The 57,671-nt window shown below is 38.1% G+C and carries 58 protein-coding genes, 1 other RNA gene, 2 pseudogenes and 1 riboswitch (1 of these 62 only partly in view); of the genes and pseudogenes, 19 read left to right on the forward strand and 42 right to left on the reverse strand.

Features of this window, described 5'->3' with window-relative positions; all coding sequences use genetic code 11:
* On the reverse strand, positions 1-751 hold the 5' portion of the coding sequence (locus A2U94_RS06410) for an acyl-CoA--6-aminopenicillanic acid acyl-transferase (protein WP_025910515.1). 302 nt of this gene lie to the left of the window's left edge; 751 of the gene's 1,053 nt are visible here — the first part of the coding sequence; it begins with the start codon at positions 749-751; its stop codon lies beyond the left edge, outside the window.
* Positions 752-898: 147 nt separating this feature from the next.
* Here A2U94_RS06410 and A2U94_RS06415 point away from each other — a divergent pair, with 147 nt between their 5' ends.
* Positions 899-2,755 (forward strand): terpene cyclase/mutase family protein, encoded by a 1,857-nt coding sequence (locus A2U94_RS06415; RefSeq protein ID WP_025910516.1) that lies wholly within the window; start codon positions 899-901, stop codon positions 2,753-2,755.
* A 343-nt stretch (positions 2,756-3,098) separates the two neighbouring features.
* Here A2U94_RS06415 and A2U94_RS06420 read toward each other — a convergent pair whose 3' ends face one another.
* From A2U94_RS06420 to A2U94_RS06430, 3 genes are read right to left on the reverse strand one after another with little or no spacing between them, the layout of a single operon-like run.
* Positions 3,099-3,884, reverse strand: a complete 786-nt coding sequence (locus tag A2U94_RS06420) for an ABC transporter ATP-binding protein (protein WP_025910517.1) — start codon at positions 3,882-3,884, stop codon at positions 3,099-3,101.
* Position 3,885: 1 nt separating this feature from the next.
* A complete protein-coding gene (locus A2U94_RS06425) occupies positions 3,886-4,410 on the reverse strand; it encodes a GNAT family N-acetyltransferase (protein WP_082823066.1) in 525 nt (174 codons plus the stop codon).
* A 20-nt stretch (positions 4,411-4,430) separates the two neighbouring features.
* Positions 4,431-5,261, reverse strand: a complete 831-nt coding sequence (locus A2U94_RS06430) for an AraC family transcriptional regulator (protein ID WP_025910519.1) — start codon at positions 5,259-5,261, stop codon at positions 4,431-4,433.
* 133 nt (positions 5,262-5,394) lie between these two features.
* On the opposite strand from A2U94_RS06430, the gene lacZ reads away from it, so the two are divergent.
* Complete coding sequence (lacZ, locus tag A2U94_RS06435; protein WP_062954479.1) at positions 5,395-8,502, forward strand: beta-galactosidase, LacZ type; 3,108 nt, start codon at positions 5,395-5,397, stop codon at positions 8,500-8,502.
* A 346-nt stretch (positions 8,503-8,848) separates the two neighbouring features.
* Positions 8,849-9,232, forward strand: a complete 384-nt coding sequence (locus tag A2U94_RS06440; protein ID WP_025910521.1) for an SET domain-containing protein — start codon at positions 8,849-8,851, stop codon at positions 9,230-9,232.
* Between the two features lie 34 nt (positions 9,233-9,266).
* On the opposite strand, the gene A2U94_RS06445 is transcribed toward A2U94_RS06440, so the two are convergent.
* From A2U94_RS06445 to A2U94_RS06460, 4 genes are all read right to left on the reverse strand, one after another.
* Complete coding sequence (locus A2U94_RS06445) at positions 9,267-9,656, reverse strand: sporulation protein (protein ID WP_025910522.1); 390 nt, start codon at positions 9,654-9,656, stop codon at positions 9,267-9,269.
* A gap of 246 nt (positions 9,657-9,902) precedes the next feature.
* On the reverse strand, positions 9,903-11,819 hold the full coding sequence (locus tag A2U94_RS06450; RefSeq protein ID WP_062686488.1) for a vWA domain-containing protein: 1,917 nt from the start codon (positions 11,817-11,819) through the stop codon (positions 9,903-9,905).
* Positions 11,820-11,830: 11 nt separating this feature from the next.
* Positions 11,831-12,718, reverse strand: coding sequence for an ATP-binding protein (locus A2U94_RS06455; protein ID WP_025910524.1), 888 nt, complete (start codon positions 12,716-12,718; stop codon positions 11,831-11,833).
* Positions 12,719-12,814: 96 nt separating this feature from the next.
* Positions 12,815-13,045, reverse strand: coding sequence for a DUF2187 family protein (locus A2U94_RS06460; protein WP_025910525.1), 231 nt, complete (start codon positions 13,043-13,045; stop codon positions 12,815-12,817).
* A 427-nt stretch (positions 13,046-13,472) separates the two neighbouring features.
* On the opposite strand from A2U94_RS06460, the gene A2U94_RS06465 reads away from it, so the two are divergent.
* The 5 genes from A2U94_RS06465 to A2U94_RS06485 all read left to right on the forward strand — a co-directional run bounded on the left by A2U94_RS06465 (position 13,473) and on the right by A2U94_RS06485 (position 16,647).
* Positions 13,473-13,967 (forward strand): RNA polymerase sigma factor, encoded by a 495-nt coding sequence (locus tag A2U94_RS06465; protein ID WP_025910527.1) that lies wholly within the window; start codon positions 13,473-13,475, stop codon positions 13,965-13,967.
* Positions 13,964-15,124, forward strand: a complete 1,161-nt coding sequence (locus A2U94_RS06470; protein WP_025910529.1) for an anti-sigma factor — start codon at positions 13,964-13,966, stop codon at positions 15,122-15,124. Before A2U94_RS06465 ends, A2U94_RS06470 begins: the two co-directional genes overlap by 4 nt.
* Positions 15,125-15,271: 147 nt before the next feature.
* The gene (locus A2U94_RS06475; RefSeq protein ID WP_152545194.1) at positions 15,272-15,709 is read left to right on the forward strand and encodes a hypothetical protein; all 438 of its coding nucleotides are present in this window, start codon (positions 15,272-15,274) and stop codon (positions 15,707-15,709) included.
* A gap of 208 nt (positions 15,710-15,917) precedes the next feature.
* A non-coding RNA gene (gene ssrS, locus A2U94_RS06480) (6S RNA) lies at positions 15,918-16,095 on the forward strand.
* Positions 16,096-16,218: 123 nt separating this feature from the next.
* Complete coding sequence (locus A2U94_RS06485; protein WP_025910531.1) at positions 16,219-16,647, forward strand: pyridoxamine 5'-phosphate oxidase family protein; 429 nt, start codon at positions 16,219-16,221, stop codon at positions 16,645-16,647.
* Positions 16,648-16,683: 36 nt separating this feature from the next.
* Here the strand turns inward: A2U94_RS06485 and thiE are convergent, their stop codons facing one another.
* Together thiE and thiM are read right to left on the reverse strand one after the other, a co-directional pair.
* On the reverse strand, positions 16,684-17,316 hold the full coding sequence (thiE, locus tag A2U94_RS06490; RefSeq protein ID WP_025910533.1) for a thiamine phosphate synthase: 633 nt from the start codon (positions 17,314-17,316) through the stop codon (positions 16,684-16,686).
* A 17-nt stretch (positions 17,317-17,333) separates the two neighbouring features.
* The gene (gene thiM / locus A2U94_RS06495) at positions 17,334-18,146 is read right to left on the reverse strand and encodes a hydroxyethylthiazole kinase (protein WP_025910534.1); all 813 of its coding nucleotides are present in this window, start codon (positions 18,144-18,146) and stop codon (positions 17,334-17,336) included.
* 307 nt (positions 18,147-18,453) lie between these two features.
* Here thiM and A2U94_RS06500 point away from each other — a divergent pair, with 307 nt between their 5' ends.
* The 3 genes from A2U94_RS06500 to A2U94_RS06510 all read left to right on the forward strand — a co-directional run bounded on the left by A2U94_RS06500 (position 18,454) and on the right by A2U94_RS06510 (position 21,118).
* Positions 18,454-18,948, forward strand: a complete 495-nt coding sequence (locus A2U94_RS06500) for a hypothetical protein (RefSeq protein ID WP_025910536.1) — start codon at positions 18,454-18,456, stop codon at positions 18,946-18,948.
* 166 nt (positions 18,949-19,114) lie between these two features.
* Entirely contained in the window at positions 19,115-20,494 is a 1,380-nt protein-coding gene (locus A2U94_RS06505) for an MFS transporter (RefSeq protein WP_025910537.1), read from the forward strand.
* 27 nt (positions 20,495-20,521) lie between these two features.
* A complete protein-coding gene (locus A2U94_RS06510) occupies positions 20,522-21,118 on the forward strand; it encodes a DNA-3-methyladenine glycosylase (RefSeq protein ID WP_025910538.1) in 597 nt (198 codons plus the stop codon).
* A gap of 319 nt (positions 21,119-21,437) precedes the next feature.
* Here A2U94_RS06510 and A2U94_RS06515 read toward each other — a convergent pair whose 3' ends face one another.
* From A2U94_RS06515 to A2U94_RS06535, 5 genes are read right to left on the reverse strand one after another with little or no spacing between them, the layout of a single operon-like run.
* Positions 21,438-22,406: a sugar phosphate isomerase/epimerase family protein gene (locus tag A2U94_RS06515; protein WP_025910540.1), complete on the reverse strand. Its 969-nt coding sequence runs from the start codon at positions 22,404-22,406 to the stop codon at positions 21,438-21,440.
* A gap of 17 nt (positions 22,407-22,423) precedes the next feature.
* A complete protein-coding gene (locus A2U94_RS06520; protein WP_025910542.1) occupies positions 22,424-23,428 on the reverse strand; it encodes a Gfo/Idh/MocA family protein in 1,005 nt (334 codons plus the stop codon).
* Between the two features lie 13 nt (positions 23,429-23,441).
* Positions 23,442-24,467, reverse strand: a complete 1,026-nt coding sequence (locus tag A2U94_RS06525; protein WP_025910544.1) for a Gfo/Idh/MocA family protein — start codon at positions 24,465-24,467, stop codon at positions 23,442-23,444.
* 22 nt (positions 24,468-24,489) lie between these two features.
* Positions 24,490-25,215, reverse strand: coding sequence for a ThuA domain-containing protein (locus tag A2U94_RS06530; RefSeq protein ID WP_025910546.1), 726 nt, complete (start codon positions 25,213-25,215; stop codon positions 24,490-24,492).
* A gap of 53 nt (positions 25,216-25,268) precedes the next feature.
* Positions 25,269-26,303 carry a LacI family DNA-binding transcriptional regulator gene (locus A2U94_RS06535; protein ID WP_025910548.1) on the reverse strand — a complete coding sequence of 345 codons (1,035 nt, stop codon included), beginning with the start codon at positions 26,301-26,303 and terminating at the stop codon, positions 25,269-25,271.
* A 324-nt stretch (positions 26,304-26,627) separates the two neighbouring features.
* Between A2U94_RS06535 and A2U94_RS06540 the strand changes: the two genes are divergently transcribed.
* Positions 26,628-27,203, forward strand: coding sequence for a cell wall hydrolase (locus A2U94_RS06540; protein ID WP_025910005.1), 576 nt, complete (start codon positions 26,628-26,630; stop codon positions 27,201-27,203).
* A gap of 38 nt (positions 27,204-27,241) precedes the next feature.
* Here the strand turns inward: A2U94_RS06540 and A2U94_RS06545 are convergent, their stop codons facing one another.
* The 4 genes from A2U94_RS06545 to A2U94_RS06560 form a co-directional block, all read right to left on the reverse strand.
* A complete protein-coding gene (locus A2U94_RS06545; RefSeq protein ID WP_025908855.1) occupies positions 27,242-28,576 on the reverse strand; it encodes a sodium-dependent transporter in 1,335 nt (444 codons plus the stop codon).
* Positions 28,577-28,713: 137 nt separating this feature from the next.
* Complete coding sequence (locus tag A2U94_RS06550) at positions 28,714-28,893, reverse strand: hypothetical protein (protein WP_025908856.1); 180 nt, start codon at positions 28,891-28,893, stop codon at positions 28,714-28,716.
* A gap of 261 nt (positions 28,894-29,154) precedes the next feature.
* Positions 29,155-29,898 (reverse strand): TspO/MBR family protein, encoded by a 744-nt coding sequence (locus A2U94_RS06555; RefSeq protein ID WP_025908857.1) that lies wholly within the window; start codon positions 29,896-29,898, stop codon positions 29,155-29,157.
* Between the two features lie 174 nt (positions 29,899-30,072).
* On the reverse strand, positions 30,073-31,449 hold the full coding sequence (locus A2U94_RS06560; protein WP_025910620.1) for a sodium/glutamate symporter: 1,377 nt from the start codon (positions 31,447-31,449) through the stop codon (positions 30,073-30,075).
* 394 nt (positions 31,450-31,843) lie between these two features.
* Positions 31,844-31,942: riboswitch (TPP riboswitch) on the forward strand.
* Between the two features lie 111 nt (positions 31,943-32,053).
* Here A2U94_RS06560 and tenA point away from each other — a divergent pair.
* Positions 32,054-32,743: a thiaminase II gene (tenA, locus tag A2U94_RS06565; RefSeq protein WP_062686490.1), complete on the forward strand. Its 690-nt coding sequence runs from the start codon at positions 32,054-32,056 to the stop codon at positions 32,741-32,743.
* 39 nt (positions 32,744-32,782) lie between these two features.
* On the opposite strand, the gene A2U94_RS06570 is transcribed toward tenA, so the two are convergent.
* Genes A2U94_RS06570 through A2U94_RS06580 form a run of 3 tightly spaced genes read right to left on the reverse strand, consistent with a single transcriptional unit; the run spans position 32,783 to position 35,297 of the window.
* On the reverse strand, positions 32,783-34,183 hold the full coding sequence (locus A2U94_RS06570; protein ID WP_035321082.1) for an aldehyde dehydrogenase: 1,401 nt from the start codon (positions 34,181-34,183) through the stop codon (positions 32,783-32,785).
* Positions 34,184-34,199: 16 nt separating this feature from the next.
* Positions 34,200-34,502 (reverse strand): ArsR/SmtB family transcription factor, encoded by a 303-nt coding sequence (locus A2U94_RS06575; RefSeq protein ID WP_025910749.1) that lies wholly within the window; start codon positions 34,500-34,502, stop codon positions 34,200-34,202.
* 15 nt (positions 34,503-34,517) lie between these two features.
* Positions 34,518-35,297: an SDR family NAD(P)-dependent oxidoreductase gene (locus A2U94_RS06580; protein ID WP_025910750.1), complete on the reverse strand. Its 780-nt coding sequence runs from the start codon at positions 35,295-35,297 to the stop codon at positions 34,518-34,520.
* 264 nt (positions 35,298-35,561) lie between these two features.
* Here A2U94_RS06580 and A2U94_RS06585 point away from each other — a divergent pair, with 264 nt between their 5' ends.
* The gene (locus tag A2U94_RS06585; RefSeq protein ID WP_062954481.1) at positions 35,562-36,764 is read left to right on the forward strand and encodes a MerR family transcriptional regulator; all 1,203 of its coding nucleotides are present in this window, start codon (positions 35,562-35,564) and stop codon (positions 36,762-36,764) included.
* Positions 36,765-36,797: 33 nt separating this feature from the next.
* Here A2U94_RS06585 and A2U94_RS06590 read toward each other — a convergent pair whose 3' ends face one another.
* The 10 genes from A2U94_RS06590 to A2U94_RS06630 all read right to left on the reverse strand — a co-directional run bounded on the left by A2U94_RS06590 (position 36,798) and on the right by A2U94_RS06630 (position 46,138).
* Positions 36,798-37,766: a nucleoside hydrolase gene (locus tag A2U94_RS06590; protein ID WP_025910753.1), complete on the reverse strand. Its 969-nt coding sequence runs from the start codon at positions 37,764-37,766 to the stop codon at positions 36,798-36,800.
* 310 nt (positions 37,767-38,076) lie between these two features.
* Positions 38,077-38,688 (reverse strand): FAD-dependent oxidoreductase, encoded by a 612-nt coding sequence (locus tag A2U94_RS21455; protein WP_025910755.1) that lies wholly within the window; start codon positions 38,686-38,688, stop codon positions 38,077-38,079.
* Positions 38,621-39,202 (reverse strand): superoxide dismutase family protein, encoded by a 582-nt coding sequence (locus A2U94_RS06600; RefSeq protein ID WP_025910756.1) that lies wholly within the window; start codon positions 39,200-39,202, stop codon positions 38,621-38,623. The genes A2U94_RS21455 and A2U94_RS06600 overlap by 68 nt, the downstream gene beginning before the upstream one ends.
* Before the next feature lie 286 nt (positions 39,203-39,488).
* Positions 39,489-39,965: a YusW family protein gene (locus tag A2U94_RS06605; RefSeq protein ID WP_025910758.1), complete on the reverse strand. Its 477-nt coding sequence runs from the start codon at positions 39,963-39,965 to the stop codon at positions 39,489-39,491.
* Positions 39,966-40,040: 75 nt separating this feature from the next.
* Positions 40,041-41,423 carry an aspartate kinase gene (locus A2U94_RS06610; RefSeq protein WP_025910759.1) on the reverse strand — a complete coding sequence of 461 codons (1,383 nt, stop codon included), beginning with the start codon at positions 41,421-41,423 and terminating at the stop codon, positions 40,041-40,043.
* A gap of 184 nt (positions 41,424-41,607) precedes the next feature.
* Positions 41,608-43,479 (reverse strand): PTS fructose transporter subunit IIABC, encoded by a 1,872-nt coding sequence (locus tag A2U94_RS06615; RefSeq protein ID WP_025910760.1) that lies wholly within the window; start codon positions 43,477-43,479, stop codon positions 41,608-41,610.
* A gap of 12 nt (positions 43,480-43,491) precedes the next feature.
* Positions 43,492-44,406, reverse strand: coding sequence for a 1-phosphofructokinase (gene pfkB, locus A2U94_RS06620; RefSeq protein ID WP_025910761.1), 915 nt, complete (start codon positions 44,404-44,406; stop codon positions 43,492-43,494).
* Complete coding sequence (locus A2U94_RS06625; protein ID WP_025910762.1) at positions 44,403-45,155, reverse strand: DeoR/GlpR family DNA-binding transcription regulator; 753 nt, start codon at positions 45,153-45,155, stop codon at positions 44,403-44,405. The genes pfkB and A2U94_RS06625 overlap by 4 nt, the downstream gene beginning before the upstream one ends.
* 341 nt (positions 45,156-45,496) lie before the next feature.
* Positions 45,497-45,637, reverse strand: a complete 141-nt coding sequence (locus A2U94_RS21460; RefSeq protein ID WP_165932490.1) for a hypothetical protein — start codon at positions 45,635-45,637, stop codon at positions 45,497-45,499.
* A gap of 168 nt (positions 45,638-45,805) precedes the next feature.
* Complete coding sequence (locus A2U94_RS06630; protein WP_160169909.1) at positions 45,806-46,138, reverse strand: YolD-like family protein; 333 nt, start codon at positions 46,136-46,138, stop codon at positions 45,806-45,808.
* Between the two features lie 259 nt (positions 46,139-46,397).
* Between A2U94_RS06630 and A2U94_RS06635 the strand changes: the two genes are divergently transcribed.
* Positions 46,398-47,237, forward strand: coding sequence for a YitT family protein (locus tag A2U94_RS06635; protein WP_025910764.1), 840 nt, complete (start codon positions 46,398-46,400; stop codon positions 47,235-47,237).
* A 138-nt stretch (positions 47,238-47,375) separates the two neighbouring features.
* Positions 47,376-47,567 carry a hypothetical protein gene (locus A2U94_RS21085; protein WP_025910766.1) on the forward strand — a complete coding sequence of 64 codons (192 nt, stop codon included), beginning with the start codon at positions 47,376-47,378 and terminating at the stop codon, positions 47,565-47,567.
* A 12-nt stretch (positions 47,568-47,579) separates the two neighbouring features.
* Here the strand turns inward: A2U94_RS21085 and A2U94_RS20555 are convergent.
* The 3 genes and pseudogenes from A2U94_RS20555 to A2U94_RS06650 form a co-directional block, all read right to left on the reverse strand.
* Positions 47,580-47,738, reverse strand: a pseudogene (locus A2U94_RS20555) (tyrosine-type recombinase/integrase); the annotation flags it as partial.
* Positions 47,739-48,003: 265 nt separating this feature from the next.
* A complete protein-coding gene (locus A2U94_RS06645; RefSeq protein ID WP_062686491.1) occupies positions 48,004-48,687 on the reverse strand; it encodes a DUF421 domain-containing protein in 684 nt (227 codons plus the stop codon).
* A 366-nt stretch (positions 48,688-49,053) separates the two neighbouring features.
* Positions 49,054-50,571 (reverse strand): phospholipase D-like domain-containing protein, encoded by a 1,518-nt coding sequence (locus A2U94_RS06650; RefSeq protein ID WP_062954483.1) that lies wholly within the window; start codon positions 50,569-50,571, stop codon positions 49,054-49,056.
* Between the two features lie 341 nt (positions 50,572-50,912).
* On the opposite strand from A2U94_RS06650, the pseudogene A2U94_RS20560 reads away from it, so the two are divergent.
* Positions 50,913-51,276, forward strand: a pseudogene (locus A2U94_RS20560) (transposase); the annotation flags it as partial.
* Positions 51,277-51,554: 278 nt separating this feature from the next.
* Here A2U94_RS20560 and A2U94_RS06655 read toward each other — a convergent pair.
* The 7 genes from A2U94_RS06655 to A2U94_RS06685 form a co-directional block, all read right to left on the reverse strand.
* Positions 51,555-52,415, reverse strand: a complete 861-nt coding sequence (locus A2U94_RS06655; protein WP_062686493.1) for a DUF421 domain-containing protein — start codon at positions 52,413-52,415, stop codon at positions 51,555-51,557.
* A gap of 39 nt (positions 52,416-52,454) precedes the next feature.
* Positions 52,455-52,661, reverse strand: a complete 207-nt coding sequence (locus tag A2U94_RS06660; protein ID WP_034655740.1) for a DUF1657 domain-containing protein — start codon at positions 52,659-52,661, stop codon at positions 52,455-52,457.
* 12 nt (positions 52,662-52,673) lie between these two features.
* A complete protein-coding gene (gene spoVAE, locus A2U94_RS06665; protein ID WP_025910774.1) occupies positions 52,674-53,024 on the reverse strand; it encodes a stage V sporulation protein AE in 351 nt (116 codons plus the stop codon).
* Between the two features lie 5 nt (positions 53,025-53,029).
* Entirely contained in the window at positions 53,030-54,040 is a 1,011-nt protein-coding gene (gene spoVAD / locus A2U94_RS06670) for a stage V sporulation protein AD (RefSeq protein WP_062686494.1), read from the reverse strand.
* The gene (gene spoVAC, locus A2U94_RS06675; protein WP_025910776.1) at positions 54,040-54,519 is read right to left on the reverse strand and encodes a stage V sporulation protein AC; all 480 of its coding nucleotides are present in this window, start codon (positions 54,517-54,519) and stop codon (positions 54,040-54,042) included. The genes spoVAD and spoVAC overlap by 1 nt, the downstream gene beginning before the upstream one ends.
* A 16-nt stretch (positions 54,520-54,535) precedes the next feature.
* Entirely contained in the window at positions 54,536-55,009 is a 474-nt protein-coding gene (locus tag A2U94_RS06680) for a YhcN/YlaJ family sporulation lipoprotein (RefSeq protein ID WP_025910777.1), read from the reverse strand.
* A gap of 78 nt (positions 55,010-55,087) precedes the next feature.
* Positions 55,088-55,291: a DUF1657 domain-containing protein gene (locus A2U94_RS06685; protein WP_061785506.1), complete on the reverse strand. Its 204-nt coding sequence runs from the start codon at positions 55,289-55,291 to the stop codon at positions 55,088-55,090.
* A 342-nt stretch (positions 55,292-55,633) separates the two neighbouring features.
* Here A2U94_RS06685 and A2U94_RS06690 point away from each other — a divergent pair, with 342 nt between their 5' ends.
* A complete protein-coding gene (locus A2U94_RS06690; RefSeq protein WP_062954485.1) occupies positions 55,634-56,758 on the forward strand; it encodes an IS4 family transposase in 1,125 nt (374 codons plus the stop codon).
* A 241-nt stretch (positions 56,759-56,999) separates the two neighbouring features.
* Entirely contained in the window at positions 57,000-57,548 is a 549-nt protein-coding gene (locus tag A2U94_RS06695; RefSeq protein WP_025908868.1) for a YhcN/YlaJ family sporulation lipoprotein, read from the forward strand.
* The last annotated feature ends 123 nt before the right edge of the window (positions 57,549-57,671 follow it).

Consider the following 57,671-nt stretch of genomic DNA (forward strand, 5'->3'; position numbering starts at 1 on the left):
CTGTTGATTCAACGAGGTGATGACGATTCTCTTCGACTAATTCATGAAAATGATTTGTACAAGCCATCGTAGCTCCTCTCAATACGCGCACTCCTCTACCTGATGCCTCCACAACAGCTGCATTCCCACTTCGATCATAAAGTGAATAGTTAAATGCATGCCTGTGGGGTGCTCTCTCTAAAACAGCTATCGCTTCTTCCGTTGTTTCGCATGATTCCAAAATAAAACGAGCTAACGTGCAGCAAATGAAGCCACCTGTCTGCCTGCGACGATTGACAAAATGGTAGCCGACTACAAGGCCTTTTTCGTTCATACCATCCATACGACCAATCATTCTAGTTCCAAATCCTACGCTAGCAAAGCCTTGGTCGGGTTGAAAGAGTAAAAACCTTCCTTCATATGTTTTAGGGTGATAGTCATAGTTACGCACATACACTCCGTTTTGCATAAGAGCAGAACACCCTGTTTTATCCCAGTTTTGTTGATAGCCACTGTATTCATGAACAATATCTTCAAGCGACCATTCTAGCCCTTCACTCAATCCTTCTAACTCACTCCACAAGCCTGGTGCAAACAAATCATAATACGTTTTAGCCTGACGTTGATTAGCCTCATAGCTTCGAATCGATCGCTTTCTTCTTTTCAAATGATTCTCTTCAAGCTTTGTGCCCTTATGCAGTAACCCTTGTAGCATACCAAGGTTATAATAAGATCCTCTTCCCTGGATAATCTCTACCTTTATTTCTTTCATTCCTTTTCACCTCATTTAATCTACTATTATTTTGCAGGAAATGAACATTGCTTTGCAACTTTCAACCCTCATACAAGACGTCCAAATGGAATAAGGTTAAATAGTGAGGGTTTGGAATTAGTAAATATTAATTTGAGGTGATGACTCATGCTACAAGAAAAAACAGCAAAAGAAATCCATTATTATATACAAAAAATTCAAGGCAGACAGTCAGCTGATGGTTCATTTCAGTATTGCTTTGAAGGTGGCGTTATGACTGATTCTTTCCTAATTATGCTATTGCGAAGCATCGAACACCCAAACCAGAAGCTTGTTGAAAAGCTTACAAAACGAATTGTTTCAAAACAAAACAAAGATGGCGTTTGGACTTTACACGATGATGAAAAGCCAAACCCCTCTGCGACTCTTCAAGCCTACGCAGCCCTTTTATATTCTGGCTTCTATACGCGCGAAGATCGCGTTCTTCGAAAAGCAGAAGCTTACCTCATTGAAACCAATGCGCTATCAAAGGCTCATTTTATGACAAAATGGATGCTCGCAGCAAACGGATTGTACGACTGGCCTTCGTTATTTTATTTACCGCTTTCGTTTCTAGTTGTTCCGCCTAACGCTCCACTTAGCTTTTATAATTTAAGCGCTTATGCACGCATTCATTTTATTCCAATGATGATCGTTGCCAATAAAAAATTTTCAGTGACATCTAAGCATACCCCTTCTCTCAGCCATTTACTCACAAGGTCAGAGGAACTGGATATGCAACGAAATGTTCGAGCATCACCATTTCTTAAGCAAGTGAAACATTTGACATCCCTTCCATCTTACATTCATCGACTTGGGTATCAAGCTGCTGAGCGCTACATGCTCGATCGATTAGAAGATGATGGGACGCTATACAGTTACGCTAGTGCTACATTTTTTATGATTTACGCTCTTTTAGCGCTTGGATATAAGCGTAATTCTCCAATTGTTCAACGGGCCGTTGAGGGAATTTACGGATTAGCTAGTGAATGCTCCACTTATACACATATTGAAAATTCTACGTCAACCGTATGGGATACAGCTCTTTTAACTTATGCACTTCAAGAAGCCGGTCTATCTTGGAAAGACCCCATGATAAGAAAAGCGACTTCCTATTTACAGCAAAAACAACATTCTCGCTTTGGAGATTGGCGTGTTCACAACCCAGGTATTCAACCAGGTGGATGGGGATTTTCACATAACAACACCATCAACCCTGATTTAGATGATACTTCAGCTGCAATTCGTGCACTAACAAGTCGAGCCTCAGACGATCCTTCCTATTTCCATTCGTGGCAAAAAGGAATCAACTGGCTGTTATCGATGCAAAATCGAGACGGTGGGTTCGCTGCCTTTGAAAAAAACACTGATAGCACATTGTTTACGTATCTACCCCTTGAAAATGCGGAAGATGCGGCTACAGATCCCGCAACTGCGGATTTAACAGGCCGAGTACTAGAATGCCTTGGGTCATTTGGAGGCATGAACAAAAATCACCCAAAAATTCAAGCAGCCGTTGATTGGTTATTTGACAATCAAGAAGAGAATGGCAGCTGGTATGGTCGATGGGGAGTTTGCTATATATACGGTACATGGGCAGCCGTTACGGGCCTTTTAGCAGTAGGTGTTTCAAAACACGATAAGCAGATTGTAAAAGCAATTAACTGGCTTAAGAGCATCCAGCGTTCAGATGGCGGCTGGGGAGAATCATGCTCTAGTGCGAAATACAAGCGCTATATACCATTATCGTTTAGTACACCTTCTCAAACGGCTTGGGCTATAGATGCACTACTAAGCGTCTGTCCAAAAACAAACCAAGAAATAATAGATGGTGTTTCCTTTTTACTTAATCGCTCAGAACAAACTATACAGCAACGGAACTATCCGACCGGTATAGGACTTCCCGGGCAATTTTATATTAACTATCACAGCTATAATGACCTTTTTCCATTATTAGCTCTTTCTCATTATCAAGCAAAGGCTTAAAAAAGAGTTTGGGACATAACAAAATGATTGCTTCTAAGAGACGAACACTAGCTGTTCCAATCTCTTTAGTTTGTCTCAACACGTTCGTTCCATTGCGCTACGGCCACTCGCTTTCCGCGGGGAGGAACCTGAGCTTCCTCGCTGCGCTGCGGGATCTCCGTTTTCCCTCTCTTTCCCGCAGGAGTCGAGTGTCCTATGCTCCATTCCACCCTGTTTCCAACATTGTTTTCACAATCAACAAAAAATCTGAACGATTAAAAGTGAGAAACTCTCAATCGTTCAGGTTTATCATTGGCTGAATTACTTATGTCCCAGCCTCTTTTCATTTGAAAATTCTATATTTTCAATAGGTAACTTTTTCTTTTAGCGATAGCCATGTACGGTCTTTTATTTTTTGAACTAATACTTCCTGTTCAAAGAACGCAGAAAGCCGATCCTCCGTTAACAAATCAGCTGTTTTGCCAGCCGAAAACACTCGTCCTTCTTTCATTAGCATAGTATGGGTAAAGCAGGATAAGATTTCCTCTACATGATGCGTCACATAAATAAGAGTTGGACCATCTGGTTCTATCGCAATCTGCTGGATTAACAATAGTAATTGCTCTTTAGCTAAAAGGTCTAAACCTGTACACGGCTCATCTAGAATAAGAAGCTTTGGAGACGCCATCAATGCGCGTGCAATTAACACTCGTTGACGCTCACCTTGAGATAAGGTGCGATATAGTTGATTTGCAAAGTGCTGGCACTTAAGCTGCTTGAGCAGTTGGTTTGCACGTTTTATCTCTTCTTGAGTTACGCTTTCATACAATCCAATTGAAGCAAACTTACCGCTTAAAACAATCGTGATTGCCGTTTCATCCTCAGGAAATCTCTGTTGTAACGACGAACTGACCCAGCCAATTTCTTTGCGCATTTCTGGCAAATTAGTTGCACCAAACGTATGATTTAAAATCGTTGCTTCTCCTTTAGTTGGCCATATGTATCCATTTATAACGTTTAAGAGCGTTGTTTTGCCACAGCCATTTAAGCCTAGTAAACACCAATGCTCGTTTTGATTGATTTCCCACGATATGTCGTTTAGCAGCAATTTGTTTTCGCGTATAAGTGAAATATTTGTTAATTCTACAATATTAGTCAACTGACACCCCTCCAGCTTGAATTGAATAAACATCAATAGGTTTATCCCACTTTATAATCTGCTTTTCTTTTTTCATTCCTATTTTTACCACTACTTTTCGCGATGCGTGATGCTCTGGATCAATTAAAGCTGTAATCCTCGTTAACCCAAGGTTTTGAAACCCGTGGTTAATACAACTTTGAGCCGCTTCGGTTGCATAGCCTTTCCCCAAAAAATCTTGAAGAAATAAATACCCTAACTCTACTTCTATGGTGCCATCAACCTTTTGCAACAACAAGCCACACTGCCCGATAATTTGTTTTCCCCCCTTTTTTTCTACGGTCCACAAACTAAAGCCGTAGGACATATCATGATTTTGGACAGATTGAATCCACAGCTTGGTTTCATCCATGCTTTTTGTATGAAGATAGAATTTCATCGCTTTTGGATCATTAAATATTTGAAACAGCGCTTGATCATCAGACGCTTTCATCTTTCTTAAAATTAACCGCTCTGTTTCTATTATAGCAAGATTCATCGCTCGACTCCTTTTTAAGTTTATGATGATAAATACAGTTTGCGAAATGCCTTAGGGGTTAATTTTTCATATTTCTTAAACTGCTTAATAAAATAGCTGACATTTTCATATCCAACAAATGCTGCAACTTCTGAGACAGACATTTGGCTATGTTTAATTAAGAGCTCCTTCGCTTTTTGAATGCGCACTCGCGTAACGTATTCGATTGGTCTTAAACCAAAAGCTTGCTGAAATAAAAGGCACGTATACTGAGGCGTTACGTTTAAAGAGTGAGCAATAGCATCTAGGGTTACAACACTAGCATACGAACCTTCAATATAATCAATGGCAGGCTGAAGCTGCGCGTGGTGCTCATGTCTCGTTTTTCTTTCAGACAGCAAGCAGTCATTTTGTAAATGAAGTAAAAAGCTATAAATTAACTCAGAAGCCTTTAAGCTACTTGATGATCCTTTGCTTTCGAACGCTGTAATCATATCATTTAGCTTTTGCAAAAGCGTTTCAGCATACGTTACCTTAACCTTTGTTGAGTTTAGCAAGCCAAATGTTCGAAGAGTTTCATTGATTTGTGCTCCATTAAACGAAACCCACCATACTTCCCACTGTTCACTTAAAGGATAATATTCATGCGGAACATGAGGAGTTAGAAAAAAACCTTCATTCTGTTCAATTGTATACGCTTCGTTATTCACACAAAGCTTCCCCTTCCCACTCATACACTGAATCCACTGAAAGTCTGGAAACTCGTGTTCACGTGCGATATGAACTTGATGTTTCCAGTACCCTACGCTTGAGACATAAAAGGGTAGGCTAATATCTAACTCTGTTAGTGTTGGAAAAATTGCTTTATCCATTTAACTCCCTCTCCTGCTCATCATTCTTCATATGAATTTTGTTATATTTTTTTAAAATTGTCTGATTGATTCGCTTTTTAGTAAGCGTTATCATATTCATATACCATTATAAATGAATAAGGGATGGATGAACATGTTAAAAACAATTAAAAAATTCAGCTATACTCCACCAGCAAACGGGTTTCCTGAATGGAATAACAATCCTGAAATTTTCCAATTAAATCGCTTACCAGCTCATGCAAATACGACAATTTATCAAACGCCAGAACAAGCCTTACACTCTAATACCTCATCTTCTTACTATCAGTCTTTGAATGGAGATTGGAAGTTTCAGTGGGTACCGCGCCCTGATGAACGCATTATGGATTTCTATCGCAAAGATTTTGATCATAGCGCGTGGGAATCCATTTCGGTCCCTTCCCACTGGCAGCTTCAAGGAGACGATTACCCACAATATACAAACGTGACGTATCCTTGGATACATCATGATGATATTAAAGCACCTTTTGCACCAACTAACTATAATCCTGTAGGACAATACACGCGCACTTTTACAGTAGATAAAAGTTGGAACAATCAGCCTATCTATCTTAGTTTTCAAGGAGTAGAATCCGCTTTTTATGTATGGGTAAACGGTGAACTAGTCGGATACAGTGAAGATAGCTTTACGCCTGCTGAGTTTGATTTAACTCCTTATATTCAAGAAGGTGAAAATAAACTAGCTGTAGAGGTATATCGTTGGAGCGATGCTAGTTGGCTTGAAGATCAAGATTTTTGGCGAATGAGCGGAATTTTTAGAGACGTTTATCTATACTCTACTCCTCCAGTTCATATTGTTGACTTTACCGTCCGCGCACAGCTAGATGACAAATATGTGAACGGAAAGCTAACGATTTCTGCTGATATTACGAATTATATCGAACAAATTGCTGAAAACGTAACGCTTGAAGCCATGCTTTATGATGCTGAGCTTAAAGAAGTGCTGAATCAGCCATTGCAAACATCTCTTTCAGTACATGAACAAGAGACTGCTTTGCTTGAAGCAGGCATTGCCTCACCAAACAAATGGAGTGCAGAAAGCCCTTATCTCTATACGCTTGTGCTAACCTTGAAAGGTGGAGACGGAAACGTAATTGAAGCACAAAGCTGCAAGGTTGGATTTCGTACATTTGAATTAAAAGATGGATTAATGAAGATTAACGGCGAAACAATTGTTTTCAGAGGCGTAAACCGCCATGAGTTTTCTGCGACGAAAGGTAGAGCCGGCATTACAAAAGAAGATATGCTCCATGATATTTTATTAATGAAGCAGTTTAATATTAACGCAGTGCGCACCTCTCACTACCCTAATGCTTCAGGCTGGTACGAACTTTGCGATGAGTATGGCCTTTATGTAATTGACGAGACAAATCTGGAGACTCACGGGACATGGAGCTACCTGCAAGAAGGGGAACAAGATGCAATCCCGGGAAGTAAGCCTGAATGGAAAGAAAATGTTTTAGATCGCTGTCGCTCTATGTACGAACGTGACAAAAACCACTCTTCTATTGTCATTTGGTCACTTGGAAACGAATCGTTTGGTGGGGAAAATTTCAAGCATATGTATGATTTCTTCAAGCAAAAAGATGATACGCGCCTCGTACATTATGAAGGAATATTCCATCACCGAGATTACGATGCATCTGATATCGAAAGCACGATGTACATTAAGCCGGCCGACATTGAAAAATATGCGCTGATGAACCCTAAAAAGCCTTATCTTCTCTGTGAATATAGCCATGCAATGGGGAATTCGTGCGGTAACTTAGCTGATTATTGGAATATTATTAATCAATACCCTATCTTACAAGGCGGCTTCATTTGGGATTGGCGAGACCAAGCTCTTGAAACAACAACAAAAGAAGGAATTACTTATTTAGCATACGGTGGTGACTTTGGAGAAAGTCCACATGATGGCAATTTTAGCGGTAACGGACTTTTATTTGCTAATGGTGACGTGACGCCAAAGCTGTATGAAGTTAAAAAATGCTATGAAGCTGTATCATGGAAGGCTACTGATCTTAGACAAAAAACCTTTACTGTCCCAAATGATTACTTGTTTACAAATTTAAAAGATTATGAGTTTACGCTTACAGTGACAAAAAATGGTGAAGACATTTATAACTATTCGTTTATAGTAGATGTAAAACCTCAAACAACAAAAGAGATTCAATTACCGTTGGATGATTATAAAAAATCCCAAAACGATGATGAATTTATTGCTACTCTATCAATGAAATTAAAAAGCCAGACCAAGTGGGCTGACAAAGGTCATGAAGTAGCATTTGAACAGTTTATTCTACCGGCACAAGTTGCTTCACAACCTGCAGCTGAGACAAAAGCGCCACGTGCTATAAAAGATACATGCCAAGAAATTACGATTAAAGCTGACTCTGCTACCCTTACATTTAACAAAGAATCTGGGTTGTTAACTTCTTATTTATGTAAAGATACCGAATTATTGCTAGATGGATTGCAGCCAAACTTTTGGAGAGCAGTAACGGATAACGACCTGGGTAACAAACTTCAAGAGCGCTGCCAAGTTTGGAGAGAAGCAAGCCTTAACAGAGAGTTGGAATCGTTCAGTGTACAAGAACAGCAAAACCATATAGCTATTACCACACGCTTTTGCTTTCATGCGCTTGAAAATACAACCTGTGAAATTGTGTATAAAGTAGATAACAGCGGACAGGTTGCCATTCGTCAAACTCTCGTTCCGAGCAAGACGCTGCCTGAAATTCCTGAATTCGGCTTACGCTTTACTATGCCAAAAGAATTTAACCAGCTCTCTTGGTACGGAAGAGGACCTCATGAAAATCATTGGGATCGCAACACAGGAGCAAAGGTTGGTTATTATACAAGTGATGTAAAGTCACAGGTAACACCTTATTTACGTCCACAGGAATGCGGGAATAAAACGGACGTTCGTTCAGCACGCGTTCTCAATGAAAACAGCGTTGGTTTCTCAATTAAGGGTACACCAACCATTGAATTAAGTGCATTACCGCACACTCCGTTTGAACTTGAAAGCTATGATCATCATTACAAGCTGCCTGTTAGTGATAAAACGTCCATTCGCATTAACTATAAGCAAATGGGTGTAGGCGGTGACGATAGCTGGGGAGCAAAAACGCATCCACAGTATACGCTATACGCTAACCGTTCATATGTGCATGAATTTATGCTGAAACCAATGGTTTAATTACCTAAAAGGTCTGGGCCATACGTATGTTAGCTAACGAGATATCCAAACTGTTGAAAGTTAAACACTTTTGATCGTTTGGATGTCTTTTATTAGTTCCAAAAACAAGTTAAAAACTAGTGGAATGAAGCACTAGAAGAAAGCCTGAGACCTCGCAACGCAAGCGAGAAGGCTCAGGTTCCTCCCTGCGGAAAGCGAGTATCTGCAGCGCAATGGAACAAACCATACTTAACTCCTGCTTCTATTCATGCCAACTTATTTTTAAAATATGGTTGATTTCTACTTGATTACCTGGCAAGCTTAAGGAGGAACTAAAATTTAGAAGAAAGAATAAATAGGTGAACACATGATCGAAATTAAGGCCTCAACATTAAGTGATGGTGAATTTAATCGCGGGGTATTTGCAACGCAAGATATTAAAAAAGGTGATTTAATCCACGAAGCACCTGTTATTGCTTACCCTAACGAAGAACATGAACATATTGAAAAAACGCTTTTAGCAGATTATTCATTTGAATATGGCATTAATCATTCTGCTATTTTATTAGGCTATGGGATGCTATTTAATCACTCTTATACCCCTAATGCTACTTATGAAATTAACTTTGATAAACACGTATTCGAGTTTTATGCCTATACAGACATTAAAGCTGGGGATGAAGTGTTAATTAACTATAACGGAGACGTTGACGACCAAGAACTGCTTTGGTTTGATAAGGAAGAAGAATAAAAGAACAGCCTGAGCTTTTTCTCAGGCTGTTTTCTTATTCCGTAATGGTAATCTGATCTTGGTCCTTACTTTCTACCCCTTCACTAAAAGTTAACCTTGTTTTAAACCTATACGATCGTTTATCGTTAGAAGGTAAAAGCTCTGTTGGTAAATCAAATGTAAAAGGGATTTTCTCTAGGTGTCCATTTTTAATTTTTCTTGATGTTAAAAGACTCGTTGAACCAATCATCACTTCTTCCTTACTTTGATGGTCTGTTACAATTAAGTCACACTCAATGCGCGTAATTTCCTGCTCAACAATTCCACCTTTTAAATGAAACTCCCCTTTGACAGACTCATCTTTGCAATACTGATCTTTTGATAAAATTAAATCAATCTGAGCTGAACCTACACCTAACAGGGACATATATTTTCGTAAAATCATGTTATTTTCTCCTCTACTGTCTATATTAAATGAAAAAAACCTCTACCAATGTGGTAAAGGCTTTAAACATAAATACAGACCTTTACCGTATGGGTAAAGGTCTTGCTAACAACCGTTCGTTGCCAATAAAGCCGAGAGCAACTGCTCTGAAATGACGACTTTATTGTAAAAGCTACTCCCCTCTAGGAGAACATTTTTCATTTATAAGCTTATATTAGTGGATAATCTGCATTTCTGTCAATATCCTTAAATACTTTTATGAAGTAATTTTTTCAGAAGCGGAAATAAAACATCTGGCAACTCTTTAATATCTGGTACTAGGATGCTATATTTCCCATACATATTTTGAATTGTTTTTCGCTGTCCCTCATCAATTTCACCGTTTGATAAAAAGACATTAATTACTTCCATTCCATGCTTTCTTGCTTCAAGCACTGCTTCATGCGTATCAACGATACCGTTTTGTTCATATCCCATCGCTGCAGGCTCTCCATCTGAAAATACGAGTAAAAATTTTTGTCTTTCCGTTCGCTTTAGCAAGCGTCTTGTCATGTGACGAATAGCAAATCCGTCGCGATTATCTTCCTCTGGCTCTAACTGCATAATTTCAGGACCGCTTTTTGGTTTAAGAGAAGATTGAAAGTCCATCACTGTTTTTAAATAGTTAGGCTGGCTTGTTTCAGTTGCATCGTTTGTATCTTCCCAAAACCCAACGATTTGATGTGGAACCCTCACTGATTTTAGCGCTTCGTGGAATAAGATAATTCCTAGCTTCGTTTCATCCATTTTGTCATACATTGATGCTGAGCAATCAACGAGTAGAGAGAAAACCGCGTCAATCTGCGGAGATTCTTGGTCTTTTTTATAAAACAAGCGAGGATTATCATCTGTCCATAGCTTTAATAACCTTTTATTTAAACGACCAAACTGAAGTTCACTTCTCGGTAACGTTTTTTTATGCTCTAACGTCTTCTCAATCATTTGTTTTAGCTTCTTTTGAAAAGATGAAATAAGCTGTTTATTTTCACCATACAAAGCAACTTCTTCGTCTGTGGGAATGGTTGGATCCACGAACACTGGAAACGCGTACTTATTATCTTTTCCATATTCATAGTCAGCTGCTCCGTCTTTTTCTGGATGCGTTTGATCCATTGCTTCCATCTGTGAGTAATCGTTTCGTGACGTTTTTTGTGAAGCACCTTGAACAATACCGAGCGCTTGATCACCATCGTCTCCTTCACGTACACCATCGCCTAGCATATCCGTTTTAGAGCCTTGATCCATATCAAATTGCAAAAAGCTTTGCGTTGCTTTACTTGTTTCACGGTGCCACATTTCCATTTTCTCTTCATGAATATCTTCATCGCCGTCTTGTTCATGCTCTAAAATATCATCATTTGCAAGTTTGGATTCACGTTTTAAATTGTCAAAAGTTAAGCCTGTCTCTAACTCTTCATAATCCAGCTCTGCCAAAAAGAAATACGTATTAAGCATGTCTTTGTCTAAAATATCATCAAACAAATCAACAAGCTCTAAGCAAATACGTGCAATATCTTTAGTAGTTTTCGCTTCATACACCTTCACTAGCTGGCTTCGAATAAATGGCATTGCCATATCAACCTCATTTGTAATGAACGGAATTTCTTCAAACGGGTTTTCCGCCGTTAATAAGAGATAGATGCCATTAAAGAGTGCATCGGTATGAACGCTTTTTATTAAATTTGCATTGAGCTGGGTAGCAAAATACTTACGGTATACGTTTCTGCGTGTGGCGAAAGCTTTCTTCGTACCAGGTCTTTCTTTCGTACATACATCTTCTAAACGTAAGTCTTCAAAAAGCATAAAGAGCTGTTTTGCAAGACTTGAGACAGATGAACGCTTCACTTTTTTCAAATACGCATTTACCTCTTGGAAATCACAGTGATAATAGCTTCCAATCGCTCTTAAAAACACGTCGCTTTTAAGGCCATACACTTTATCACTATCGGGTCGATTATCCCAGAAGTGACTTAGATAAATAATTTTCTGTAGCGGATCATAGTAAGAGGACACCCGATACTCAACTTCAATATCATCGTTTTTTGTAAGCGTTTTTGTTAAATCGGCAAGCTCCATATATAAAAATGAATCAACGTTTTTATCGTTAAATTTAATAAATCTCATAGCGCCACCCCTTATTCAAATAACGTTTCTGCAATATTTTGAATGGCTGCCTTTTCCCTTTCATCTTCTAACTTTTCAATAATCCCTCTTTTAATAGCACGCAGTGGAGGCATATATAACGCTAAATCGCATGTATCTAATAACGCGCGAATCGATGCTGCTTCTTCTGAAATATGACCGTTGCTAACCTGCGTGATTAAATCTCCTGAAAGCTGTACAAACTGGTTAATTAACTTTTCATCTTGAAGCTGTGATTGTGTTTTTAATACTTGTCGCAAGCTTTCTCCTTGAATATATGGTACATCGATAACAACAAATCGATTTTTTAATGCTTCGTTTAACGGAACCGTCCCAACATAGCCTTCATTAATTGCCGCGATTACACCAAAGGTTTCTTTTCCTTTTACGACTTCACCTGTAAATGGATTTGTAATCATTTTACGGTAGTCAAGAACACCATTTAAAATTGGTAGTGTTTCAGGCTTTGCCATATTAATTTCGTCTATATAAAGAAGCTGACCTTTCTTCATTGCGTTGATAACTGGTCCAGAAACAAACTCAATACCTTGCTTTCCATTTTTCTCAGCGATTGTTTTAAAACCTAATAACGCTTCAGCATCTAAATCAACTGAGCAGTTAACGCTGTGCATCGGTTGTGAAAACAAATAAGATAATGTTTCTGCAAGCTTTGTTTTACCAGAGCCTGTCGGACCTTTTAAAAGTACGTTTTTTCCGAGTGCTAAAGCAATAAGAGCATCTTCTAAGATGTCAGCTTCTTCTGCAGTATAGCCCCCTTTCCCAATTAAAAATTCATCTTCTGCTGTTAGCTTTTGTTTTCTTTCTTGAATACGAGTAAGTACCTCGCTTGGTAGTGCTAAATCTGTTAATTCAATTGCCATAATTCATATCCTTTCTCTCGGTTTGCTGTCTTCATTCTACAAGATTTTATTTGGGTTCTCAAAGGTTTTATGTCACGAAAAAAAGTAGGTGGATACCTACTTTTTCACAATTTTATAGTTTTTGTGATTAACGACTGTTTTCATTGATTCGCCTGTTTCAGCGTCTTTTCCAAAATCGACGATGACCGAGTTATCACGAACCACCATGACGATACCTTTGTATCCTTTAAAATCACCTTTTTTTGGCTGAATTGTGTCACCGACTTTTGCTGCTTTTACCTTCGGTGCTTGCTCTTCTGTTCCTTGTGTATTTTCTACATCCATGATGATCCCACCTTTGTATTTTATTAACTATATACACCTTTTATCTACAAAGCTTGATTTTCACCACTCGTTTGAGCTATCTTGTGACTTTTCCCGAAACTACTTTATTTCATACGTTTAAATAAAATTTTATGAGAGAAGTTTCAACGAGCGTCATTTTTAAAAATGCTATGTACGCCACCAATATGACAATGTATACCTTCTGAGTCTTATCATACCATTTTCTTGCCATTCCGAACACCAATTAAACCTTAGTTTTTTAAAAAAATGACATTTTTCATGGAATTTTGTCGAATTTCATCGCATTTTCTCTTCCATATGGTATGCTAACATTTATGTTTTATGCGCTTAGAAAACAGTTATATTTTCCTACATTATAATTAGAAACTTTTGACGAACATTTCCGTTAGTTAAAGGAAAGGGGGAGAAAATGGCACCTAAGCATCATTTCGAAGAAATTTATGAACAGCATATGCACGATCTTTTCCGCTATCTTCTCTCTCTTACGCGGCGGAAAGAAACTGCAGAAGACCTTATGCAAGAAACGTTTTATCGCGTACTGCTACATTTAGAAACATATAGCGGTGAAGAAGTAAAGCCTTGGCTGTTCAAAATTGCCTATCACGCATTTATTGATTGGTATCGAAAAGAAAAAAAGCGACCAACTGTTGAACTAGAGGAATGGCATTTTTCACCACAACCAAGTGCTGAAGAGAAGGTGTTTGTGCAAGATGAAATTAACACGTGGCTTTCAGAAGTATCCTCTCTTCCAGAGCCAAAAAGAAATATTGTACTACTTCGTGATTATCACGGTTTTACATATGAAGAAATTGCTGGGATGACTGGCTTTACTCTAGCAAAAGTGAAAATGGCTCTTTATAGAGGACGTCAGCAATTAAAGAAGAGAAAGGAAGAGAACGTATGAGCTGTCAAAATATGCAGCACCAATGGACAAAATACAAAGACGGAACTTTGACAGATGCAGAAGTAGAAGAGCTCGAACGCCACACTGAAGAGTGTGATGAATGTATGAATTATCTTCAAAACCTGCTTGATGAAGAAGAAATACAGCCAGTCACTGCTTCCTCTACGTTTGACCAGGAAAAAGCAAAGCGCTCAATGATAAGGGCGAAATGGAGACAACGCTTTACTAATGTATTGACTGTGCTAAGCGCTTTTATCTTACTTTGGTTAGGAGGCAGCTTTTTATCGGCTATTTACTATTCTTTCACTCCTAAAGGTGAATATTTACGAACTGTGGATAAAGCGGCGATTGAATCTGCTTTACCAAACATATATGTACAAAATTCAAGAACCGAAACGAAGCCTTTCTTCCGCTTACAAAATGAGTACACGCTGTATAAAGAGATTGGACAAGCGCAAAAAAGTGTCGGACAATATACGTTTCACCACCTGTTTGAACGGGTCACAAACGTCGACAAAAACTTTTTAAACGACCATTATAATATGAAGTTATCATTTGCTTATCCAGAGCGAGTAAAAAAAGAAAAAGACGCTTCTTTCTATCAAAAATGGTCGAATGAAACATGGGGAGCACTTGATCAACTCCCTGAAGGCACAGTTAGTGAAATTGCGCTTTCTTTTGATCAAGCCTATACTATGGAAGAAATTGAAGAGAAACTTAGCTCTACACTTTCAAGCGACATTTCACCCGTCTGGTATGCTTTAGACACTGGGTATGAAGCAAAAGGAAGTGATACAAGCAATCCGCTTGTAGATTTAACCTCATCTTTTGGGTTCCCATCAATGCTAGAGCTACCGTTTTATGAAGAAAAAGAAACCTTTACGGATGAAGAGCGCGTGGTGCAGCTACTGAAGCTGCTTGCTGATAACGAACGGACGGTTCAACAAATTAGATGGATGAACCCAGATGAACTTCAGTTAACTAACCGATACAAATTTGTAAAAAAGAACGGTGTTAAAATATACGGCATTGTCTTAACAGGACCAACAAAAGAACTGCTAAAACTAAAGAACGAACCGTCGATTACCTATTCTTCTTTAGGAGAAGTAGAGTTATGGAATTGGTTTACTCGTCCCACTCAAGGTACCTTGCATTAAAGCATGAGAACATTACGTTTTCATGCTTTTCTTTTTACATGCTATGATAAAACGAAAAGGAGTGAGGATTTTGAAGTATCTATCCATGTGGACTTTCCTTATTATTTATGCATGGCTATTAGCAGCAAAGGAAAAAACGACCTCGTCATGATGAAGTTGATCTCTGGGCAATTCGCAACAGTGGAGCCACTCGTCGTTATGATTTTTTCTTGTTTAGGACTATTCCCTCTTTTATTTGCATCACTAATTATGCCAAACGACTCATTTAAACTTCCAGGCTGGCCTTTTTCACTGCTCTCTTTTGGATTAGGAGCCTTCGCGCTTTTACCTTACTTTGTACTAAATGGCGAGAAATCAACTAAGAGTCGCGGATTTAACCTTCTAAACAAATGGTTAACCTCACCCACTTTCTTACTGTCTTTGTTGACAATCACTCTCATTCTTTATTTGTATGGTTTTGCAGCAGGCTCATTTTCAGGTTATATAGAAGCTTTCAAGCATTCTGAATTAGTTAGCGTTATGACCGTTGATTTTTTTGTCCTTACTTGGTTAACCTATATTCTTTTTAGGAGTCATCGCTACTGATTCATATGTGTTCTGCCTATCTTAGGGCCCCTCGTTTTACTTTTAACTATAAATCAAAAAACAACACATCTTTAAATACATTTTTTAGCATTAAATAATTATGTTGCATTTCCACAAATATTGCTTTATAATCATCTCTTGTACACATGATTGCGATTGTGTAAAATTCCTAACACACACCATGTATACCTTTTTAAAAGGTATACCTACATACCTGCGCTGTGCGTATACTCATGTTGTCTTAAACCTTTGAGTGTTAAAAGGGAGTTCAAAATTCAGTTGCGGATAGCATGCCCTTCTTGGGACGCTAAAACCGACTGTGCGAACACCCACCTAGTTGATCTGGGTATTTAAGACACTTCGAGTTACGGCAGTGCGGGCTTTTTATTGCATTTAAGTTTACATAATTATATTATTGTCTATTTAAAAGTAAATAGATACACGATGTTTAGTTTTTTCCAACGGTGGTATATCTTAAGTAAGACGATAAACTTAAGGAGCTGATTCAAATGAATAAGCAAGAAATGATGGATAAGTTATCGAACTTACTAGATGAAAACCGAGTGGGTACATTAGCGACCGTTGTGAATCAAAAACCTAATTCTCGCTACATGACGTTTTTTAAAAAAGATGGTGACATTACCTTGTACACGCCAACAAGCATAGCTACGCATAAAGCTGATGAAATTGATGAAAACGGCAACGTGCATATTTTGCTTGGCTATAACGGCGAAGGATACGGAGATAATTATGTAGAGGTGTCTGGAATTGCTAAAATTAATGATAATCAAGAGTTAAAGAACCGCTTTTGGAATGATCATATGTCACAGTGGTTTAATGGACCTGATGACGCTAACTACGTTTTACTTGAAATTACGCCTACTCATATCAAGTTGATGAATGAAGGGAAAGATACACCAACTTCTATAAGCTTATAGTGAAATGAAAAAATGCCTCCCGCAGGAGGCATTTTTTCATTTCACTGCTTGAAGCAACTGTTCTGCTGCTTGCTTAGGTGACATTGCTAAGCTAATCGCTGTAATAATAGATATACCGTCAGCACCACCTTGAATGACTTTCTCAGCATTTTCGGCTGTGATGCCTCCAATCCCTACAATTGGGAAATCAATCTTCTGTTGACGAGCTTGCTGAATTAAATTTGTGCCTTGAACAGCTTTTGTATCTGTTTTTGTAGTGGTTGGAAATACAGGCCCCATTCCCACATAATCCGCTTTATCTTTAATTGCTTGCTGTAGTTCTTCAATCGAATGAACCGACACACCGATTAGTTGATGAGGAGCCTTTTCTTTCACAATATACGCTTTCTCGTCTTCTTGACCAATATGAATACCATCAGCACCTAATTTGATTGCCAAGTCAACATCATCATTTACAATAAAAGGTACCTCATGCTGTTTACAAATTTGTTGAAGATCATAAGCAAGCTGATACTTCTCTTTTCCTTGCAGAGCTCCCTCTCCTTTTTCACGAAACTGGAACATCGTAATTCCACCCGCAATCGCTTCTTTTAATACGACTCGCGGATCTCCCTTACAATTATTGCTTCCCATAATAAAATAAACTTTTAGATACTCTTTAATATTCATCTTCTGTTAGCTCCCTTCTACTGCTGTTCAACTCTTGCTCCGCTTTTCACTTGTTCTGGATGAATATGGTGTAAAGCATCCAAAAAAGCGGTTTGAAAACTTCCTGGCCCTTCACCTGCTGCTTTATCAGCTGCCAGTTCAGCTGCGACTTCATATGCGCATAACGCCTCAAGAACTGCTTCAACAATTCTTTTCTTTTCAACTGCAACAAAGGCACCGATAACGGATGTTAATAAACAACCGGTCCCTGTTACATTGGCAAGCATTGAATGCCCGTTTGTGATAATATAAGCTGAATCTCCATCACTAACAACATCTTGTACACCCGTTACAACAACTACTGTTTTCAGCTGCTTTGCAGCCATTTTAGCTAACGTAACGACATCCCCTTCTTCAGGTGCTGCATCTACACCTTTTATCGCCCAGTTTTCTCCTACAACATTGGCAATTTCAGCAGCATTTCCTCGAATAACTGCTATGTTTACTTTATTTAATAACTCTCTTGCTGTAGCTGTACGAAATGGTGTTGCACCTGCTCCGACTGGATCAAATATAACCGGAACGCCTGCCTCATTCGCTGCTTTTCCTGCAATTATCATCGCTTCAACTTCAGTACTTGTTAACGTTCCCATATTAAGCACGAGTGCTCCAGCGATTTTAGCCATATCCGCAACTTCTTCTTTTGCATAAGCCATTACGGGCGATGCGCCTAAAGCCAATAAACCGTTCGCTGTAAAATTTGTTACAACAACGTTCGTCATATTGTGTACTAGTGGCTTTTCTTGTCTTACTTGAGATAATAAATGACCTATTTCCTTTTGGGCTGTCATTTTTCCATCCTCCTACCTTTCGATATAAAAAAGCACCCTGCATGAACGCAAGGTGCTTTTACAATCTACTCACATTCCCTACGCTGGCATTATCCAACAGGTTCAAATGGTCTATGATGGTTTCCTAATCATACTCTCAGCCTGCATCCGCAAGCTCCCCATTCTATTAAACTATAGTAAAAGTCTACTATATAAGTACGCTTCATGGCAATATTGAGGCTATCTTGATTTTGTTTTTTCACTTTCAGATTCCCGAGACTGTGTCAAGCAGTTCGTTCATAAACTGAACAATGGAGGTGAGAGTTAAATGAAGAAAAAACTTTTGCTGCTATTTGTTCCACTGCTGTTGCTTTTATCCGCCTGCCTCAACGACCCCGTTCAAGACGATTTATTAAACTATTCAAATACTGAAATCCCCAAGGTCAGTGAACTAGAAATACAGGCGGTTGAAGCATATGACAGCGTATCCGGAGCTAACTACACAGATGATTTTACGATGTATGATACGCTTGTGGATGAAGTCATTCCACAATATCGTGAATTTATTGAAGAACTTGAAAAAATCGAAGTAGAAACAGATGAGCTACGGGCGCTCCATGAAGATTATATTAAAGCTGCCAATACTCAGTATAACGCTTTTGCAAAAATTGTTAGCGCTCTTGAAAAACAGGACCCTGAATTAATTGTCGAAGCTAATGTGATGTTAGATGAAGCGAGAAAAGGAATGCGTAAATATGCAAGTGATATTAAAAAACTTGCCAAAGAGCATAAGGTTACGTTTGAGAAGGGTGAAGGGCTATAAAAGTGAAATTAAAATCAGGTGCACGCACCTGATTTTATTTCGCAACCCGAAAAAGATTGACAAACGTATCATAAAATTCTATATTTATATACCTGTAGACAGGTTTGAGAATTAATGATATACCATTCAATCTTGATTAAATATGCTATTTTGTAAGGAGATAAAGATGACTACCACTACTATTACTACAAATGAAGAACATTCAATCTTAGAGCCAAAACCATTTAAAGAATCTGTCGTCATTCCTTTTTGGAGCTTGACAATCATGCTTGTAGTAATGAACACTACAATGTTTAACGTTGCTCTTCCTAAAGTATCCACAGAATTTGCTTTAACATCTTCAACCTCTGCTTGGATTATTACTGGCTATTCTGTTGTTTTTGCAATTGCAACAATTACATATAGTCGACTATCCGACTTCATTCCGATTAGACAGCTGCTAACGACTGGCTTAACGCTGCTAGGGATTGCTTCAATTATTGGCTTTGTGTCGAACAACTTTACAATGCTGTTATTTGCCCGCGTTCTTCAAGCTGCAGGAGCAGCAGCAGTACCTGGACTAGCAATGATTTTAATCACGCGCTATATCCCGAAATCCAGACGTGGTAAATCAATGTCTATGATTTCTTCTGCTGCGTCACTTGGATTTGGTCTTGGTCCTGTTATTGGAGGAGCAGTAACGCAGTATATGGGTTGGAACTTTCTATTCATCGTAACAGGGTTAGTTTTAATTTTCATCCCATTATTTCATAAGGTTTTACCTGCTGAAGATAAAAAGAAAGTTTATTTTGACATTCTAGGTGGTATCCTAACAGCAGCGGGTGTGACCGGCTTTTTACTATTTCTAACTTCCTATTCTTTATTATTACTAGCGGTCGGTATTGTAGCCATTATTTTATTAAGCATTCGTATCCGCAAGCATAACCATCCATTTATTGAGCCCAAGCTTTTTCAAAGTAAAGGCTATTTACTATTAAATGGTATCGGTTTTGCAGCATACATGACTCACTTTGCCACTCTTTTTATTATGCCGTTATTATTGGTACAAGTTTTCCAAAAAAGCTCTGCTGAAATTGGATTACTCATTTTCCCAGGTGCAATTCTATCAGCCATTGCTTCTCGTTTTATTGGTAAAATTATTGATCAGTTCGGAAACAAAGTATTAATTCGATTTGGCCACTTATTTTTAGCTATTGCAGCTTTACTTTTTACCTTTTTCAGCACTGTATCACCTACAGCCATTTTATTTATGTATATGTTTATGAGCATTGGTTTCACATCCCTTACGTCTAGCGTAGCAAACGAAATCTCACGCATGCTACCTTCAGATAGTATTGGCACAGGAATGGGCTTTTCACAACTTTCTCAGTTCGTTGGTGGAGCTACCGGCGTAGCTTTAACAGGAGTAGCAATCGTTTGGCAAAAAAGCTTACCAATCGAATCAATGTTTCAAAATTTATTTATTGGCATGACCGTATTAATTGTCGTATCATTTATGTTATTTTTAGGATATAAACGCTTTGAAGCAGAAACGTCTGAAGACTAACTTAACATACAAAGGAAGGGATTATCCGTGAACGGTACATTATCACTCCAGCCTCTCGAAGCTTCGTTTTATAATCAACCAACGTTATCTTTAGCACAATCCCTTCTCGGTTGCCTGCTTATTCACGAAACAAGCGAAGGTACTACTTCTGGGTTTATCGTTGAAACAGAAGCCTATATGGGACCTGAAGATCGTGCTGCACATAGTTTTAATAACCGACGAACAAAACGAACCGAAGTGATGTTTGGCGCTCCTGGCAATGTGTATACCTATGTAATGCACACCCACTGCCTTGTTAATATTGTCAGCGGCCCAGTTAATAAGCCAGAAGCCGTGTTAATTCGAGCAATCGAACCTTTTAGTGGAATTGATCTTATTCAAAAGCGTCGAAAACAAGCTCTGCCTAAAAATTGGACAAACGGACCAGGTAAGTTAACAAAAGCACTTGCGATTACAATGAAGGCTTATGGACATGACATTACTAATTCTCCTCTGTATATCTCAAAAGGATTTACGCCTACAGCTATTTCATCAGGGCCAAGGATTGGCATCGATAACTCTGGTGAAGCAAAGGATTATCCTTGGCGATTTTGGATTACGAATCATCCATATGTATCAAAATAAAGAGTTTGGGACATAACAAAATGATGGCTTCTAAATGACGAACACTAGCTGTTCCCATCTCTTTAGTTTGTCTCAACACGTTCGTTCCATTGCGCTACGGCCACTCGCTTTCCGCGGGGAGGAACCTGAGCTTCCTCGCTGCGCTGCGGAATCTCCGTTTTCCCTCTCTTTCCCGCAGGAGTCGAGTGTCCTACGCTCCATTCCACCCTGTTTCCAACATTGTTTTCACAACCAAAAAACCCTGAACGATTAAAAGTTATGAACTCTCAATCGTTCAGGTATAGTAAGGACTGAACTACTTATGTCTCAGTCTCTTTATTTATACCCACCACATTTGTGAAGGCTGCTCTTCAATTAAAATACTTTGAAGGTTTGTTACGGCACGCTTAAACCCTTCATTAATTGACATAATCGGGTCTTCATGCTCTATGCTTACAACATAATCATAACCATACGTACGTAAAGCGCTCATCATATCCGACCATTCTGTTAAGCTATGTCCACATCCTACTGAACGGAACGTCCATGCACGAGAGCGAACTTCACCATAAGGCTGCATATCTGTTAATCCATACATATTAATGTTTTCTTGATCCAAATACGTATCTTTTGCATGGAAGTGATGAATCGCATTTTCTTTAGCCAGAATTTTAATGGCTGCAACAGGATCAATTCCTTGCCACCACAAATGACTTGGGTCTAAGTTTGCACCGATTGCATCGCATGTTTCTTCACGTAGCTTTAATAATGTATACGGTGTATGTACTAAAAATCCACCGTGAAGCTCCAAACCAATTTTCACATTGTTCTCTTGTGCATAAGCGCCTACTTCTTTCCAATAAGGAATTAATTTTTCTTCCCACTGCCACTTTAAAACATCACCATACTCATTTGGCCAAGGCGTAACGGGCCAGTTTGGATATTTCGCCCCCTCATGATCACCTGCTGTCCCTGAAAAACAATTTACAACTGGGACATCCAATAGCGAAGCTAGTTTAATCGTTTTTAATAGCGTTTCATGAGATTCTTTTGCAAAATTAACCTCTGGTGAGATTGGGTTTCCATGACAACTAAATGCGCTAATCGTTAATCCACGATTTGTAATTTGATTTTTATATGCTGTTCGTGCGGCTTCATCTTCTAACAGCTCATCTAATGGACAATGATTGTTTCCAGGATAGCCTCCTGTTCCAATTTCCACTGCATGAAGCCCAGCTGCTTTGACAGTATCAAGCATTTCTTCAAATGATTTATCTGCAAATAATACGGTAAATACCCCTAGTTTCACCTTGTTTTCCCCCTTTTTCACTTCTTACTACTATTATAAATAGCATCGATGATTGCTGATGTTTGAAGCGCTTCTTCCGGCTTTACAACGAGATCCTCTTTACCTTTACAAGCATTAATAAAATTGTTCGCTTGTAATAAGCTAAAGTTTTCTTCCCCATCTATCCAAGCTGCTTGGCTATTTAACAACATGCCATTTTTGGATGTATATAATTCAAACGGGAATACATTGATGCCTCCATTAACACCAGAGATGCTTACATGCTCTTCGTCATCTGGTATGTTAGCTGACCAAGATGTTTCAAGTAACAAAGATGCACCGTTATCAAATTTGACATAGGCTGTGACGTGGTCATCTACTTCAAACGTTTCGTGATTAAACGTACCCCACTGATTTAGCTGGTTGGGTGAACGGCTTAAGTCGTTATACGTAGATCCCACTACTTCTGTATGGCTTGGATTCCCCATTAGCCATACAGCTAAGTCAAGAAGATGACAGCCGTAGTCGATTAAGCTCCCTCCACCTTGCAGCTCTTTATTAGTAAACACGCCCCATCCTGGTACCTTTCGGCGTCTCATTGCTCGTACTCGCGCAACAAGTGGTTTCCCCACTTCGTCCATGCTTTTTTTAGCCGCCTGTGCTTCCTGCATGAATCGATAATGATAGGCAATTGCTAACACTTTATCTGCTTTCTTCGCTTCTTGAATCATCTGCTCACATTCAGCTTTCGATAAGGCCATTGGCTTTTCACATAGCACATGAACACCAGCTTTTAACGCTTCTACTGCGTATTCAGCATGGAATTTATTCGGTGTACAAATGCAAACAGCATCGACTTCTGCAAACATGTCTTTGTAATCAATAAATACATGTGGAATATTATGCTCATTTGCTACTTCCGTTGCACGCTCAGCGTTAATATCACTTACAGCCACAATCTCACACTCATCCTGTAGCTGTTTAAATGCGGGAATGTGGCGGCCTACTGCAATGCCGCCCACTCCAATAATTCCTACTTTCACAGCTGTCACCTCATTACACTTGCTTAATTTGTTTTGTTTCACTTGACTCAAGAGCAGCCAAAATAACAGCTAATGACTTAAATCCTTCTTCGCCGGAAACCGGTGTTTCGGTATCGTTAATGATTGCATCCACAAATTTTTCAACAACGTGAGAGTTGCTTTGACCACCATCATCATTTGATTGAATTTTTCCTAACTCGTACTTCACAACTTCCCCAGTTGTGTATTGAACTACTAATGAATAGTTTGGATCATCTTCTAGGCGAAGAATTGCTTTTTCGCCATAAATGATTGTTGAATTATCTTCTTTGCTTGTGTACGCCCAGCTTGCTGCTAGCGTACCCACAATACCGCTTTCTGTTTTTAGTACGCACACAGCATTATCATCTACGTCGCCAAAGTCTTTTGCAGTTGTTTCGACAAATGCACCAACTTCAACGATTTCTTCTCCTAAAATGTAGCGAAGCAAGTCAGTTTTGTGAACACCTAAATCTCCCATCGCTCCAATAAATGCTTCTTCTTTTCTAAAGAACCAGCTGTCTTTACCATCTACGCTCCAACCTTCTGGACCACCGTGTCCGAAAGCTGTACGGAAGCTATAGATCCTTCCAACTTCGCCGTTTTCAATTAATTGGCGTGCTTTTTGATGAGATGCTACAAAGCGTTGATTATGAGCAATCATAAGCTTTTTGTTGTTGGCTTTAGCCGCTTCAATCATTGCTTCAGCTGATTCTTTTGACGTTGCCATTGGCTTTTCGCACAAAACATGTACTCCGCTGTTTAATGCTACAACCGAGATAGGAGCATGCAGGTAGTTCGGTGTACAAACGCTAACTGCATCTACCGTTCCACTTGCCAACAGCTCTTCATAACTTGTATAAGCCTTTACGCCGTATTCACTTGCTACTTTATTGACACGCTCTTCGTTAATATCGCAAACTGCTACTAACTCTACATCTTTGTTCATTTTATATTCTGGTAGATGGCGATACTGAGCAATACTTCCACAGCCGATAACCGCTACTTTTAATTTCTCCATTATTCTTCTCCCCTTTAATTCTTTAGTTTTTCACCGTAATTTTTTCAAGTGGCTGAGCGTTTCCGTATACTGGACGCTTGCGATCAACAGGCTTCGCCCAATTTACAGCGTTTACAATTACACGTTGGATATCTTTATGGTGGTAAGTTGGGTATGTTTCATGTCCTGGTCGGAAGTAAAATACCTTCCCATTTCCACGCTTATACGTGCAGCCACTGCGGAAGACTTCTCCGCCTTCAAACCAACTTGTGAAAACAAGTTCATCTGGAGCTGGGATATCAAAGTGCTCTCCATACATTTCTTCACGCTCAAGTTCAATAAATTCTGAAATACCTTCTGCAATTGGGTGAGAAGGATCTATAACCCATAAACGCTCTTTTTCATCTGCTTCACGCCATTTTAAATCACAGCTTGTTCCCATTAATGTTTTAAAGATTTTTGAAAAATGCCCCGAATGTAAGACGATTAGTCCCATACCATCCAACACGCGTTGCTGTACTTTTTGGACAATCTCATCAGATACTTCTTCATGAGCTAAATGTCCCCACCATACAAGCACATCAGTATTTTCAAGAACTTCATCAGTTAATCCATGCTCAGGCTCATCCAGCGTAGCTGTTGCAGTTGCATAGCCAGCTTCTTGTAAAAATGAAGCGATGGCGCCGTGAATTCCTTCCGGATAAACTTCTCTTACAACTGGATTTTTTTGTTCGTGACGATTCTCATTCCATACCGTTACTTTTGTCATTTTTATATCCCCTTTGTCATCATTAACTTTTAGTGAACCGATTAACTTACCACTTACCCTTTCTTTTTAGCCGTGGACTCTCGATGAATAAGCTCCGTCGACAGTCGAATATGCTGAAGTGCAGTAGTGTCATTTTCAATTGCTTGAATGATTGCTGTGGCAGCCACCGATCCTTTATTAAATACATCTTGACGTACCGTAGTTAAGCTAGGTGTAGCATAACTACTAAACGTTAAATCATCAAATCCCACAATTGAATAGTCTTCTGGTATGCGCTTACCTTCCTCTTGTAGCGCTTTCATTATTCCTAATGCTAGCGTATCAGATGAAGCAAAGAATGCAGACATAGAATGTGGACGTGATAATAACTCTTTTCCCATCCTGTATCCATTTTCAAATGAACTATCTAACGCTTCGAATACATGTGATTTGCACGGCTTGATTCCCGCTGCTTTGAGCGCTTTTTCGTAGCCAATAAACCGCTTATAGTCGATGGGGCTATTTGTCATTCGGTGCGCAATGAAACCAATCGCACTGTGCCCTAGATCAATTAAATGTTTCGTAGCCTGGTAGCCACCTTCCTCGTCGTTCATCGTAATATGATTGAAATAACGCTCGTACTTATCGTATGTATCCACTAACACGATAGGCTTGGATAACGCTTTCATCTCTTCGTATAAACGATTTGGAAATACCCCTAAAAATAAGAGGCCATCTACGTTTCGCTTCCGAATCCATTTCATACATTCACTTGGGCTTTGCACACCTGAAATGAGTAAATCATATCCATTTTTACGAAGTACGTATTCGATTCCACTAATCATTTCACTTTGATAGTGATTATCTTTAAACATCGTAACAAGGGAATCGTTCACTAACGGAAACATAACCGCAATGACATTTGATTTCCGCTTTGATAAGCTTACTGCGGTTAGATTTGGTTCATATTCAAGATCTTTAACCGCTTTCAAAATTCGCTGCTTTGTTTCATCTGATACTTTGTTAATACCATTTAACACATAAGATACAGCTGCGGGAGAAACTCCTGCGTGCTTTGCAACATCTCGAATCGTTATTTTCCCATTCATATACCCACTCCAGTTAAACGGTTAACTAGTTACACGCTCATTATAAGTCACCTTAAATTTCAAGTCAATCCTCTTTTTTAAAAATAAGAATGGTTCTTTACACTTAGCAGACCTTTACGGACAGTTACTCTTCTTCTTTATCTCACTCTATTAAAGTGAAAAGCTGACTGTTCGTTAAGGATGTGTACATTTATTACGATTATTGTTAAATTTATTTAATATCTTCCTAGACTGGTATGTTTTCATTAATGACAAGACACCTCATATGCTGTTACTCTTTAGAACGTGCACGCTAAAACACTACACATCGGAGGTTATAAAACTATGTGGAAAAAGTTAGCTATTATTGGTGCTTTAACAGTATCTATGCTCGGATTAGGGCATTCAGCAAGCGCAGCGGAAACAACGCATCGCGTAGACAGCGGCGAGTCCCTTTATAAAATTGGGATGGAATATGGTGTCTCTATTAAAGATTTAAAAGCTGAAAACAACAAAGAAACTGACGCACTTGCAATCAATGAAACACTAAAAATCCCAAGCTCAATTAGCAGTACAGACAAAGATCTATTAGCTCGCATTATACATGCAGAAGCAAAAGGAGAGCCTTACGCTGGAAAGGTTGCCGTTGCGACTGTTATCTTAAACCGTGTCGATGATGATGCGTTCCCAAATTCTATTCGTGAAGTCATTTACCAAAAAGGCCAGTTTGAACCTGTAAGCAATGGTGAAATTAACAAGCCAGCTGATGCTGAAGCGAAAAAAGCAGTAAACGAAGCGTTAGCATTACATGGGGGAGGTAGCGGTTCTCTCTTCTTCTTTAACCCTTCAAAAACAGATAATCAATGGTTACGTCAAAAAGAAGTCACTACTACAATCGGTGATCATGTTTTTGCAAAATAACAAATGAAAAAAGCACTCCTTTTGGAGTGCTTTTTTACCTAGTAGGCACTAGCTAAATTAAATAAAACCACAATAATAATGAATGGCAAAATATATTTAACTAGGATAAACCACGTTGAAAATAACCTTTCAGATTTTGGGCTTCCCGTTTTAAATTCTTCAAACACGTGCTCTTTTTTCATTTTCCATGTAATAAAAATAGCGATTAAAAGACTTCCAATGGGAAGCATTAAGTTACTTACAAAGAAATCTGCTGTGTCAAAGATGTTTCTACCAAACACCGTGATGTGCTTTAAGACACCAAATGACAGCGCTGAAGGCAACCCAACAAGAAAGACAATAGCTCCTGCTAACACTGCAGATTTTGGACGCTTCTCCTGCTTTTCTTTTGTAAGAGCCGCCACAATAATTTCTAAAAGTGAAAAAGATGAAGTTAACGTTGCAAATAAAAATAACAGCAAAAATAGTGCTAAAAATACAGGGCCGAATGGTACTTGCTCAAACACTTGCGGCAATACAACAAAAAGCAATCCTGGCCCTTCTGTTGGTTCCATGCCTAATGCAAATACGGCAGGAAAAATAGCTAACCCAGCGAGAAGTGATACAACCAGATTTAAAACAGAGATGGAACCGGCAGATTTTGTTAAGCTTATATCTTTTCCTAAATAAGAACTATAAGTAACCATGCAAGATAAACCTACGCATAGAGAAAAGAAAGACTGCCCTAATGCGTACAAAACAGATGTACCTGTAATGGCACTAAAATCAGGCTTCAAAAAGAACTCTATACCTTCCATTGCCCCATCTAGCGTTAACGAACGAACAACGATAATTAAAAAACAAATAAATAACAAAGGCATCATATATTTGTTTGTACGCTCAATCCCTTTTTGAACTCCTCTTGATACAACATATACATTAATAATCAAAAATAAAGCCTGAGCTCCAATTACTAGATAAGGCTCTGCAATAACCGTATTAAAAAGTGCACCATACTCTTTTCCAGTAAGTAGTCCACTAAGACTCATAATGGTATAAAGAATAATCCATCCGCCTACAACGCTGTAAAAAGACAACAAGACCAGACAGCTGATAACGCCTACTCGTCCAATCCAAACCCAAGCTGTGTTGGGGGCAATTGCTTTATATGCACTAATCGCTTCTTTTCCAGTATGCCTACCAATAATAAATTCCGCTAACAACAACGGTAACCCGATAAAGAGCGTAAACAGTACAAACAATAAAAAGAATGCTCCTCCACCGCTTGTCCCAGTCACATAGGGAAATTTCCAAATGGCACCAAGACCGATCGCAGCACCTGCAGATGCTAATACGAATCCTAAACGTGAAGACCACTGATTTGCTTTACTCATATAACCAAATTCTCTCCTCTTCTATACTCATCTGAATAGTACTTTATCATATATTGAAGAGAAAATCATTCTCTATTGCATTTTTTCAAGAAAAACACTGCTTGTTTCGTTTTCTTACAATAACTTTTTTGTTCTAGCTATTCGCGAAAAGAAGACTCGTCACCATCATATGCTTCTTGATTCGAAATAATTTCAATATGCAAGTGTCCTGCTTTTTCTAATCGAAGGACCTCTCTTTCCGCTTCTGCATAATCTTTACATGTAATTTGACTGTACTCCATATTTTCTTTATCTGTATAAGCTACTAAATACGTCATTTTTAAGCTCCTCTTTTACTTTATTACTTATGATATAGCCTTGAATGAATCCCTTTAAACATCCAAGACTATTTTTTTCTTCTTCACATATTTATATATAAAATCCGTTTGGTGTAAAGGAGGGTACAGAATGGCTTTTATTTTATCTTTTATTCCCATTGTTGTCCCTTTTGGCATATTGATTTGCTTAATCGGTTTCACATCTTCTTTATTAGAGGATCGTAACGAAAAAAAGAAACCCTAGCAATCGCTAGGATTTCTTCACTTTCGATAATTACGAATGAGCTGAACAATGATATTAAGTACCAATATTACGACTACAACCCAAACTGTTGTTACAATCCCTGAGTATGCGCTTTGCTTAACAGAAATTGCAATAAAAGCCCATATGAATACGAGTGAGTATGCGATATCTCTGTTTTTTCTTGTAAACAAAACGCCTAATATTCCGCCCACTACAAGCATAATGATTGCCCACGTCTGTTCACCTAAACCAAACAGCGTTTCGATTCCATTAGCTTGGAATACAACAAAGACATTAACAATTGTTGCTACGGATACCCAGCCAATATAAATAGAAATCGGCAGCCTCATAAACCATGTTGTCATTCTGGAATTTTGAATGATGGAGTAAATAATCATTAGCGTTACTAAGAATAGAACGATGACGAGTAAAGCAAGAGTAAAGTAACGATATTGAAAGATAAAAATCCATGCACTATTTAGTAAACAACTAATGAAGAACCAAATACCAATTTTCGCATAGATTTCTTTTTGATCTTCTCTCGCAATAAATTGACGAATAATCCAGATAATTAGAAGCGTATAAATTAGGCCCCATATCGCAAACGCATAGCCTGCTGGCGTAAATAGTGTTGGTACGCTATCAGATACTTCACCTGTAGTTTGACCACCTATTGGTAAAGCGTTCGCTAAATAGTTTACGATTAACACAAGAACTAAACCAATCGCATTTAAGATACTATAAAAACGAAAATTTGCCATACTATTTCTCCTTTCCTGTAGATGTAAATATAGTTGTTCTAGCTAAAAAGATAAAATAGTAGCTTCTCTTCATTAATACCTCGTCTGACTTAAATTTATGCACTCGTTAACAATTTTCTTAGAATAGGCCTTTTGACTCCTAAAAAAACAACAACTCAGCCTTAGACTGAGTTGTTATTTTGAATTTGCTTCTATACTTCTTGATTGACTGGATGATTTCTTTTCGTTTTTAACCCATCCTCTTAACATGGCAAATAAATAAATAGCTATGCTTGCTCCAATTGTAATAAGCACAAACAACCAATGCTGGCTCGTTGCAATCATTAATGGAGCAAATGTAATAAGGAGAATCTCTACCGGCGCAATCGGTATATATGCCAACGCGTAATCATCGAGTGTTTTACTTTTGCTTTCAGGATCCGCGATACGCAATAGTGCGATTCCCATTGCCGTTGTTCCTGTAATCCATCCCCAAGTAAAAATTCCTCGTTCAAACCAAATTGGACCAAAGAACTTGCCAGAAAGAACTCGGAATACAAACCATGCAAACAACAGACCGAATAATAATAACAGTGCAAAAGGTACAATATAGCTTGCTACCGCTGATAAACTAATAGAAGCAATACCAAACGCAACTAAGAAGTCTGTTGCACTTCCACTAATTCTGTTCATTACATCTGCATTAATATACTGATCGCTATTCGTTTTCTTCATAATACCTTTAATAGCTAAACCTACAAGAAAAGCTAGTGAAAAAGCCGGTATTGTTACTGAAGGCAATAACGTTTGACCTAGCTCACTTAAATAGTAGCCACCTAATGCGATAATTGTCACTAAAGCCACATGTAAGACAAGTGGATCAACAGCAATCGATGATACCGTATCCATTTTTGTAGAAGTGCGCTTTTCAGGGGGGATTAATCCTGTTCTTAATTCTCGTGGTAAGTCTTCAAATCTTGCAAGATAATTTGTTTCACCTTTTTTCGAATAATATTTAATGAACGCCAACCCTACTACGATTGAGCAAATAACACCAATTGTTGCTGATGTCATCGCTAGCGATAATCCTTCTTCCCATCCTTGCTTTGCAAACGCATCTCCGACAGCAGCCGCTGTTCCATGTCCACCGATAAATCCTGCTGCTAATAACAAGCCAAATCCTAAGTTTAAATCTCCCCAAACGTTATTTAATAGCAGCAATGAAAATAGTAAACCGACGCCCCACATTGCTAGCATAATCATTTGAGAATACGACCACATACTACCTACGCGACCCGCTATTTCTTTAAACTTTACACTTTGAGTTGCAATTGGAATTGCACCAAAAATAACCGCGATTAGAATACCTGGATAAGTTCCAATTTGATCAGTGAATGGAATGAGGCCAATACCGTTTGGCCCTAATGCTAAACCCAATATTCCGGCAATAATACTCGCAGGTAAAAATAAGTTTTGTACCCACCTGACCTTTGCTCGAATAATGGTACCAGCCACTAATAACAGTGAGATGAAACCAAGATCCACAAATAAATCCCATGCTGATAGATTCATTAAACAACCTCCTTAAAAAATATAATTCCTACTAAATTGACAGGACTAATTTATATTAAACTAGGCAAACTGAAAAGGCCATTTAGCTTCAGCTAAATACCTCTTCAATTTGTAGCTTAATTCTTTAATTGAGCTTGTTTAAACGTAACGAACTTACAATTATTATAGCATGATAGCACAGCCTTTGCACATTCCGACAAGATTCGTGACAATTTTCTCATTTTTTCATTAACTACTTCAATCGTTTAGTTACTAGTTTCATATGTAATTTATCTCATTTATTTTTTTAAAATATCACTATTCAAACTACTACTTTCCATTACTTTTGAACCGTTTTTTCTAAACTTTTGTATAATTCTTTTTTTTATGTTAAATTGAATAAGAATAAAATGAAAGAATCCACTAGGGGTGCCGTTTGGCTGAGACAAGGAATCTTGATCCCTTTGAACCTGATCTGGCTTATACCAGCGTAGGAAAGTGGTACGGCGTTGTCGTGTAATACACCAACAACTGTCTTTACCACTCCATATAATGGGGTGTTTTTTTGTTATTGCCTACATTTATAAGTGCATTCCTTGTGGATTCAATTAGGGAGGAATATCAATTGTCATTTTCAGCTCAATTACGCAAAGAAGCAGCTTACATTTACGATTCCATCTTTCAACATCCATTTGTTGCAGGTATTAAGGAAGGAAAAGTTCCAAAAGAAGCTTTAATTCATTATGTGTCACAGGATTATGAATATTTAACTGCTTTTGTTCGCATATACGGTGCGGCGTTAACAAAATGTAGTACCCGTGATGAAATGGAAGTGTTTAATAACGGTATTTCAATTGTTTTACATAGTGAAGTCCATCCTCATAATAATTTTTGTAAAGTAGCTGGCATTCGTTATGAAGATATGAAGCATCAGCCCTTAGCACCAACAGCAAATCATTATATTAGCCACATGATGACGGTCGCACATACAGGGACACTAGGTGAAATTATTGCTGTGCTACTGCCATGTCCATGGACATACGTTGAAATTGGCGAGCGTATTGCAGGCGAAGTGAACTTAACACCGGATCACCCTTTTTACGAATGGATTTCCTTTTATACCAATGGAGAAATGAAAGAAACGACAAAATGGTTTTGTGACAAATTAGATGAGTTAGCAGAAAAAGCTTCAGCTGAGGAACGTAGACGTATGAAAGAGCATTTTATCAAAAGTTGCGAACTTGAGTATCTATTTTGGGACATGGCCTACAAACAAGAGCAATGGCCTCTATCTCAAACCATCGTGCACTCATAACAAACAGGGCTTCTTATAAAGAAGCCCTTTCGTTTGACGTTATTTCAAAAACTTTTTAATCGTTTTTAGACTTTGGTTATCAGACGGATACTTAAAGGCAAAATCAAACTTTGTTGTTTGCTTCAGCACGCTTTTAAAGTGTGAAAACGTTTTAAAGCTTGCCTCACCGTGATATTGACCGATTCCACTCTCTCCAACTCCTCCAAATGGCAGGTGCGGCGTTGCCAGGTGCATAATCGTATCGTTAATGCACCCTCCCCCAAATGAAACCGTGTTAATAATTTGCTGCTGAACCTCTTCACTTTCTGAAAACAAATATAGAGCTAGCGGCTTTGCTTTTTGATGAACTGCACTTACGACCTCATCTACACTTTCATATTCAATAAGAGGTAAAATTGGACCGAAAATTTCGTCTTGCATAACGCTTGAATCCCATTTTACTTCGTCTAAGACGGTTGGAGCAATCTGGAGCGTTTCTTCATTATAATTACCGCCAATTACAACTTTTCCATCTTGTAAAAACTCAATTAAACGATCGAAGTGTCTCTCACTGACAATTCTGCCATAACGCCCGCTTGTGAGTACATCTTCGCCATAAAACTGCGTTACCGCTTTCTGTAGCTGTGCAATAAGCTGAACCTTTACGTCTTTATGAACTAGCAAGTAGTCTGGAGCAACGCATGTTTGACCAGCATTCATACTTTTACCAAACATGATGCGCTTAGCCGCAAGTTCAACATTTGCATCTCTATGCACAATACAAGGGCTCTTACCTCCTAGCTCTAACGTGACTGGAATGAGCTGCTTTCCTGCTTCTTGCATAATGACTTTTCCAACGTTGACGCTTCCTGTAAAGAAAATATAATCCAGCGGTTGCTTCAATAAGATTTGAGTCGTTTCCACAGCTCCTTCTATAACTGTAACAAACGAAGGGTCAAACGTTTTGGCAAGCAATTCTTCCATTACCCTTGAAACATTAGGCGTCAGTTCCGACGGCTTAATAATTGCTGTATTGCCCGCTGCAATAGCGCCAATTAATGGTGAAATAGCTAGTTGAAACGGGTAGTTCCACGGTGCAATAATGAGCGTCACTCCGTAAGGTTCCGGGATGATATATCCTTTTGAACCAATATGAGTCATGACTGTCTTTGCTTTTTTAGACTTCATCCAGCCGTCTAAATGCTTTAGCGTAAAGCGAATTTCTTCTAACAAAATGCCAATCTCAGAAGCATACGCTTCTATTTCTGATTTGTTTAAATCTTTTTTCAACGCCTCCATAATTACTTCTTCATTGGATTTAATCATGGATTGCAAATCCTTTAGTGCCTGCACTCGCACGGCTTTGGACTTTGTCTTTTGTTCATAGAAGTACCGCTTTTGCTTTTCGACAATATTGCTGATAATGTTCTCATCTGTAACGTAATACTCACTATGCTTCATTTCTTCACCTCTTTGATCATAAACATTCTTTTTCAATTGTTGAAATTAATTCCTTTAATAGCCCTACCGCATCTTCTAATGCGAGTGAATAATAACGCTGCGTTCCTTTTTGCTCAATACTTACAAGCTTTTGGTCACGTAATATTTTTAAGTGATGAGAAACTGCTGGTCGAGAGAGGGTTGATTCTTTTGCGATTTCATTGACCGTTAGCGGTTCCTTTTCTGCTAATAATAAAATAATGTCCTGTCTCGCTGAATCGCTTAGTGCTTGAAAAACAGGAATACTGGATCGAAATAATTCCACTGCGCGTGTACTCATGCTACCTATCCTCTCTTACTTAACTTCTTGCATACTTCTTACAACTTTTGTAATAAGCTTACGTGGGAAAAACCTCGGCAGCATAGTTGCTACTTTAAACTTTGCTCCAAGTATAATAATCGTTTTCCCTCTCATGAATTGTTCATAACCTACTTTCGCTACATCTTCCACATGGAGAGCCCCTGATTCAAATAATTTTGAGCCACTTAAATTAGCTCGGTCACTAAAGCCCGTCTTAGTAGGCCCTGGGCAAAGCGCACTAATGGTTATATTAGTATCTTTCAACTCATTCTCCAACGCTTCAGTAAACGATAAAACATAGGCCTTTGTTGCATAGTAAACAGCCATCAATGGTCCAGGTAAAAAAGAAGCTACTGATGCAATGTTAAGAATTCGCCCTTGGTTACGCTCCACCATTTCTGGTAAGAATAGCTTCGTTAAATACGTGAGCGTTTTTATATTTAAGTCAATCATATCTGCTTCTTCAGCCCAAGATGTCTCGATAAATGTACCATATAAACCGAAGCCAGCATTGTTGACTAGAAACTGAACCGTAATACGTTGTTGCTTTATTTCATCGTAAAGCTTTAACGCCTCTTTTTGTTTAGAAAGATCTTTTATACTAATTAAAACAGAAATTGAATAGTTATTTTCAAGCTCTTTCTTTAACTCTTCCAACTTTTCTTTACTACGTGCTACTAATACGAGTGAATAGCCATCTTCCGCAAAATGATATGCCAATTGTCTTCCAATTCCACCTGACGCACCTGTAATCAAAGCATATCCTTTTTCCATTTAAAACAGCCCTTGCGTTTATATGTTTAAAAACTTAAACATTTGAACATATCTTATCGAACTTAGTTTATACTGTCAACTTTTTATACATACGAGCATTTTACAAATTTCTCTTTTTGTTTACATAAAAGGCTAATGTCGTCTAGTTTTGACAACCTTTGTCACCTAGCAGGAAAAATTAGTTAGATATGGTGAATACAACATACAACGAAAATCAAGCTAATACATACTTTTTATTAGGAAAGAATTAGAGGAGGAAAAAAAATGACTGAAATTTATACAATTAAAGCTGTATGTGACCGCCTAGATATAGATCGTCGCACATTAAAAGGGTGGGAAAGTTCCTTACAGGGTTATTTATATATTGAGAGAAGAGATGGAGCACGTGTATATACTGAGGACAAAATTGAGTTGCTCAGTGATATTAACCAGCTATTTGCGGAAAACTGCACCTTAGATGAAGTGAAAGAATACATACAGCTAGTGAGCCAAGAAACGCAGACGGTCTATGAAGAAGCTGCTCCTACAGTTGACGAAGTGTCGTCTGCAGAGACGAACGAAGATGTAGAGTCAAAATCCCTTGAGAAACCTGAAGACAGAATTGAGGAAATAGATGAAAAGAAAACTCACCCGCCTATTGAAGAACCAATTACTGAAGAGAAAGCGAACGTGTCTAATGAAGAGCTACTAAACAAACAAAGTCATCTTCATGCTAATGAATCAGAACCCGTCTCTTCTAATGACGTTATCGTACAAGAACGAGAAATATTGCAAGGAGAACTTGTAGAAGCGGTGCGACGCTACGAGGATGTTTTTGAAGTATTAAATTCATTTAAAGATGATTTATTAAAAGAAATGCGTGAAGGAATGCGTAACGAAGTACGTGAAGAAATTGTTGGTGAAGTAAAAAAAGAGCTTGAAAAAAGCGCTAATCAAACGTACGAAATGGTTGAAACGGTGGGAGCTGTTATCTCTGAGTCTTCAGAACGTAACGCTAAAGAAGTCGAGAATATGTCTAAGAAAATTCTCCGTGCCAATGAAAAAGCATTAGATGAAATCTCGTCCATTATGGATGAACAGTCTCATACCGCAGAGCAAAGCGCTGAAGAAATGAAATTGTATATGAAAGATATCGTAGCGAATGCCGATGAATCATCAAAAGAGATGCAATATTTACTTGATCGCTTTTCTAGCAATTCTACCGTTGCAATGAATCAAGTTAAATTTATGGTCGAAAAGCTCTCTAATTCTTCTAGCCATACGACAGAAGAACTGCGAGATTTAATTGATTCCATGAATGAAGAACGCGTTTACTATTTGAAAGAAATGGAAAAGGAAAGAAAGCTTCACCGCCAAAATGTGTCTGAGCGAGAAGAAATGTTCAATGATTTTGTTCAAACATTTCGCCAAACAGCTGCTGCTGATATGAAAAGAAAGCGAAAGTGGTGGAAGCTCTTTTTATCATAATAAGTAAAGTCCCCAGTATCATGGGGACTTTACTTATTTTACGGGTCTTACTAAAATTGTCGTAAGCTCTTTTAGGAATGCCTGTTCATTAATACCCCAAGCTATATATGATGGTTCTTTTTGTTCTTCAACTAATGTTTTAGGTCGAAAATCTGCGATACTTTGTCCTTTTGCTTCTCCACTTAACTCTACACTTACTTTACGTTGAACATATTGAATAAGCTCATCGTTAACTAAAGCCATTAACGGAACGATATCATGTATAGGCGTTCCTTGTATACCAGGCCATTGCTTTTTATAGGCTTCAAAATAATAAGTATAAATTGGTAATATTAGAGGTTGAAATGGGTTTTGACTGGTTGATGATATTTTTTGAATCGTTTCCGGCTTTACAATAACCTTATGAGTAACGTTTAATGGATACACTCGCACCTTTTCTGCTCGTTCCATAACTACATTAGCCGCAATAGAATCACCATGAAAGTTAGCTTCTGCAACAGGCGTAACATTTCCTGGCACCATAAAAGCGCCACCCATTATAAAAAATTCATTTACATATTCATTTAATACATCCCCATGAAGTACAAATAACATAGCTAATTCCGTTAGACGTCCCGTAGCAATCACCGTAATATTCCCTTTATACGTTTCAATTAACTCGAATGATTTACTAAATGACTCCACCGGTAACGCAAAGGATGGAGGAACATTAATTGGCCCTAAAGTTTCTCCATGTATCTCAGGATAAAAAACAGAGATTTCACCTGTGATTGGTCCTTTAGCCCCTTCTATAATTGGAATATCTTTACGATTTGCTAACGTTAAAACATAAGAAGTATTTAAAATCGCATCTTCTTTTGATACATTTCCATATCCGCTCACAATCCCTACTACGTTAATATTAGGATGTAAAAGAGCATACATAAGCGCCAAGGCATCATCAATACCTGGGTCCATAAACAACAAGACGTTAATCTCTTCTCGCAAAGCACCACCTCCCATTTTTTAACACACCTTATATAGTATATTTATGTTCAGTGATGCTTTGAAATACATGATACCCGCTTACAGATGCTCCGATCGTTCCTGCACCAGGGAAAATCGTATCTCCACAGAGCCATGCCCTTAACACCCGAGCGATGGGAAAGACTGTTAAACAGAGCATTCTCTAACGTTTGAGGAAATCCTCCTACGCCCCCTTGAGCTCTGGATGTGAAACGTTCCTACGCCACCGGTCCACCTGAAATTTGATGAATGGCAGATTCAATATGTGGAATGACTGTTTTTATTCCTTCAATCATTTTTGTTTCCATCACTGTTTTTTAGCATCGTAAGCTTCTTTTGTTTGCCACTTGTTTAGCTCAATATGAGTTGAAGCTGTAATCGTTCGATAGCCTTTTGGTGCACGCTTTTCATCATTTGGATGGGAGATGGAAACAAAAATGTGTTCAGCTTCTGTCATATCTCCTTGCTCTGATAGAAGAATTTGCTGAAATAAAGAAAGATTATTCGGTAAATCTTCTTCTTTGACAGCCAAATACATCGTATATGTACCCCACTGCGGTAATTTCGCTTTTGCTCTCAGCTTTGGGGTTAGCTTCATATATACGTCTTCATCTAGTATTGTGCCTAAGTTTTGAACCGGCACATTGCACACAACATGAAAAGCATCATAGGAATTATCACGATGGTCATGGATAATCCACCGATTGTCCTTTCTTTCTATTCGTACTGCTTCTCTTCCTTTTATTGCTTTTCCTCCATGATTTTCAATGTACGTCTGAAGTCTTTCTGCAACTTGATACAGTCCTCCCTTTACATAAAACGCTCCTTCGCGACTTTTACTTTTTAACGTTTTATTTCGTAATGACGCCGCAAATAACGCGGTCGCCAGAGTTCCCTGCAGGGTCCGTTTCATAATCATCTGGCCCTGCATGAATAACGAGGGATGAACCGTCAACATCTAGTAATGAATTAGGCTTTCCTTCCGCTAGCGTTACAAGTGAAGCGAAAGTCTCTGCGTTAATTTTCCCGCGCTTATCTGCTTCTAAATTAGGAAGATCACCACCGTGAGGACCTTTCGGGTTTTTAAATCCATGCTTACGATCATAGGGATTAAAGTGTCCACCTGCGGTTTTGAAATCTGGAACTTCACATTTACCAATTTCGTGAATATGAAAACCATGTCTACCTGGAATTAGCCCTTCTGCTTCGACTTTAATACGAACTCCATTTTTCTCTTCTGTAAAGGTTGCTTTCCCTACTTTTGCCCCTTTTGTATCCATTAATTCTACCGTTAATGGCGCAACTGATTCCTTATTTACTTCTGTAGCTGGTTGGTACTCATCCTGGGAATGTTGTTGACCTTGTCCTAACCCACAGGCAGCTAACAGTAAGAAAACTGCGCTGACACAGCATTTCATTAAGATTGTTTTCATTATTAATTCCTCCTTTAGCTTTCATATCATCATCCTTTCACATTTCATAGGTTTTTAGACGTCAAAAAAAGAGCGCGGGACAGGACGAAATAATTCCTTTTCAAATCAAAGAAGAACCATTACTTTTTTATAATGGTTGGGTTGTAGGAACAAGTTCGTTCCATTGCGCCCCACTCTTTTTTTAAATTGTTTTCTGAACCAACAAAAAATCCGAACGATTGAGAGTTAACTCTCAATCGTTCGGATAGATCACTAACTGAGATATTTATGTCTCAGCATCTTTTTTCTATTTGTTAATAATGTATTTTTTTTCAGTTCCATCAGCAAAGCGCACTTCTAATTCAAATGATTCATAATCACTATTTAAATTAAATACTTTTACTACTTCTTTGACAACATCTTTTTCAGGTGTATTCTGGTCAAACGTTAATTTTTCAAACTTAGATGATAGCTCTTCAAAAGCCTCATTGCCTTTTAAATGCTTATCATTTGCTTCATCGTCAATTTTTGCTTCCATATCATCTTTTTCATTTTCGTATTCTACTTCATAGTCATTGTTTAAACCTTCATACTCTACATCCAAATCGAACTTCGAGAAGTTAAACGCCCTATTTTGATCATTTTCGCTGTTTGTTGATTGTTGCTCTACGTTGTCTTCAACCGGAGCTTCTGGTGGTGGAGATTCCACTTCATCATTATTACATGCAGCTAAACCTAATAGAGCAGCGAACGATACAGAAAGAACAGATACTTTTTTCAACATAAAAAACGCCTCCTTAAATATACGACTACTATTCGTATACCCAACGGAGACGTTTATTATACGCATACTAGTAAATTACTTTACGCTTGAATATGAAATGCTGTACATTTTATTAAAATAAGTGTTGTACAATGCCTGTACTGCTTTTTCAAGTGCATCAGCCTTTACTCCAAACATCATGCTTACTTCTGAAGAGCCTTGGTTAATCATTTCTAAATTCACGCCTGCTTTGGCAAATGCTTCTGTAGCCTTAGCCGCAATTCCAACAGAACTGTTCATTCCTTCTCCTACTACCATTACTAGCGCTAAATTTCGTTCAATTGAAATGTTATCTACTTCCAACTCTGTTTGAATACGATCAAGTACCCGCTCTTCTACTTCCGGCGTTAGCTGATGTTCACGCATAACGACTGAAATGTTATCGATTCCGGACGGCGTATGCTCGTATGAAATCCCTTCATCTTCTAAAATTTGCAGAAGCCGTCTGCCAAATCCGATTTCACGATTTAACAAATATTTATCGACATGAATATTGCAGAAGCCTTTATCACCTGCAATGCCTACGACAGGTTGTTCGCCAACTTTTCGCTTAGAGACAATAAATGTTCCCTTTGCCTTGGGATTGTTTGTATTCTTGACGCATACCGGAATCCCGGATTTAAAGACAGGTTCAAGCGCTTCGTCATGGAAAACAGAAAAGCCTGCATAAGACAATTCGCGCATTTCTCGGTACGTCACTTCTTTCATTTCACAAGGTTTTTCAACAAGTCTTGGATCTACGCTATAAATTGCATCTACATCTGTGAAGTTTTCATATAAGTCTGCTTTAACACCAGCAGCAACAATAGAACCTGTAATATCAGAACCACCTCTTGAAAACGTCACAATATTGCCTTGTTCAGAGTAACCAAAGAAGCCCGGGATAACTAAAATGCCTTCACGCTCTTTCAACTTTGGTAACTCTTCATAAGAAAGCTCTAAAATTCTTGCTCGACCTGGCTCATCTGATACAAAAATACCCGCTTCTTTAGGATTTACATACGAAGCTTCTTCTCCTAAATGCTGTAGATATGCAGCCATTAATCTTGCATTATTATCTTCACCACTTGCTTTCAAACAATCTAATAAGCGGAATGGGTCATTTTTATGTAAAGAAATTAATGAGTCAATGTTATCAATGATTTCCGTGATAATCTCTTCAGACATTTCTAACTCAGTCACAATTTCTCGATAACGATCAATGACTTTGCCAAACTCTTCTACGTAATCTTCACCTAGCTGAATTTTCCCAGCCAACGCAATTAATAAGTCTGTCATTTTTGTGTCATCAGCATATCGCTTTCCTGGTGCAGATACAACAATCATTTTTCTCTCTTTGTCTGCTTGAATGATTTGTGCAACTTGTTTAAATTTCGCTGCGCTTGCAACTGAACTCCCGCCGAATTTCGAAACCTTCATGTTTGAGACACTTCCTTACCTGTTTTTAATATTCAACTATTGTAACATAATCTGTCTGACAAAAAAGCTTTCTGTCTAATTTTTCTAACAATTCTTCGAATATTAAATCTATTGTACTTCCAAAAAGAACAAATGTCTATAATATAAATACAAACCTCCTGCTTTTTACAGGAGGTTTTAACTTTTAAACTACTTTTTTCTTTTTCAATACTCCAACAAGTAGAGCTGTTACAACTGCACCGATAATGATAGCTAGTGCGTATAAGAATGGGTTACCCTCTACTACACCAATTACGAAAATACCACCGTGAGGAGCTGGTAAACCAATACCAAATACCATTGTTAAGGCACCTGCTACTGCTGCACCAATAACCGCTGCTGGAATTACGCGACCTGGATCTGCTGCTGCGAATGGAATAGCTCCTTCTGTAATAAATGAAGCTCCCAGCGCGTAACATGTTTTTCCTGCTTCACGTTCTTGCTGTGTAAATCTATTTTTGAAGATTGTTGTTGCTAACGCTAAGCCTAATGGAGGTACCATACCACCAGCCATAATTGCAGCGTGTGGACCAAAGTTTCCTGCATCAATCATTGCAATACCAAACGTAAATGCTGCTTTGTTGATTGGGCCACCCATATCAACGGCCATCATACCTGCTAAAATAATTCCTAATAATACTAAGTTACCTGTTTCAAACCCACTCAACCACTGTGTTAATCCATCATTGATTGCTTTAACTGGATCGATAATGACATAAAGCATAATCATTCCGGTAATGAATATCCCGAATAATGGGTACAAAAGAACTGGCTTAATACCATCTAATGCCTGTGGTAAACGACTGAACAATTTTTTCAATCCAAGTATGATATAACCTGCTAAGAAACCTGCGATTAGCCCACCTAAGAAACCTGCTTGACCAGTAGAAGCCATTAAACCTCCGACCATACCTGGTGCTAAACCTGGACGATCGGCAATACTCATCGCGATGAAACCAGCTAATACTGGAATCATTAAACCAAATGCGTTACCGCCACCAATTGTATTTAATGCTGCTGCAAACGCATTATAGGTTGGATCATCGGGTTTGACTGCATCAATACCAAACATGAATGAGATGGCAATTAAAATCCCGCCTCCTACTACGAATGGAAGCATTGCAGATACACCGCTCATTAAGTGTTTATAAAACCCTTTACGTTCTGAACTTCCAGAAGAACCACTCTCAGATTTACCACCGTCACCGCTATAAACAGGTGCATCTCCTTTAAGCGCTCGATTAATTAACTCTTCTGGTTTACGAATCCCTTGTGCTACTGGTACTTGTATGACCTTTTTACCAGCAAAGCGAGCCATTTCAACCTGTTTGTCAGCCGCTACGATAATTGCTGTTGCTTTTTCGATTTCTTCAGCTGTTAATGCGTTCTTAATACCACTTGAACCGTTTGTTTCAACTTTAATCGTAACGTTCATTTCTTTTGCTTTTGCTTTTAAACTATCTGCTGCCATATAAGTATGAGCGATACCTGTTGGGCACGCCGTAACTGCTAAAACTAGCTCATCGTCCGACTTTGTATCAACTTCTTCTGGCTGTTCATTCTCTGTTTCTTTATCATCAATTAACTGGATAACTTCATCAATTGACGCAGCATTTAATAATGACTGACGAAAATCTATATCCATTAATAACGTTGATAAGCGTGATAGCGTTTCTAAGTGAGCATTATTTGCTCCTTCACTTGCCGCAATCATAAAGAATAAGTGTGCCGGCTGACCATCAAGCGATTCATAGTCAAGCCCTTCTTTTGAACGCCCAAATGCAATTGCTGGCATCTTTACCGAGCTTGTCTTTGCATGTGGAATGGCAATCCCTTCACCAATTCCCGTTGTGCTTTGTGATTCACGGTTTAAAATTGCTTGCTTATATCCTTCACGATCGTTTAAACGACCTGCTTCATCCAATTTGCCAACTAACTCATCAATAACATCTGATTTTGATGAACTTTGTAGATCAAGAATGATTGTGTCTTTTTTCAATAGCTCTGTAATTCTCATTCTCGGCTCCCCCTACTTTATCTTTGTAATTGAAACTTGTTCTAATAATTCTTCTACATAGCTTTTTTCACATAGTTCAAGCGAGAAAGCTGTAGCACTACCCGATGCCACTCCTGTACGGAATGCCTCAAGTAAGTCATTTTCTTTTGTGTAAGCAGCTAGAAAACCCGCTACTAGTGAATCGCCTGCTCCAACTGAGTTTTTAACATTCCCTTTTGGTGCAGTTGCTCGGTACACTGCATCTTTTGTAATCAACAGTGCCCCGTCCCCAGCCATGGAAACTCCTACGTTTTTTGCTCCCATTTCGACTAGTTTTTGACCGTATTGAATTGCATCTTCTACACCGCTTACCTCAACATTAAATAATTCGCCAAGCTCGTGATGATTTGGCTTAATAAAAAATGGATTATGCTTCACTACATCTAGAAGTGTTTTCCCACTTGCATCTACGACAACTTTCACACCTTTAGCAGTAGCTTGTTGCGTAATCGTTTCATAAATATCTTTTGGAAGCGTTTTCGGAATACTGCCTGCTAACACAAGCACATCATGCTCTTTCATCTGAGAGATTTGCTGTAAAAGCTGCTGAAGAGCTTCTTCCGAAATAGTAGGCCCTTGTCCATTTACTTCTGTTTCAGCTTTTGTTTTTAGTTTTACATTAATGCGAGTATCTTCATTAACTCTTGTAAAAGCGGTTTTGATTTCTTCCGTTTTCAAGTAATCTTCAATATATGTTCCAGTAAACCCACCGATAAAACCAAGCGCTTTGTTTTCGACGCCCAATCGTTTCAACACGCGAGATACGTTAATTCCTTTTCCACCCGGAAACTTTACTTCGCTTGTTGTTCTGTTTAATTCGCCTTCTTTAAAGTCTGTTACATGTACAATGTAATCAACTGAAGGGTTTAACGTACATGTATAGATCATAATTTCACAACCTTTATGTCTGTTTTGTTTGCATATTGTATAAGCACCTCTTGCGGTAGCTCATTTGTAATAACAGTTGCTGCATGTAGGTCTGCTATTTTTGCAAAGCTGGTTTCAAAAAATTTTGTTGAGTCTGCCAGGATATAAGACTCATGAGATAGCTTCATCGCTGTTTGTTTAATAAGGGCTTCCTCAGGATCCGGTGTGGTGTATCCGTATTGATGATGAATTCCGTTTGCTCCCATGAAGCATTTATCAAAGCGATACTGCTCTAAACTTAAGAGCGCACCATTTCCAATTAAAGCACCTGTCTTATGCTTAAGAGCACCACCTGTTAAATAAAGGGTAATACCTTCTTTAAGCATTAAATTTAAATGCATAAGCCCATTTGTCACAACAACTACATCTTTTTGTTTTAAAAATGGAATCATTTCATACGTTGTCGTTCCTGCATCTAAAAAGATGCAATCGCCTTCATGGATAAGAGAAGCTGCGTATTCAGCAATTCTTTGTTTGTCTTCTACATTTTTATCAGCTTTTTCTATAACGCTTAGTTCAATTCGCTTTTTCTGAATTAGTGAAGCACCACCGTGAACACGTTTAAGTAGCTGTTCTTCTTCCAACTGACTTAAGTCACGACGTATTGTGGACTCAGAGGCACCCGTCACTTCAATAAACTCTTGCACTTTAACAAGCTCTTTTTCTTTTAAAAGCTTTAACATTAGCTGATGCCTTTCAGGTGTTAGCATAACGTGACTCCTTTTCCAAAAAAGCGTTTTCATTTATCTTTCATGATTTTACTTTAACACGCAAATCTTTCAAAATCAATCATAAAAAATCAGTTTCATTCACTTTTTTTATTTTTTTTAATAAAAACTTACGGTTAACGGAAGCGCTCTAATATGTAGGTTTCAACACATTTACACTAAAATCAAACGTTATAACCAAATGTTATAATGCGGTCATATTAATTGTTCAACCTGTCATCATTGAACGTTTATGATTGTTTTATAACAAATAAAGCTTGTTCACTTAAATTTGCCCACACCAAAAAGTTGTCCATTTTTTTGGACAACCATTGGGAAGTTCGTTATTTAAATAGAAACAACAGCATGTATAAAATGGATGCTAACGCCGATGAAATAGCTAAACTAGATGCAAAGCGAACGAGCCTTCTTTTGATGAACTGCGTTAACTCAATTTCTCTCACTTGACTTTTTTCATTTTGCATATCTTTCCCCTTCTTTTTTATATAGCTACGGCACACTTTACACTCAATACTACCTCGTCTCAATACTACCTCGTGCTGCCGCGAGCTTTTTTATCAGTATATGCAGACTCCACAAAAAAGATACAAAGCCAATGAATACAATAAAAGCTACTTCAAAATTGAAGCAGCTTAATCCATGCACAGCATTGCGTTAACAACAAAGCTTTCCCGAATAGAATATGTATAATAAGGACCCGTTGCTAAAAGGCGGTTTGATTGCTGATCAATACAATCAATCGTGACTCGATCATACTTTCGAACGCTACCTCCTTCATAAACATGTAGATTAACTAGTCGATGTTGTTCGCACGCTGTATGAAGGATTTGACTAATCTTTTCTCTACCTTGCATTCGTGCTGGTGGTGTCTCTAATTTTAGATGAGAACGATAAATTTCTTTCATCTGCTCCACATGTTCGGGCATCAAAAGCTTGGCATATTTTTTTAGTTCTTCTTGATACAACTCCCTCTCCCCTTTCATTATCCACATTAACGAACATACGTTCTTTTTGTAAGGCAGAAATTATTTTTATTTATCATAATATGCTTTATTCATTGCATAACTTTTTCATTTTTCCATATGAAGTTCAGCGTGTCAAAAAATTTACCTCTCGTTTTTAAAAACTAGTCTTTCATTCCAGTAGTCTCCTTGATATAATACATTTTCATGGAGATAGTTTCGCCAGAATGAAAATTAACACACTAGAAAGAAGATGTATATGATGGTAAAACGAATAAAAGAAATTATACTAATTTTATTTGGTAGCTTAATTTTTGCGCTTGGTATCAACTATTTTGCTATTCCAAACGAGCTTGCAGAAGGTGGCGTAACTGGGGTTACTATGATTACATACTACCTGTTCCAGTGGTCTCCAAGTATAACAAACTTTATTATTAACGGCCTGCTCGTTTTGGTTGGATATAAGTTTTTACATAGACGCGTCATTGTCTATACGGTCCTTTCTATTGTTGCTACTTCGGTTTTTTTACATCTAACTGAAGAAGCAGGAGCACCGCTAGACGATACGCTTTTAGGCGCCATCTTCGCTGGCCTATTCGTTGGAATCGGTCTTGGCCTCGTGTTTAGAGGCGGGGGGACCTCAGGTGGATCTGCGGTTATTGCTCGAATGACTAATGAATACTTTGATTGGAATATTAGCAGAACCATGCTTGCGATTGATTTAGTCGTTGTAGGAAGTGCCTATTTTGTAATTGGAGGCGAAAAAACGATGTACACCGTTATCGCACTCTACATTGGTACAAAGGTACTTGATTATATTATTGAAGGATTAAACCCTCGCAAAGCCGTAACGATTATTTCAACTCGTTCAAACGAAGTGGCTGAACAAGTTAATAATAAGATGGAGCGTGGCGTAACGGTTTTTACAGCGCACGGCAGCTATACAAAAGAAGCCAAACAAGTACTCTATATTGTAATTAACAAGCAAGAGCTTTTAGAGCTAAAGCGAATTATTCATAAAGTGGACGATCAAGCGTTTGTTGTAGTGCATGATGTGCGAGATGTATTTGGTCTCGGTTTTACTTTACCGAAAGCAGGCTAACCCTTCTATTATATAATAGAAGGGTTTTTTCACCATTTAGATAGCTTTATGTTTAAAATAAGTTAAGCCACTGACGAAAAAGAAAGCAAAGCTCCCTAAAACAGTAATGAGTAATGTTCCTGGTGTAAAGAATAAAAATTGAAAAATACCAGCATTGATATTTTAATACCAATCGTTATCGTTTTATTATTTTCATCCACTCAGTTTATGACACCAGTTACAATTAAGGAAATTAGTTTAATGATTATTGGATCAATTGCTTTAGGAAGTTTCATAGGAGCAGTTTTATATGGCTTAAACAAATTTTTTCAAAAGTTGACAACAAACTAAATAAAAGCCCTTTGACTCAAAGGCTTTTCTTTTGGTATCATCTAGTAGTTTTGCATATCTTAGTGTCATTTCTGGAGAAGCATGAGCCAATAACTCTTGTACTGTTAAAATATCTGCACCACCGTTTAACATTTTGACAGCATATGTATGGCGAAATTGATGGCTTTTAAAATAAATGCAATCTTTGCACTAGAACCTTTTGATTGGTGACAAAAACCAGCTAATATCCGGTCAAGATATTAGCTGGTTTTTTGTAATGAACACTTAGAGCGAAAAGAGCGCAATCCTTACTCTAGAAAAGCGCCCGATTGTGGAAAACCAAAGAGTAACAATCACCCTATCTGATAAATTCATAAAACGGATTCTCTGGTTCATCTTTTTTTAAATCCACATTATATTCACCAAGAAAATTGATGTACTCCTATTCTAACAAATTTTATTTGGGACTTATATGTATGCCTTCACTCTCCCGCCAATCTGCGTAAAGTATACGCTTTACATTATCATATCCATTGGTAGTTAATTGGTTATCTAACCACTGTTGATCAAATCCGAGTTCATGTAAATTATCCCATAAAATTTCCCCATCTATAATTAACGATGTTGGGAGGTCTACTTGACTTTCTGGAAGATTGAGATCTTGCTTGTCTGGGTTTTGATACTTAGATTTTAATAATAAACTTATTTCCCCATTAGCTTCCAATATACCGTATTTGACTTCGCGAACTGAAAAAACATTATTTTGTCGAAGTATACTCAAAACTTGATTTACATCCAATTTGTTCTTTTTAAGTAACTTTCGATCCATGACACCATCCCGAATGATGATGTTAGGATCGCCTAATAAGAGAGAACGTATCGATTTATTTTTTAGAGTCATAAACTCTATCACCAACATGAGAAGCGTCCACAATCCGATGGCATATAAAAAGTGAAAAGTCCTTACCTTATCTTCATACATGGTATTTCCTAAAAGATCTCCAAGTACTAACACAAAAACTAAGTGAAACGGGGTTAACTGAGAGATGGATGTTCTGCCTGTTATGATAATAATAAAAAATAAGGTGACAAAACCTACTATGACTTTGATCGTTACTAAACCAATATTAACTTCTTCCAAAGTTTTTTCCTCCAATTTAAATTTTACTTAGTTGTAAGATCTTGAAGTGTAGATAAAAATGATACAGCTTATCTTCTAATAAACTTATTTCCTTAAGATTTTCAAATATATTATCTATTGATATCACCCCTATATTTAAATTAAAAGCTAACAGCTATTTTTGAATTCAAACTCTTTGAGCTGCCTTTTTTAGTATTTCTATTTTTTAGTAATAAAATTCCATCGTAAATAAGAAAAAAACCCATGTTGAAAGTTCTTCTAACACGGGTTTTCGACTTTTTTCAAATGAATCAGAAATATTTTAAAAACAATGAAATTTTTAAAATATAGATTTAAGATAGAACAATAAAAACAGGATACATCATCTTATAATAATGGAGAAAGCAGGCGAGAACCCTGTTCAACAATGCGATCGGTCAGGGATCGTTGCAGCAAGTCTTCAATTCTTAATGGTACAGAATCAGTAAGATCCCTCTCGAACTGCTCTGTGAGTTCCCCTGCCACATCAGCACTGTACAAGACTTGACACACTTCATAATTCAGGCGAAAACTTCTCATATCATAGTTTGCTGAGCCTACTTCTGCAATTTCCTCATCAATGATCATCAGTTTCGCATGTAACATTCCTTTATCGTACTGGTAGATTTGGACCCCAGCTTCTATAAGTTCCCCGTAATAGGTACGACTTGCAAAGCCCACAATTTTTTGATCAATATGGCGAGGAACAAGTAATCTTACCCGTACACCACGAGCCACAGCTGTCTTTAATGCCATAATAATATCTGTTTCTGGTATAAAGTAGGGCGTTGTTATATCAATGGTTTTGGTCGCTTGTGTTATACATATAAAGTAAGCTTGACGAATAACTGGTGTAGGAATTCCAGGGTTTCCTTCCAACGTATGGATGTATGCTTTTTGCAATTCTCCTGTCTTTGTTTGAGTATTGTCTGTTTTACCTTCTATAGGCCATAACTCAGATCCTAATTCGGCAGACCATCTTGAAAGATCTATGCTGCCGGTTGGATTGATTTCCTTTGATTTATATTTTGGGATTTTAGGGGCCTTTTTCGTTGCCTCAGATTTTGTTTTTGACTTTATCCGTTCTGGTACAGCTATATTCCAATGAACGTCGAAGATAGTCTGCAAGTCGTCTGTTGCTTCCCCTATAATTTGCAAATGAGTGTCCCTCCAAAATCCTACGTCTGGCTTTAATCCCGTATATTCATACCCAACGTTCATACCGCCAGTAAAGGATTCCTTTCTGTCAATCGTGACAATCTTACAATGATCCCGATAATTCCAATTGGACAAAATCCAGGGAAAGCTTAAAGGAAATATTGTCCGACATTCTATCCCTGCTTCCACCATCTGAAGAATTTTTTGACGCGGAAATTTTTTACTCCCCCAACCATCTCTAATAAAACGAACCCGCACTCCATTTACTGCTTTTTCGATCAGCAGTTCTGTGATGCGATTACCAATTTGGTCGTTCCGATAGATGAAATATTCCAGATCAATGGTTTTTTGGGCTTTTTGTAGGGATTCGATAAGTTGTTCATATTTTGCTATTCCATTGTTTAGTACTTGGACTTTGCCGACTCGAAGCCCGCCTACAGTAAAATACCTTAAAGCATCGGCGATTATCGATGCTGAATCACTACATGTATCAGGTAACTTATCAGACTCATTATGAAAAGAGGTCAATCTTTTACGATGAATAAGCTTGGGATTTGATATGCTAAGATATAGTAAGAAACCAACGACAGGCAAAACAAGGACGATTACTATCCAATTCAAAGCTTTGGCTGGCCGACGAACTTCCCAAATTGCTATGAATAAGATAAAGAACGTATTTAACAGGTATAGAAAAAAAATCCACTCCAACTAAAATTCCTCCTTAGTTTTTCCCTTAATATGTACAAACTATGTAGCAAGTATACGTTTGGAATACGAGGAATTGTTCAGATTGACCTTTTCTCATGAGACACCTCAAATAATTTTGTAATTAGTTTGTTTTGTCACAGGAAATTTAATGTTGGAGATGTATCGAAAAACAAAAAAGGAGGTTCGTTTTACATTTATTCCATTTAAACCTAAAATCTTACATTATTCTGCTGTAGCTGACTAAGTATATTCGATGTTAAAAAGACTCCAACAGGGGGTAAGGTACCACTAATTACGGGATATCCGGTAAGAGCTCTATCGGTTGTAGTAACCCATGTTCCGTATTCGCTGCGGGTATCATAGCTGAAATTGGCCAAATAGACCGGTTTGATGATGAAACTAAAGTAGCGAAATACGCAAGTCTATACTGGCGAAAGCATCAGTCTGGGCGCTTTACTGCCGAAGACAGTCCTTATCACGTAACGGTAACTACTACTTGCGATATTACTTAGTTGAAGCCGCCAACTCCGTAAGAAGGCAAGTTCCGGATTACCGGGATTTACTACGTGAAAAAGTACAGTGAAGTACCAAAACATCAACACAAACGTGCACTCGTTCTAACCGCAAGAAAACTCGTGCGATTGGTGGATGCGCTACTAACGCAGTCACCAACTCTTTACGCCAGAAAGGGGCGTGAAAATATGACATAAAACTTGTCATTGCTATCTTTCAAATAATTTCCAGTAAATAACATTCGTTACTGGTCTAGTTTCGTGATGCTTTTTTTAAGTAAATTGCCCTTTGATAACTTTACATTCTTTCATTTTTCAGTTGACATACTACCGCAGGTCTTTATTATCCATTATTAAAAATTATGTTTATACTATATCCATTAATGGATTTTACTAAAGACCCTTCTGTCCTATGCCAACTGCTAAATTGTTACTTCTGACTTTATAGCTTGAAACCCGTCATAACCTTATTTAACCTCTTAAAAGAGGGGTCACTTTATCAATGGCTTCTTGTAACTTTTGACTGTTTTGGCTATACATATGTTTCGCTTTTTCTACTTCTGTCCCAAGCGCAAATAATTCTAAGTCCGCCTGACATTTTTTCATGGTTGAAAGTAATAAAGGCTTTTCTTGAGGAGAAGGAACTTGAAGTTTATCATCAAAAAGGTCAACGGTTAATTGCCCATAAGAATCTACCTGCCCAAGAAAGACATTTTCAATGGTAACTCCTAGTTTTTCTAGTTCAGTGTGTAACCACCTTCTGCTTTGGCCAATTGTCGCTAATGGTTCATCTAATATTTCACCATCCATAATAACTGTTTGAGGTTCCTTACTTGGAGCAACAGCTATCCCTAAATCTTTTGCGGTTAACGGTCGATTTTCTTTCTTTAACAAGACGTTGAGATCGCCGGTTGGCTCTAATACCGCAAATTCCACATCAGCTGCCTGATAGACACTTTTCTGTCGAAGTAACTCTAACAATTCATCGATTGTGTATTTTTCCTTTTTCAAATTATCTTCCATGATTTTTCCATCTTTGATAAAAACCGTCCCTTTCCCCTCCATAAAGTCGCGAAAATGTTTATTTTTCAAGGAAATGATGCCTGCTAAGAAGGGTACTGCCGCAAAGATTACGATACTAAGTATCCCATGAGCAATGCTTTTATCAATTCCCGTGGCCATGTCTGCTCCTATATTACCGATGGTCATACCGGTGACATATTCAAAGAAGGAAAGCTCAGATATTTGTTTTTTACCTAACCATTTTGTAATAGCAAAAAGAATAACTAAAAACAGTAAAGACCGCAAAACTACAATTAACCAATCTGGCATCTTTTACACCTCCTATAAAATTAGAAAAAGCTGTTCGTCTTAAAAACCTTTATATTGGGCTTCTTCTCTCTCCAATTCTCCCACTCGATTTTTTAAATCTGTTACGATTTCATTCATGACATTCATCGTTTCGTGCAAAGTCTGCTTTGATTGATCATCTTGAGTTCGTAATGCTAAATTGGATAAACCAGCTTCTACTCCTTTAAGACTGACAAGACATTGTTTCACATCTGATGCAATCGTCATTTTACATCCTCCTTATCCTTTTGGTTTAAAAAATATAGCGCCAATCATTCCAAAAATAATGGCGGCTGAAATTCCGGCACTTGTTACTTCAAACATTCCTGAAATAACACCTACTAACCCATGTTTTTCGGCTTCAGCCATTGCCCCATGTACAAGAGAATTTCCGAAACTTGTAATAGGAATGGTCGCTCCTGCTCCTGCAAAATCGATAAAAGGTTCGTATAAACCAAACCCATCTAGAAGAGCGCCAATCACTACAAATGTACTTAAGGTATGTGCTGGTGTAAGCTTAAATACATCAAACATAATTTGCCCAATAACGCAGATCAAGCCTCCTACAACAAAAGCCCAAAAGAAAATCATAGCTCTTATTCACCTCCATATTCAATTGATACCGCATGAGCGATACAAGGAATAGTTTCACCCTGCTGAAAGCTTAATGGCGATAATAAAGCACCTGTTGCTACGACTAATATTCGTTTAAATTCGCCTTTTTTCATTCGGTTTAATAGATGACCATATACAACGGTTGCTGAACATCCTGGCCCACTAGCGCCAGATAGAACTGGCTGTCCTTCTCGATAAATCATAAGGCCACAATCTTGATATTGTTCTTCACGTATTGGTGTTCCATGTTTTTTAAATAAATCAAGCGAGACTTCTCGTCCAATGTGGCCAAGATCTCCCGTTACAATCAAATCATAATAAGATGGATCAAGATTTCGCTCAGTAAGATGTGCTTCAATGGTATCAACAGCCGCCGGAGCCATTGCTCCTCCCATATTAAATGGATCCGTCATTCCCATATCGATCACGCGTCCAATCGTTGCAGAGGTCACACGAGGTCCCTCTCCAGAATCACTTAACAAAGCAACGCCAGCACCTGTCACTGTCCATTGAGCAGTAGGTGGTTTTTGTCCACCGTATTCGGTCGGATAACGAAATTGTTTTTCGACGGCGGTATTGTGACTCGAAGCACCAGTTAACAAATAGTTAGCTCCTTTTGTGTTAACTAAGTAAGCACCAAGAGCCAGTCCTTCCATGGATGTAGAACAAGCACCAAATAATCCAAGGTACGGTGTGCCAAGTGTTCGGCAAGCAAAACTAGTGGGCGTCATTTGATTAATCAGATCTCCTCCAAGGAAAAACTGAACCTGTTCCTTTTGAAGACCTGCTTTTTCGATAGCTTTTTGACTCGCTTCTTCTACCAAAACCTTGTGCGCTTTTTCATAAGAATCCTGTTTTAACCATAAATCAGAATGAAGTAAATCAAAATCATTAGCAAGTGCTCCTTTTGCTTCAAAAGGACCTCCGACCGTTCCAGTGGAGATAATGACAGGTTTTTGATCAAAGACCCATGTACGATGTCCCGTAAGCATTACAAGCCACCCCACTGTATGAGAATCGTTTTAATGGCCGCAATAACAAATGCCGAAAAGGTACCAAATAAAATGACGGAGCCAGCTAACTTAAACATATTACCACCAACACCTAGGACAAATCCTTCCGTTCGATGTTCAATACATGCTGATATGACGGCATTTCCAAAGCCGGTAACGGGAACCGCGGAACCGGCACCTCCAAATTGAGCAATTCGATCGTAAACACCGAAGCCTGTTAGAAGCATAGCAATAAAAATCATGGTCCCTACTGTTGGGTTTCCAGCCGTTTGATCTGTAAAATCAAAATAATAAATATAAAACAGTTGAATGGCTTGGCCAATAAGACAAATGATCCCACCCGTAAAAAAAGCTTTGATACAATTTTTAACTACTGGTCTCTTGGTTTCTTTCTGTTTTTCAAGATCTTGATATTCCTGTTGGACAGGTGTTAATTGTTTCTTTTGATTATTTGACATGTGTATACCTCTTTCATCACGCTTTTTCTTTCATAAGGTTTTTAATATTGTTAAATTCTCTTTTTAATGTTTTTTTCTTTATCTTGTCTTTTTGCAGTTTTTCTTCTAATTGTTCCAACTCCCAATAGATTTTTTGATCAGTTGAAACTAAGACTTTATAATCCGGATAAGCTTTTTCTAAGTCTGTTTTCACGTTCTTTTTGATTTTTTTTAATTGAAAGCGATGAAATTGATCTACTTTTATCGCCATTAACAGCTCTTTATCGGTATTTACTGCTTTAACAGCCGAAACTTCTTCCTCTTTTATGATCTTTTCTTTTGCTTGATTGGCAACTGTTTGATTAATGGGTTGGTTTGTATGTACCTTGACGATCGTTGTATCATCATTGCCATTAGTCGAATGATTCTGTTGCCCCGTACATCCGGATATATATACAATAATCATGGCTAAAAAAAGAAAATGATTTAATCTTCTTATCTTTCTTTTCATACAATCACCTGTCCGTTTCTACTCAAGAATTGAAGTGTAAAAAGGTTGGTTAATTGAACCAACCTTTTTATCCTATTCTTATTGCTTGTATTGAGGCTCTTCTTGTTCGATTTGTTGAACACGTGGTTCAATGCTGTCTACAACGGATTGGGTTTGCTTAGCTGCATCTTGGTAAAGTTGCTTAGCTTGTTGATTATCTGTACTAAGAGCAAATGTTTCAAAACTTGCTTGAGCACTTTTCAATCCTGCTAGAGCTGTTTTAACGTCATTTATTACTGTCATGATAATTTCCTCCTTGAATTTTTTTTTGTTACTCTTTTATATTGCTCTATGGAGAATTTTTTATTCAATGATTTTTGGGAAATTTAAATCTAAATTATTTTTGACGTATAGCTCCATTTTTCCGATAATAACCCCTTTTCCATATCCCCATCATTTCTTCTATTTCTCGTTGACAGCAATAGCTCTTATAACTTTTCATTTTTTCTTTTCTCAACTTCAATTTCTTTTACACCCCTACCTTTATAAATCTGAATTTTCTGCAATATTATTCATGCACAAAAAAATCCTTTATAATGGTTGGGTGGTAGTAAACCATCCAAATCCAAAATAAAGGACATACACATGGATAAGTTTACACGAAAAACATCATTTGAACAATGGCTTTCACCGATTTCCTCCACAAAACTAGAGGAACTTGTGGAAACCTATCAATTAAATTACTATACAAAGAAGCTGTACATTGCTTCATTCTTGAAATTACTCGTATTCGCACAACTCAACGAAACCGAAAGTCTACGTGCGGTTAGTGATACGTTATTCTCGGATGACCTACAAAAAGCAACCGAACTAGAATCAATTAGCTTTTCGCAGCTCGGACGCCGATTAAATCAAGTGCCGACAGAGGTGTTCCAGCAGGTGTTTCTAGATTTAGTCGCGCAAATTCATAAGAAAACGCATTTTGAAAAGCGACGGAAAATGACAACACCACTGAAAATCATCGACTCAAGTACGTTGCCACTCAATTTGAATAATCACAAATGGGCGGAGTTTCGCAAAACAAAATCAGGCATTAAGTTCCATTTACGTCTTGTTTACTTAGAAAAGGGCTGTTCATACCCGGATAAAGCGGTGTTAACGAATGCGATTGAACATGATCGAGGTCAGCTAGAAGTACTTGTTGACGACAAAGAGTGCATGTATGTTTTTGACCGTGGTTACTTGGATTACAAGCAATTTGACCGTATGACAGACGACGGGTATTTCTTTGTCTCACGCTTACGAAAAAACGCCGTTACACATCAAATCGAGAAATTTCACCTTCCAAAAAATTCAACTGTTTTATCAGATGAAATGATTTCTTTGGGCACAGCACAAAGTCGGGCTGGTAATGAGTTTCGACTACTGAAAGTGATGGATTCAAAAGGGAAGGAGCTGCACCTCATCACGAATCGTTTCGACTTAAATGCGGATGAACTCGCTGAACTGTACAAATCACGCTGGGCAATCGAGCTGTTTTTCAAGTGGATGAAACAACACTTGAACATCAAAAAGTTCTACGGACAAAGCGAACAAGCTGTCCATAATCAAGTGTACATCGCAATGATTGTCTACTGTTTAAACGTACTGGCTCAGTTGGGTACAAACAGTTCACGGACGTACTTACAAATTAGTCGGTTGTTAAAAGCAGCACCGTGGAAATCCGCACACATTTGGATTCGAAAAATAGCAGGAAGAGCTGTCCCGTAAAGGTTTAACCGTCTCTGTCGCCCTCGCCAAAGGTTATAGTGAAAAAATGGATGATTACTACCTCTGTTCACGTGTCTTCATTTTTCTTCTCAAACGGAAAAATAATAAGACAGAAAATTCAGTCAATATTTATGCGACGTTAGTGAGTTAAACCGTATATAAAAAAGCTAGTATACTTTCCCTTCTTTAAACGGATAATAACGAAAGAAATGTTATGTTAAAATGAAAGGAGTAAGACAAGATGAAAAAAAGAAAATATTTATTTGGCCTTCTATCCACCATTTTATCTGTAGGATTCCTTTTCGGTTGTAATGATAAAAAGGATGAAGCCGAGCCCGATCCAACTGAAGAACCTTCTGAACAAAAGGCAGAAAATGATCGCAACAATGGACCACGAGATGTGGGATTCCAACCCGATGGAACCGAGAATAATAATGTAGATGATAATAATCAGACACGATTAGAGGTAGCTGATAAGGCTGCAGATCGCATTGCTAAATTAGACGAAGTAGACAGTGCAATTGTGATTGTTACAAACCGAAATGCCTATGTGGCAGTTGTTTTACGTGATGGAACAAAAGGAGAAGTAACAGATCGTTTAGAAAAGAAGATTGCCGATCAAGTAAGAGCGACAGATCCAGATATTCGAGACGTATTTGTATCATCTAATCCTGACTTTGTAGAGCGTATGAGGGATTATGGAAACAGAATTAATGAAGGCGCTCCAGTAAAAGGGTTATTTGAAGAGTTTACTGAAACCATTCGAAGAGTATTTCCTAACGCTCGTTAAATTAGAGTGATTGAGTGTAACAAGTCCATTCGCTATGTGCTAAAAAAGAGAAACCCTTGTTCAACGGGTTTCTTTTTTAGTTACTATGATAGTAGGGTTTATCAAAAAAACTCATATTTTGTG

Source organism: Bacillus sp. VT 712 (genome assembly GCF_001614195.1).
In the GTDB taxonomy this organism is placed as follows: Bacteria; Bacillota; Bacilli; order Bacillales; family Bacillaceae_H; genus Priestia; species Priestia flexa.

Bases quoted from the DNA above. Each gene is read 5' to 3' on its own strand.
- A2U94_RS06415 (WP_025910516.1), top strand. From the start codon at position 899: ATGCTACAAGAAAAAACAGCAAAAGAAATCCATTATTATATACAAAAA.
- A2U94_RS06425 (WP_082823066.1), bottom strand. From the start codon at position 4,410: ATGAATCTTGCTATAATAGAAACAGAGCGGTTAATTTTAAGAAAGATG.
- A2U94_RS06430 (WP_025910519.1), bottom strand. From the start codon at position 5,261: ATGGATAAAGCAATTTTTCCAACACTAACAGAGTTAGATATTAGCCTA.
- lacZ (WP_062954479.1), top strand. From the start codon at position 5,395: ATGTTAAAAACAATTAAAAAATTCAGCTATACTCCACCAGCAAACGGG.
- A2U94_RS06440 (WP_025910521.1), top strand. From the start codon at position 8,849: ATGATCGAAATTAAGGCCTCAACATTAAGTGATGGTGAATTTAATCGC.
- A2U94_RS06445 (WP_025910522.1), bottom strand. From the start codon at position 9,656: ATGATTTTACGAAAATATATGTCCCTGTTAGGTGTAGGTTCAGCTCAG.
- A2U94_RS06450 (WP_062686488.1), bottom strand. From the start codon at position 11,819: ATGAGATTTATTAAATTTAACGATAAAAACGTTGATTCATTTTTATAT.
- A2U94_RS06455 (WP_025910524.1), bottom strand. From the start codon at position 12,718: ATGGCAATTGAATTAACAGATTTAGCACTACCAAGCGAGGTACTTACT.
- A2U94_RS06465 (WP_025910527.1), top strand. From the start codon at position 13,473: ATGGCACCTAAGCATCATTTCGAAGAAATTTATGAACAGCATATGCAC.
- A2U94_RS06470 (WP_025910529.1), top strand. From the start codon at position 13,964: ATGAGCTGTCAAAATATGCAGCACCAATGGACAAAATACAAAGACGGA.
- A2U94_RS06475 (WP_152545194.1), top strand. From the start codon at position 15,272: ATGATGAAGTTGATCTCTGGGCAATTCGCAACAGTGGAGCCACTCGTC.
- A2U94_RS06485 (WP_025910531.1), top strand. From the start codon at position 16,219: ATGAATAAGCAAGAAATGATGGATAAGTTATCGAACTTACTAGATGAA.
- thiE (WP_025910533.1), bottom strand. From the start codon at position 17,316: ATGAATATTAAAGAGTATCTAAAAGTTTATTTTATTATGGGAAGCAAT.
- thiM (WP_025910534.1), bottom strand. From the start codon at position 18,146: ATGACAGCCCAAAAGGAAATAGGTCATTTATTATCTCAAGTAAGACAA.
- A2U94_RS06500 (WP_025910536.1), top strand. From the start codon at position 18,454: ATGAAGAAAAAACTTTTGCTGCTATTTGTTCCACTGCTGTTGCTTTTA.
- A2U94_RS06505 (WP_025910537.1), top strand. From the start codon at position 19,115: ATGACTACCACTACTATTACTACAAATGAAGAACATTCAATCTTAGAG.
- A2U94_RS06525 (WP_025910544.1), bottom strand. From the start codon at position 24,467: ATGGAGAAATTAAAAGTAGCGGTTATCGGCTGTGGAAGTATTGCTCAG.
- A2U94_RS06530 (WP_025910546.1), bottom strand. From the start codon at position 25,215: ATGACAAAAGTAACGGTATGGAATGAGAATCGTCACGAACAAAAAAAT.
- A2U94_RS06535 (WP_025910548.1), bottom strand. From the start codon at position 26,303: ATGAATGGGAAAATAACGATTCGAGATGTTGCAAAGCACGCAGGAGTT.
- A2U94_RS06540 (WP_025910005.1), top strand. From the start codon at position 26,628: ATGTGGAAAAAGTTAGCTATTATTGGTGCTTTAACAGTATCTATGCTC.
- A2U94_RS06545 (WP_025908855.1), bottom strand. From the start codon at position 28,576: ATGAGTAAAGCAAATCAGTGGTCTTCACGTTTAGGATTCGTATTAGCA.
- A2U94_RS06550 (WP_025908856.1), bottom strand. From the start codon at position 28,893: ATGACGTATTTAGTAGCTTATACAGATAAAGAAAATATGGAGTACAGT.
- A2U94_RS06555 (WP_025908857.1), bottom strand. From the start codon at position 29,898: ATGGCAAATTTTCGTTTTTATAGTATCTTAAATGCGATTGGTTTAGTT.
- A2U94_RS06560 (WP_025910620.1), bottom strand. From the start codon at position 31,449: ATGAATCTATCAGCATGGGATTTATTTGTGGATCTTGGTTTCATCTCA.
- A2U94_RS06570 (WP_035321082.1), bottom strand. From the start codon at position 34,183: ATGAAGCATAGTGAGTATTACGTTACAGATGAGAACATTATCAGCAAT.
- A2U94_RS06575 (WP_025910749.1), bottom strand. From the start codon at position 34,502: ATGAGTACACGCGCAGTGGAATTATTTCGATCCAGTATTCCTGTTTTT.
- A2U94_RS06580 (WP_025910750.1), bottom strand. From the start codon at position 35,297: ATGGAAAAAGGATATGCTTTGATTACAGGTGCGTCAGGTGGAATTGGA.
- A2U94_RS06585 (WP_062954481.1), top strand. From the start codon at position 35,562: ATGACTGAAATTTATACAATTAAAGCTGTATGTGACCGCCTAGATATA.
- A2U94_RS06590 (WP_025910753.1), bottom strand. From the start codon at position 37,766: ATGGGAGGTGGTGCTTTGCGAGAAGAGATTAACGTCTTGTTGTTTATG.
- A2U94_RS21455 (WP_025910755.1), bottom strand. From the start codon at position 38,688: ATGATTATGAAACGGACCCTGCAGGGAACTCTGGCGACCGCGTTATTT.
- A2U94_RS06600 (WP_025910756.1), bottom strand. From the start codon at position 39,202: ATGAAAACAATCTTAATGAAATGCTGTGTCAGCGCAGTTTTCTTACTG.
- A2U94_RS06605 (WP_025910758.1), bottom strand. From the start codon at position 39,965: ATGTTGAAAAAAGTATCTGTTCTTTCTGTATCGTTCGCTGCTCTATTA.
- A2U94_RS06610 (WP_025910759.1), bottom strand. From the start codon at position 41,423: ATGAAGGTTTCGAAATTCGGCGGGAGTTCAGTTGCAAGCGCAGCGAAA.
- A2U94_RS06615 (WP_025910760.1), bottom strand. From the start codon at position 43,479: ATGAGAATTACAGAGCTATTGAAAAAAGACACAATCATTCTTGATCTA.
- pfkB (WP_025910761.1), bottom strand. From the start codon at position 44,406: ATGATCTATACATGTACGTTAAACCCTTCAGTTGATTACATTGTACAT.
- A2U94_RS06625 (WP_025910762.1), bottom strand. From the start codon at position 45,155: ATGCTAACACCTGAAAGGCATCAGCTAATGTTAAAGCTTTTAAAAGAA.
- A2U94_RS21460 (WP_165932490.1), bottom strand. From the start codon at position 45,637: ATGCAAAATGAAAAAAGTCAAGTGAGAGAAATTGAGTTAACGCAGTTC.
- A2U94_RS06635 (WP_025910764.1), top strand. From the start codon at position 46,398: ATGGTAAAACGAATAAAAGAAATTATACTAATTTTATTTGGTAGCTTA.
- A2U94_RS06655 (WP_062686493.1), bottom strand. From the start codon at position 52,415: ATGCCAGATTGGTTAATTGTAGTTTTGCGGTCTTTACTGTTTTTAGTT.
- A2U94_RS06660 (WP_034655740.1), bottom strand. From the start codon at position 52,661: ATGACGATTGCATCAGATGTGAAACAATGTCTTGTCAGTCTTAAAGGA.
- spoVAE (WP_025910774.1), bottom strand. From the start codon at position 53,024: ATGATTTTCTTTTGGGCTTTTGTTGTAGGAGGCTTGATCTGCGTTATT.
- spoVAD (WP_062686494.1), bottom strand. From the start codon at position 54,040: ATGCTTACGGGACATCGTACATGGGTCTTTGATCAAAAACCTGTCATT.
- spoVAC (WP_025910776.1), bottom strand. From the start codon at position 54,519: ATGTCAAATAATCAAAAGAAACAATTAACACCTGTCCAACAGGAATAT.
- A2U94_RS06680 (WP_025910777.1), bottom strand. From the start codon at position 55,009: ATGAAAAGAAAGATAAGAAGATTAAATCATTTTCTTTTTTTAGCCATG.
- A2U94_RS06685 (WP_061785506.1), bottom strand. From the start codon at position 55,291: ATGACAGTAATAAATGACGTTAAAACAGCTCTAGCAGGATTGAAAAGT.
- A2U94_RS06690 (WP_062954485.1), top strand. From the start codon at position 55,634: ATGGATAAGTTTACACGAAAAACATCATTTGAACAATGGCTTTCACCG.
- A2U94_RS06695 (WP_025908868.1), top strand. From the start codon at position 57,000: ATGAAAAAAAGAAAATATTTATTTGGCCTTCTATCCACCATTTTATCT.